Source organism: Stappia indica (assembly GCF_020177335.1).
Classification (GTDB): domain Bacteria; phylum Pseudomonadota; class Alphaproteobacteria; order Rhizobiales; family Stappiaceae; genus Stappia; species Stappia indica_B.
This window is the reverse complement of sequence record NZ_JAIVMG010000010.1, coordinates 170,509-214,089: the sequence shown is the minus strand read 5'-3', so window position 1 is coordinate 214,089 and position 43,581 is coordinate 170,509. Positions and strand designations below refer to the sequence as shown.

Genomic DNA, 43,581 nt, shown 5'->3' with positions numbered 1-43,581 from the left:
GGAAGATGAGGACGACAGCTCAAGGCGCCGGCCAAACCCCGGCGCCGCCGTCGTTGTGGGAGCTATATACCCACCGCCCCCGCAAACCGTCAAGCCCGACACCCAGAAAAAAACGCAAGCCCCCAAAAAACACACCAATCACACCCAACCCCTTGTGAACAACACCCCCCGACAAACACAAAAACACAAACAATATCAACACCATACAACTATCAACAGCCACGGGAGCGCGCGAAGCTCGACGCCGCAAAGCCCCGCAACGAACCCTGCCAGGTCGACGCCCAAGCACCAAAACCAAGCCCAAGCCGTCAAACAAACGTCATCGGCAAATGAAACAGTATTCGTTTCCCCTTTTAGCGCTCACAGGCGGAAGAAAGCGCTCGTGCAATGCCAGGTGCCTCCGCAGGGGAACTGCCGAACGCTTGAAACATTGTCGCTGCATGACCACATCTTGTTCTGCTGACACAAGCTGCGAGGATTGAAGATGACCTGCACGTCGACGCTGAAACCTGGCTGGTCTCCCATGACCATCGGCCTGATGGTTCTCGGCTTCATTGTCTTCTGGCCGCTGGGACTGGCAATGCTTGCCTATATCCTTTGGGGCGACCGCTTCCACACCATTGCCGGCAACGCCCGCGCGCAGTGGCAGACCAGTCCCTTGCGCGACAGCTTCCAAGCCACGGCGCCGCGCACCGGAAACAGCGCCTTCGATGCCTATCGGGAGCGGGAACTGAAACGGCTGGAGGAGGAGCGGCAGCGGATCGAGGCGATGCGCGCCGAGTTCGACAGCTTCCTGCAGGAGCTGCGCCGGGCGAAGGACCAGGAGGAATTCGACCGGTTCATGGCCAGTCGCGGCCGCGGCCCCGCCGGACCGGCGCCCCTCTGAAGACACATCGCCGGCATCCGCCCCCGGCATCCGCCCAAAGAAAAAGCCGCAAGGGATACCCCTTGCGGCTTTTCTTGTTCTCTGAGCACTCTCGTCCCCGAAGGACAAACCGATCAGTTCGGGCGGGCTTCGCCCTGCGGCGCCTGCTCCAGGTTCTGCCGGTAGAGCGCGGCGAAATCGATCGGATCGATCATCAGCGGCGGGAAACCGCCGTTGCGCGAGGCATCGGCCAGAATGTTACGGGCGAAGGGGAAGAGCATCCGCGGGCATTCGATCAAAACGAACGGATGGATATGCTCCTGCGGCACGCCAACCACCTTGAACAGGCCGCCGTAGACCAGTTCGATCGCGAAAACGGTCATGGCGCTGGTCTTGGCGCTTGCGGTCAGAGTCAGGACCACCTCGAACTGATCCTCGCCCATCGGCTGCGCCGACACATTGACATTGATGTCGAGCTTGGGCTGCTCCTGCGGCTGCAGCGAGCCGGGGGCATTCGGATTCTCGAAGGACAGATCCTTGATATACTGGGCAAGGATGCTCATGCCGGGGGCGGCGCCCGTCTCGTTGGCCTGACCACCGACCGCGTCGTTCGTGTCGCTCATTTCTGGCTTCCTGTTTCGGCTTGCTGACGACCGGGCAGCGTGCGCCGGCCGCGTCGGATGCCGCCCCGTCAAGGGGGGCTGAAAACGCTGTTTCCCGAGCCGGTGGCTAGCATGGCCGCCCCCCGCAACACAAGGTTTGATTGACGAATGGGCCCGGCAGCGCCAAAACCCAACCCACATGTTCCCAAGTTCCGACCGGCGCGCGTCATGTCCGATATCCACCCCCGCGACCTTGCCACCTCACATCGGCGGCTGAAGCTCGACACCCTGGTGCGGTTGCGCTGGCTGGCGATTGCCGGACAGACCTCGGCGCTGCTGGTGGTGCATTTCATTCTGGAATACCCCCTGCAACTGTCGTTCTGCTTTGCCCTGGTCGCAGCCTCGGCGTGGATCAACATCTTTCTCAAGATCCGCCAACCGCAGTTGCACCGGTTGTCGGAGCGCTCGGCAACCCTGCAGCTTGCCTATGACCTCACCCAGCTTGGCGGGTTGCTGGCGCTGACCGGCGGGCTCGGCAACCCGTTCGCCTTCCTGTTGCTGGCCCCGGTGATGGTGTCCGCGGCAGGATTGTCTGCGCACAAGACGGTGCTGCTTGGCATTCTCGCGACGGCCATAGCGACCTTTCTCGCCTGGGTACATCTGCCGCTCCCATGGCCCGGGGCAGAGGACTTTGCCCTGCCCCCGCTTTATCTGACCGGCGTCTGGGTCGCGCTGGTCCTATCCCTGTGTTTCATGGGGGCCTATGCGTTCCGGGTAGCGGAGGAGGCCCGGCAACTTTCCGATGCGCTGACCGCCAGTGAGCTGGTGCTGGCGCGGGAACACCATCTCCATGCCCTCGACGGGCTGGCCGCAGCGGCGGCCCATGAGCTGGGCACCCCGCTGGCGACGATCTACCTCACCGCCAAGGAGCTGAGCGGCGACCTGCAAGGCGTGGAGAACCAACCGATCACCGCCGGGCACCGGGACGATATCGCGCTGATTCTTTCCCAGGCGGAACGCTGCCGCGAGATCCTGTCGAAACTCTCCTCGCTGTCCGACGACCGAGACCAGAACTTCCAGGGCCTGCCGCTCTCCCATCTGATCGAGGAGGTTGTCGAGCCCTGCCGCGCCTTCGGCGTCGCCATCGACATCGACATTCGCGGCGACGGACCGGAGCCGATCGGTCTGCGCAACCCGGCGATTCCCTATGGTCTCGGCAATCTGCTGGAGAACGCCATCGATTTCGCTGACAGCACCGTGAAGATCACGGCCCGCTGGGACGCGCAGGAGGTGCGGATTGAAATTGCCGATGATGGCACTGGTTTTGCGCCCGATGTGATCACCCGGCTGGGCGAGCCTTACGTCACCGCGCGTGGCGGCGGCCGCGACGCCCGCCCCGGACAGGGAAAAAGCGGCGGCGGCCTCGGGCTCGGCTTCTTCATCGCCAAGACCCTGCTGGAGCGCACCGGCGCCGATCTCAGGCTGCGCAACCGGCCGCCGCCGGCAAAAGGTGCGGTGGTGCGCATCTCCTGGCCTCGGATGGCAATGGATGGCCGACCGGGCGGGCCGCAGACGTGGCAAGAGATCACGGGCGCAATTGCCGCAGGCTCGGCGCCGGACCGGACTTTGCCGAACGGCTCCAGCTCTTTATAACGGTTCCAGAAACGCAAACAGGACTTGAGAAACCCGATATGGACGAACGGCCAAATGGCGACGCTGCAGACGATGCGCCCATGAACCTGTTGATCGTCGACGATGATCGCCCGTTTCAGCAACGCCTGGCGCGTGCCATGGAAAAACGCGGCTTCCAGACGGAAACGGCCGATGGCGTACGCGAGGCGCTCGACAAGGTGCGCATCCAGCCGCCCGACTATGCCGTGGTCGACATGCGCCTTGGCGATGGCAGCGGGCTCGACGTGGTCGAAGCGATCCGTGGGAGCCGCCCCGACGCCCGGATCGTGATCCTGACCGGATATGGCAACATCGCCACTGCGGTCACCGCCGTGAAACTCGGCGCCATCGACTATCTGGCCAAGCCCGCCGACGCGGACGATATTCTTGCCGCCCTCACCCGCACGGGCGAGGAAAAAGCCGCGCCGCCGGAAAATCCGATGTCCGCCGACCGGGTGCGCTGGGAACATATTCAGCGTGTCTACGAGCTCTGCGACCGTAATGTCTCGGAGACCGCCCGGCGGCTCAACATGCACCGGCGCACCCTGCAGCGGATTCTGGCCAAGCGCGCCCCGCGTTAACCCGCCGCAGTCTGCCTTGCGGCAACCCGGCTAGATCCGGTCCCCGCGCGCCTGCGGGTCGAGCGCATCATGCAGCCGGTTGGCCGCGGCTTGCGCGAAGCGCAGGGTCACCGCCTTGCGGGTTGCCGCCGCCATCCGGTGCTCCGGAGCTGAGCGCAGGATCTCGGCGGAAAATCCGTCCGACAGGATCAGGCCGGCCTCCTGGGGAAACACATCCAGCGGCACCTCGGCATGGGTGGCAAAATACAGCCGGTCGCAGTGCATCCGGTAGTCCGGCCACTTGGCATCGGCGCGAAAATCGGCCAGCGAGGATTTCACCTCGACGATCCAGACGTCCCCTTTCGGCCCGAGCGCGGCGAGGTCCGCGCGCCGCCCCGAAGCCAGCGTCAACTCACCGACGCAGGCAAAGCCATGCTGCCTGAGAAGCCGCGCCGCCCCGCGCCAGACACGGGTGGCCGCCTCCGATTGCCGGCCATCGGCCAGCGGATCGTCCAGACGCACCCTGTTGGAGACTGCCCCGCCCGGTATCATGGCACCTCTCCCGCCGCTTCACTCGTTCTCTCTTTGTTCGAAAGCTCCACTATACAGAACGGGCGCCGGCGCGCAATGCGCACCGACGCCCCGACATCTGTTACTATCCGGCGCTCTCCGCCGGCGCCTTCAAGGCCGCACCAAGGGCCGGCTCAGCGGCACTCGAGGAAGCCACAGATGCGGCGCACGTCCTTCAGCACCGGCTCGGCGATCGCCGCCGCACGCTCGGCGCCATCGCGCAGAACCGCATCGATATGCCCCGGATCGGCCACCAGCCGGTTCATCTCGCCGGTGATCGGCGCGAGCTTCTCCACCGCCAGATCGGCCAGCGCCGGCTTGAACACCGAGAAGGGCTGACCGGCGAAATCGGCCAGCACCTGATCCCGGGACAGGCCGGACAGGGCGGCGAAGATGCCGACCAGGTTTTCCGCTTCCGGCCGGTCCTTCAGCCCTTCCATCTCGCTCGGCAGCGGCTCCGGATCGGTCTTGGCCTTGCGGATTTTCTTGGCGATGTCCTCGGCCGTGTCCTTGAGGTTGATGCGCGACAGGTCCGAAGGGTCGGATTTCGACATCTTCTTGGTGCCGTCGCGCAAGGACATGATCCGCGTCGCCGGGCCGGCGATGATCGGCTCGGTCAGCGGGAAGTAGAGCTGATCGGGCAGCTCCGGATTCGGGTTCGGATTGTCGACCCCCAGCCCCAGCGCCACGATCCGCTCGGCAAAGTCGTTGTTGAACTTCTGGGCCACGTCGCGGGTCAGCTCCAGATGCTGCTTCTGGTCATCGCCCACCGGTACGTGGGTCGCCCGGTAGGCGAGAATGTCGGCGGCCATCAGCGTCGGATAGGCGAACAGGCCGACGGAAGCGTTTTCCCGGTTCTTGCCCGCCTTCTCCTTGAACTGGGTCATGCGGTTCAGCCAGCCCATCCGCGCGACGCAGTTGAAGATCCAGGCCAGTTCGGCGTGCTCCTTGACCTGGCTCTGGTTGAAGATGATCGCCTTGGCAGGATCGATCCCGGCGGCGAGATAGGCCGCCGTCACTTCACGGGTCACCCCGGCGAGGCCGTCGGCATCGTGCTTGGCGGTGATCGCATGAAGATCGACAACGCAGTAGATCGCCGGCATCTCGTCCTGAAGCGGGACGAAATTGGCGATCGCGCCGAGATAATTGCCGAGATGGAGGTTGCCCGTCGGCTGAACGCCGGAAAACACGCGCGGCTGAAAAGAGGTCAAGAAACTGTCTCCCAATCTGGACCTGGGACGGCACGGGTCCGGGCGAGGCTGACGTTCGGCACCCGTGCTTCTTCGGGTCTTATGACGAAGCTGGCGGGACGACGCAAGGCGCTTGCGTTTTGTCAAGGCAGACAGCCCGCGCTCGGGTTAGCCTGCGTCGAATCGACCCTTCAGGCGGAAACACTTTCGCCTCGAGGCAATTGACGGTTTATAGAGGTAGGTGAAACAACAGGGTGCGCCTGATAAGGTGCACGCAAGACGGCTTGTGCCGTCAAGGTGGAAGCGAGAAGGTCCCGGAGGCCAGGATGAACTACGAAAGCTTCTTTCGGAGCGAGATCGAAGGATTGCACGCGGAAGGCCGGTACCGGGTTTTTGCTGAACTTGAACGCCAGGCGGGCCAGTTCCCCCGTGCCACCCGCTACACCGGGGACGACAGCCACGATGTCGCCGTCTGGTGCTCGAACGACTATCTCGGCATGGGACAGCACGAGGTCGTGACCAGCGCCATGCACGAGGCGATCGATCGCTGCGGCGCCGGCGCCGGCGGCACGCGCAACATCTCCGGCACCAACCACTATCACGTGCTGCTCGAACGGGAGCTGGCCGACCTGCATGGCAAGGAAGCGGGGCTGCTGTTCACCTCCGGCTATGTGTCCAACTGGGCCGCGCTTGGCACCCTCGCCGCCCGGCTGCCCAATTGCGTCGTCCTGTCCGATGCGCTGAATCACGCCTCGATGATCGAGGGCATTCGCTATTCGCGCGCCGAACGGCGGATCTTCAAGCACAATGATGTGGAGGATCTGGAGCGCCAACTGGCCGAGATCGAACCGGGCCGACCCAAGCTTGTCGCCTTCGAAAGCGTCTATTCGATGGATGGCGACATCGCGCCGATCAAGGAGATTTGCGACGTTGCCGACAAATACGGCGCAATGACCTATCTCGATGAGGTCCACGCGGTCGGGATCTACGGCCCGCGCGGCGGCGGCATCGCCGAACGCGAAGGGCTGATGGACCGGCTGACGGTGATCGAAGGCACGCTTGGCAAGTCCTTCGGCGTGATGGGCGGCTACATCACCGCTTCCGCCGCGCTGTGCGACTTCGTGCGCTCCTTCGCCTCGGGCTTCATCTTCACCACCGCCCTGCCGCCGGCGCTGGCCGCCGGGGCCTGTGCCAGCATCCGCTACCTGAAGTCGGCGGAAGGCGAAAAGCTGCGGCTGCGCCATCGCAACCGGGTGGAAACGCTGCGCCGTCGCCTCGATGCCGCCGGCATCCCGCATCTGCCGAACCCCAGCCACATCGTTCCGGTGATGGTCAAGGATCCGGTCAAGTGCAAGATGCTGTCCGACATCCTGCTCGACAATTACGGGATCTACATCCAGCCGATCAACTATCCGACGGTTCCCCGGGGCACCGAGCGGCTGCGCATCACGCCGTCGCCGCTGCACTCCGATGACGATATCGGCGGTCTGGTGCGGGCGCTGGAAGACCTCTGGTCGCAGTGTGCGCTGAGCCGCGCCGTCGCCTGACGTAGACATCGCTTTCCAGCACGCGGCGATCCGTATTCCGGGTCGCCGCGTTGCTTTCCGGCTCTTTCTCCTTCGACAATCCGCGCTATTCGGCCGCCGCCTTGCCAGAGGCGGGCGTGTTCTCGCGCATTTCCGCAGCCATGCCCTGGGGCAGTTTTCGCCCGAGCAGCGCACCGGCAACCTGATTGCGCAGCATCTGCGCGGTACCGCCACCTATGGTGAACATGCGCGCGTCGCGCAGCATCCTTTCCAGCGGCAGATTGCGCGAATAGCCGGCGGCGCCGTGGATCTGCAGCGCCTCATTGGTCACCTTCACCGCCGTTTCTGAAGCCAGAATCTTGGCCTGCGCCGCCTCGCGGGCATCGGGAAAGCCGCTGCCGGCCCGGATCGCCGCCTTGTGCACCAACGCCCGCGCCGCGCTCAGGCCCGTGTCCATGTCCGCCAGCATCCATTGCAGGCCCTGGAACTCGGCAATCGGCCGGCCGAACTGGCGCCGCTGCTGTGCATAGGCCAGCGCTCGCTCAAAGGCCCCGGCGGCAATGCCCAGCGCCACGGCGGCCGCACCAACCCGCTGGGCGTTGTAGGCGCGCATCAAGGCGGCAAAGCCGTGACGCAAGCCGCCCTCTGGCCGCAGCAGCCGCTCCTCCCCGAGCTCCAGATCCTGAAACAGCACCTCGGTTTCCGGCAGGCCGCGCAGGCCCATCGCCGGCTCGCGGGCGCCGGTCACCAGTCCCTGATCCTCGCCGCGATAGGCAATGAACCCGCCAATGCCCCGGTCCGCGCCATCCTCCACCACCCGGGCGAAGATCAGATGCAAACGGGAGATGCCGCCGCCGGTGATCCAGTGCTTGCGGCCATTGAGGAGATAGCGGTTGCCGGTCCGAACCGCCGTCGTGGTCATGGCCGTCGCCGCGCTTCCAGCCTCCGGCTCGGTGATGCAGATCGCCGGCTTGTCGCCGGCCAGCACCGCCGCCGCCGCCCGGCGCTTCTCGTCTTCCGTGCCATAGGCCAGGATCGCGCCGAGCGCCCCCATGTTGGCCTCGACGACAATCCGGGCGGTGACGCCGCATTGCCGGGCGATCTCCTCGATCACCAGCACCGCGTCGAACAGCGAGCGGCCCGGCCCGCCATAGGCGGGCGGAATGGTCATGCCCATGAACCCGGCGTCGCGCAGGGCCTCCACATTGTCATGCGGGTAGGCTTCGCTGCGGTCGATTTCCGCAGCGCGGTCGGCGAACTGGTCCTCCGCCAGCGCGCGGGCCTCCGCCTTGAGCTGCGCCTGGCTTTCCGACAACGGCCCGAACATCCCCCGCCTCCCTCTTTCGCTGCGGCCGCCTCCACGCCGGCAAGAGAACAAGCTTAGGGCGCGAGCGGGTCCGGCGACACCCCCTTGCTTCCCAGCAGCAGCTACACCCAGCGGAAGACGCAGACGGCGTAGACCAGCGCCAGGGCCAGCGGCGCCCAAAGCGGCGTGCCCATCAACCCCAGCCAGGCGAGGAAGATGAAGGCGCTGCCGAGCAGCGAGATGAACAACCGGTCGCCGCGTGTGGTGTCGAGGCCGAGAATGCCGTGACGCGGGCCCCCACCCGGATCGGCATATTCCCACACCGACATGGCGACGAAGCACAGGCCGATGAAGATGAAGAAGGCGGCGGTCGGCCAGGTCCAGGCCATCCAGCTCAATCCCATGACGTCTCTCCCTTTTCAGGCGGCCTCACACCCGGCCCAGCGCGAAGCCCTTGGCGATGTAGTTGCGAACGAAATAGATGACGAAAGCGCCGGGAATGATGGTCAGCGTGCCGGCGGCGGCCAAAAGGCCGAGTTCATAGCCGGAGGTACTGGCCGTGCGGGTCATCACCGCGGCGATCGGCTTGGCGGCAACCGAGGTCAGGGTCTTGGCCAACAGCAGCTCCACCCAGGAGAACATGAAGCAGAAGAAGGCGGCAACGCCGATACCGGCGGCGATGGTCGGCACGAAGATCTTCAGGAAGAACGACCAGAAGGAGTGCCCGTCCACATAGGCGGTCTCATCGAGTTCCTTCGGCACGCCGGACATGAAGCCTTCCAGGATCCACACCGCCAGCGGAATGTTGAACAAGGTATGGGCCAGCGCCACGGCGATCGGCGTATCGAACAGACCCACCGCCGAATAAAGCTGGAAGAACGGCAGGGCGAACACCGCCGGCGGCGCCATCCGGTTGGTCAGGAGCCAGAAGAACAGATGCTTGTCGCCAAGGAAGCGGTAGCGCGAGAAGGCATAGGCCGCCGGCAAGGCCACTAGCACCGAGATCACCGTGTTGATCAGCACATAGGTCAGCGAATTGACATAGCCCATGTACCAGGTCGGGTCGGTGAAGATGGTGATGTAGTTCTCCAGCGTGATCTCGCGCGGGAACAGGGTGAAGGAGCCGAGAATCTCGTTGGTCGTCTTGAACGACATGTTGACGAGCCAGTAGATCGGCAACAGCAGGAACAGGATATACAGAACCGGGACGTAGCGGCTTGGTCGGGTCATCATGGTCGCTCCGTCACTGTTGTTCGTTGCGCATCATCAGGGTGTAGAACACCCAGCTCAGCGCCAGAATGATCAGGAAGTAGATCAGCGACATGGCCGCCGCCGGTCCGAGGTCGAACTGGCCGAGCGCGATCTTGACGAGGTCGATCGACAGCAGTGTCGTCGAATTGCCCGGCCCGCCGCCGGTCAGCACCGACAGCTCGGTGTAGATCATGAAGCTGTCCATGAAGCGCAGCAGCACGGCGATGGTCAGCACCCGCTTCATCTTCGGCAACTGGATGTAGCGGAAGATGGCGAAGGGTCGCGCCCCGTCGATCTTCGCCGCCTGGTAATAGGCGTCGGGGATCGAGACGAGCCCGGCATAGGCCAGCAGCACCACCAGCGAGGTCCAGTGCCAGACATCCATCAGGATCAGGGTGAACCAGGCATCGCCCGGCTGGCGGGTGAAGTTGTAGTCGAAGCCGAGGGCATTGAGGCTGCGGCCGAGCAGGCCGATATCCGGCAGGGCGAAGATATTCCACATGGCCCCGACCACGTTCCACGGGATCAGCAGCGGCAGAGCCATCAGCACCAGGCACACCGGCACCCAGGGCCCCTTGCGCGGCATGGTCAGGGCGATGGCAACCCCCAGCGGCACCTCGATCGCGAGGATGGAGAAGGTGAAGAACATCTGCCGCAGCAGCGCATCGTGAAAGCGCTCCGATTGCAGCACCTGTTCGAACCACGTCACCCCGGCCCAGAAGAAGACGTTGTCGCCAAAGGTTTCCTGAACCGAATAATTGACCACCGTCATCAGCGGGATCACGGCGTTGAACGCCACCAGCGCGACCACCGGAAGGACGAACAGCCAGGCCTTGTTGTCGTGTGTCTTGTTCATCTCATGCTCTCCGGCTCAGGCCACGATCCAGCCATCGCGATAGATCTGCGTATGCGCAGGGTCGAACGCGAGCCGGGCCTCCTCCGAGGGGATCTCCATGCCTTCCGGCACCAGCAGCTTCAGCGGCAGATCGCCGGCCCGCACCTCGACCACCTGGAAACGTCCGGCGTCGCTCACCTTGACCACCCGCGCCGGCACGCCCTCTTCGGCGAAGCGGATGAATTCCGGCCGCACGCCGACGCGCACCTCGCCCGTCAGCGCGCCAATCTCGCCGGTGGTCGCGGTATCCACCGCGGTTCCGGCCACATGCGCCCGCCCCTCGCGGATCTCGCAGGGCAGGACGTTCATTCCGGGCGAGCCGATGAAATGGCCGACGAAAGTGTGCTGCGGCCGCTCGAACAGCTCCACCGGCGTGCCGATCTGCACCACCTGGCCCTCATTCATCACCACCACCTTGTCGGCGAAGGTCAGCGCCTCGGTCTGGTCGTGGGTGACGTAGATCATGGTGGTGCGCACCCGCTGGTGCAGCTCCTTCAGCTTGGAGCGCAACTGCCATTTCAGATGCGGGTCGATCACCGTCAGCGGCTCATCGAACATGATGGCATTGACGTCGGAGCGCACCAGGCCCCGGCCGAGGGAAATCTTCTGCTTGCCGTCGGCGGTCAGGCCGGCGGCGCGGCGCTCCAGCATGTGGGTCAGGTCGATCATCTCGGCGATCTCACGCACACGGGCGTCCACATGCGCCTCGTCGACCCCGCGATTGCGCAAGGGAAAGGCGAGATTGTCGTAGACCGTCATGGTGTCGTAGACGACCGGGAACTGGAACACCTGGGCGATGTGCCGCCGGTCCGGCGGCAGGTCGGTGACATCTGCGCCGTCGAACAGCACCCGGCCATGGGTCGGACGCAGCAGCCCGGAAATGATCGACAGCAGTGTGGTCTTGCCGCAGCCGGAAGGGCCGAGCAGGGCATAGGCGCCGCCATCGTCCCATTGCAGGTCGAGCTGCTTCAGCGCCCAGTCGCTGTCCTGCACCGGGTTGGGCATGTAGGAATGCCGCAGCGTATCGAGAACAATTTTCGCCATCGGTCGGTCCTTGCCTTACGCCGTGATCCGCCGGCCGGCGGCGTCGAAGAAGAGCGCTTGCGACATGTCGGCGTAGAGCCGCTGCTCCGATCCCACCGGGAAGGGATGAATGCCATGGGATTGCGAGACCCAGGTCTCGCCGCGCATGGTGAAGTGAATGACGCTTTCCGAGCCGGAGAGTTCCGTCACCAGCACCTTGCCATCGACCGGCACCGGCTGGCCGCCGGTCTCCTCCGGCGACACGTGATGGGGCCGCACGCCGACCGTGTAGGTGCCATCCGGCAACCCGGCGAGCGGGCCTTCCGTATGCCAGCCGACCATCTGGCCGAGCCGGAATTCCGCCCCCGTCTTGGTCACGGTGGCCACATTGATCGGCGGATCGGAGAAGACCTGCGCGCTGACCAGATCGACCGGCGCCCGGTAGGTCTCGCCGGTGGGGCCGAACTGGGTCACCCGGCCCTCGTGCAAGCAGGCGGTGAACCCGCCGAACAGCAGCGCCTCGACCGGTTCGGTGGTCGCATAGACGACAATGCACTCCCGGTCGGCGAACAGGCGTGGCAACTCGTCCCGCAACTCCTCACGCAGCTTGAAATCGAGATTGGCGAGCGGCTCGTCCAGCAGCACCAGGTCGGCATCCTTGACCAGCGCGCGGGCCAGCGCCGTGCGCTGCTGCTGCCCTCCGGAGAGTTCCGCCGGGCGCCGCTCCAGCATCGGCGTCAGCTTCAGCAGGTCGGCCATGGTGCCGACCCGCCGCTTGATCTCCGCCTCCGCCATGCGCGCCACCCGCAAGGGCGAGGCGATGTTTTCAAAGACGGTCATGTTCGGGTAGTTGATGAACTGCTGGTAGACCATCGACACATTGCGCCGGCGCACCGACACGCCGGTGACGTTCTGGCCGCCGAACCAGACCTCGCCGGAAGTCGGCTTCTCCAGCCCGGCCATCAGCTTCATCAGGGTCGTCTTGCCGGCCAGCGTCGTGCCGAGCAGGATGTTGAAGCTGCCCGGCTCGCAGACAAGATCGGTCGGATGAATGTGCGTGTCCGCACCGACGCGCAGCGCGGCGGCTCTCAATTCAAGGGACATGTGTCGCTCGCCCTCGCAAGACTGTCGATTTCTAGGTTGCCATCGGCGCGCCGCCAAAAGGCGCAAGGCGCGGCCTGCCGTAACATCGGCTCCGGCCCTTCGCCGGGCGCATCATCCGAGGGCACAGCGCCCCCGGATGGTGCTTTCATCGGCCGATCAGTTGGCTTCCGACCATTGCTTGACGAGTTCGTCATAGTTGACGGTCTCGCCCTGCGGCTTCTCGTTGTCGAGCTTGGCCTTGGCGCCGCCCTTGCCGAGCCATTCGGACGGATCCTTCGGCTCGTTGAGGCGCGGACCGCAGCCGCCATAGGTGTTGTTGGCCTCGTCGGCACGCTGCATCCGGGCCATGATGGTGTCCATCTCGCCGGCGAGACGATCCATCGCCTGCTGCGGCGTGAAGGCGCCGGAGTTCACATCGCCGATGTTCTGCCACCAGAGCTGCGCCAGCTTCGGATAGTCCGGCACGTTGATGCCGGTCGGCGACCAGCGCACCCGGTCCGGAGAGCGGTAGAACTCGACCACACCGCCAAGCTTCGGCGCCCGCTCGGTGAAGCTCTCGTGCCGCACGGAACTGTCGCGGGTGAAGGTGAGCCCGACGTGGCTCTTCTTCGTGTCGACGGTCTTGGAGGTCACGAACTGGGCATAAAGCCAGGCCGCCTTGGCCCGGTCGGTCGGCGTCGACTTCAGGATCGTCCAGGAGCCCACGTCCTGGTAGCCGACCTTCTGGCCTTCCTTCCAGTAGGGGCCATGCGGGCTCGGCGCGGCGCGCCACAGCGGCGTGCCCTCGTCGTCCACCGTGTTGTTGCCTTCCGACTTCGGCTTGACCATGTCGGCGAGGAACGCGGTGTACCAGAAGATCTGCTGGGCGACGTTGCCCTGGCTGAGCGCCGGCAGCGACTGATAGAAGTCATAGTCGGCCGCCCCCGGGGGCGCGTAGTTGCGCAGCCACTCATCCCATTTGCGGATGGCATAGACCGCCGCCGGGCCGTTGGTGGCACCGCCGCGCGAGACGGACGCGCCGGAGGGGTTGCACGAGCCCTCGTCCATGCGGATGCCCCATTCGTCGATCGGCCGGCCATTGGGCTCGCCCGCCGATCCGGTCCCGGCCATGGACAACCAGGCATCGGTCATGCGCCAGCCGAGATCCGGTGCGCGCTTGCCGTAATCCATGTGACCGAAGACCCGGACGCCGTCGACCTCCTTCACGTCATTGGTGAAGAACTCGGCAATGTCCTCATAGGCGGACCAGTTGATTGGCACGCCGAGCTCATAGCCGTATTTCGCCTTGAACCGCTCCTTCAGGTCCGGGCGGTCGAACCAGTCCTTGCGGAACCAGTAGAGGTTGGCGAACTGCTGGTCGGGCAACTGGTAAAGGTCGCCGTCGGGCCCGGTGGTGAAGCTGATGCCCATGAAATCGTCGAGATCGAGGGTCGGCGAGGTGACGTCCTTGCCCTCGCCCGCCATCCACTTCGACAGATTGACCGCGAGCTGAAGCCGCGAATGGGTGCCGATCAGATCGGAATCGTTGACATAGGCATCATAAAGGTTGCGGTTGGTCTGCATCTGCGTTTGAACCGCCTGCACCACCTCGCCCTCACCGAGAATCTGGTGATTGACCTTGATGCCGGTAATCTCCTCGAATGCCTTGGTCAGCACCTTGGATTCATACTCATGCGTCGGAATACCCTCCGACAGCACGTTGATCTCCATCCCCTTGAACGGCTCGGCGGCCTTGATGAACCAATCCATCTCCGCCATCTGCTCGTCCTTGGAAAGGACGGATGGCTGGAATTCGCTGTCGATCCACTTCTTTGCCTCTTCCGGTCCCGCAAATGCGTTTCCGGCAACAGCAAACAGCGCCGCGGCTGCAACTGCCGCAAGCATTTTCTGTCGCATCGGTCTTCCTCCCATATGAAACCGCAAGAGGACTATCAAACGAAAAAAAATGAAGGTCAACCCGGAAAGAATATTGCCATACGACCGGAAAATGCGCAGGATTTAGGGAGGATGGCGTTAGATCTCCATCCATACGAATGAAAACGAAAGGAATACGAATGGATCCGGTGCCACCGCGGCAGGCCGATATCCTGGCGTTGGCCCGCACAGCGGGGCGGGTGGATGTGGACGGGCTGGCGAGCGAATTCAACGTGACGCCGCAGACGATCCGCAAGGACCTGAACGAGCTGTGCGAACGGGGAATGCTGCAGCGGGTCCATGGCGGCGCGGTGCTGCCCTCCGGGATCGCCAACTACGCCTATGACGCCCGCCGCCAGCTTGCCTCGGAGGAGAAGCGCCGGATCGGCCAGCGCGCGGCCGCGCTGATCCCGGACAACGCCTCGATCATGCTCAACATCGGCACCACCACCGAACAGGTCGCGCGGGCGCTGTTGCAGCATGACGGCATCATGGCCATCACCAACAACATCAATGTCGCCAATATCCTGCGCGCGGCTCCCTCGATCGAGGTGATCATCGCCGGCGGCCAGGTGCGCGCCTCCGATGGCGGCATCGTCGGCGAGGCCACCGTCGACTTCATTCGCCAGTTCAAGGTCGACTACGCGGTGATCGGTGCTTCGGCCATCGACGAGGACGGCACGATCTTCGACTTCGACTTTCGCGAGGTGCGGGTTGCCCGCGAGATCATGACCCATGCGCGCCAGACCCTGCTTGTGGCCGATGCCATGAAGTTCCAGCGCAGCGCGCCGGTGCGCATCGCCCACCTTTCCGAAATCGACATATTCGTCACCGACACCGCCCCGCCGGACCGGGTCCTGGAGACCTGCCGCGAGAATGGCGTGAAGGTGGAAATCGCCTCAGACAGAACGGAGCGCCCCAGTTGATGTCCCCGCAACCGCAAACACCCCCGTATGATCTCCTGATCGTCGGTGGCGGTATCAATGGCTGCGGCATCGCCCGCGATGCGGCAGGGCGCGGCTATTCCGTCTGCCTTGCGGAAATGAACGATCTGGCCAGCGGCACCTCCTCCTGGTCGACCAAGCTGATCCACGGCGGCCTGCGCTACCTGGAGTATTACGAGTTCCGCCTGGTGCGCGAGGCGTTGAGCGAACGCGAGCTTCTGTGGTCGAACGCGCCGCATATCATCCGCCCCTTGCGCTTCGTGCTGCCGCATCAAAAGGGCCTTCGCCCGCGCTGGCTGCTGCGCCTCGGGCTGTTCCTCTATGACCACCTCGGCGGGCGCAAGCTGTTGCCGGCGACCAAAACGCTGGATCTCAGGCGCGATGCCGCCGGCCAGCCGCTCAAGCCCGGCTTCACCACCGCGTTCGAATATTCCGACTGCTGGGTAGACGACGCCCGCCTCGTTGTGCTCAACGCCCGCGACGCCGCCGATCGGGGCGCAGAAATCAACACCCGCACCCGGGTAATCTCCGCCCGGCGCGAGGGCGGCCTCTGGCATGCGGTGCTGCGCGACGAGGAGACCGGCGACACCCGCGAGGTTTCGGCCCGGCTGATGGTCAATGCCGCCGGGCCCTGGGTCGATCATCTGCTGGAAAGCGCGCTGGAGCGCAAGGCGCCGCACAATGTGCGGCTGGTGCAGGGCAGTCATATCGTCGTCAACAAGCTGTTCGATCACGACCGCGCCTATATTTTCCAGAACGCCGACGGGCGGATCGTCTTCGCCATCCCCTATGAGCGGGATTACACCCTGATCGGCACCACCGACCGGGATTTCACCGGCGATCCGGCCAAGGTCGCGGCCAGTGAGGAGGAGATCCTCTATCTCGCCGAGGCGGCGAGCGAGTATTTCCGCCAGCCGATCACCCGCGAGGATGTGGTCTGGACCTATTCGGGCGTACGCCCGCTGTTCGACGATGGCGCCTCCAAGGCGCAGGAAGCCACCCGTGATTATGTGCTGAAGCTGGAAGGCGGCCCGGACGGCGACAAGGACGCGCCGCTGATCAACATCTTCGGCGGCAAGATCACCACCTATCGCCGGCTGGCCCAGTCGGCGCTTGAAGAGGTGGAGACCGTGCTTGGTGCCGCCGGCCCCGCCTGGACCCGTGACGCGGTGCTGCCCGGCGGCGATTTTCCCACCACCGGCTTTGATGCGCTGGTCGAGGAGTTCCGCCGTGACTGGCCGCAGCTCGACCCGGCGCTGCTCACCCGGCTCGCCCGCCTCTACGGCACCGCCACGCGGCTCATGCTCGACGGCGTTGTCACGACGGATGATCTTGGGCCGATGTTCGGCGCCGATCTCAGCGCCCGCGAGGTCGGCTACCTGATGGATCGGGAATGGGCGCGAACCGCCGGGGACGTGCTGTGGCGCCGCTCCAAACTCGGGCTCCGCGTCACGGAGGAAGAAGCCGCCGCCCTTGACCAGTGGATGCAGGCCCGCACGCGCGGCAGCCTTCAGTCACCTGGCGCACAGGGCGGCTAGGTCACGCCCCGGAGGCCGCAGCGGCTGGCCGGTCGGCCAGCGGGAAGCGCAGACACACACGCAATCCTCGGCCGTCGCCGCCCTCCGGGACGTCTCGCCCGTCCTGCAACGCCATCCGGGCGCCCATCAGCCTGGCGATTTCATCGACGATGGCAAGGCCGAGGCCCGCGCCTTGCGGTCCCTCCGCCGACAGGCGCTCGAAGCGCATGAGCGCCCGGGCGCGGGCCGCCGCGTCGATGCCCGGGCCGTTGTCCTCCACCTCCAGCAGCGCGGCCTTGCCCTCCACCCCGACCCGCACGGTGGCGCGGCAGCCGGCGCCGGCATAGGCGATGGTGTTCTCGATCAGGTTGCGCAGAAGCTCGCGCAGCAGCATGGCGTTGCCGCGCACCGGCACCCGCTCCCCCTCCGGCGCCTCGAAGCCAAGATCGAGCCCGGCCCGCGCCGCGCCCGGCTCCAACTCGCCGGTGACCTGCCGCGCCAGCGCCGCCAGATCGAGCGGCGCCGTATCCATCCGGTCGGCGGATGCCTCATCGACCCGGGCCAGCACCAGAAGCTGCGCCAGCGTACGTTCGCTCTGGGCCACTGCCTGATCGGCCACATCGAGTGCGGCGAGCGCGGTCTGCCGGTCCTCGGCGCGACGGGCCAGTTCGATCTGGGTGCGGATCACCGTCAGCGGCGTGCGGATCTGGTGCGAGGCATTGCCCGTGAACCGGCGCAGAGCGGCCAGCGCCTCACTCAGCCGCAGCATGAAGCCGTTGATCGCGCCGACCAGCCGCCCCACCTCGCGCGGCACCTGATGGCGGATCGGCCGGAGATCGTCCGGGCTGCGCCGGTCGATCGCCTCCTCCAGCCGCGCCAGCGGGCGCAGGGCCCGGCGAATGCCGAGGAACACCGCCGTCGCGGCAATGACAATCAGCAGCACCTGCCGCAGGGCCGTACGCAGGAGGATGTCGCGAGCCAGCGCGCGCCGCGCGGTGGTGGTTTCCGCCACCGAGACGCGGAAGGAAATCGACCGGTCGCGCGAGGCGGCGGCACCGCTCAGAATGGCGATGCGCACCGGCGCACCGCGAAACACCGCATCGGCGAACCGCACGTCATGAGCCATCCGCGCCGTGGGCGCCGTCTCGGGAACCGGAAGCTGGCGATAGCCCGTCACGAAGGTGCCCGGCGGCCCCTCGACCTTGTAAAACACCCTGTCCTCGGCGGCGCTGGTGAGCATTTCCAGCGCCACATAGGGAACGTCCACTTCCAGCTCGCCCTCGGAATTGACCGCGACTCGTTCGGCGATTGCCAGCGCCGATCCGGTCAGCACCCGGTCCAGCACCGCGTTGGCGGTTGCCCGCGCCTCGCGGTAGGCATCCACCAGCCCGAGGCCGGCAAGCAGGCTAAGCGGCACCAGAAGCCACAACAGCAGCCGCGTCGACAGCGAGCGGGGAGCCTGGGGCCGCAACCATGCCATGCGCTAGCCCGCTTCCAGCCGGTAGCCGAGACCGCGCGCGGTGCGAATGCGCAGGCCATGCGGTTCGAGCCGCTTGCGCAGGCGCGACACATATTGCTCCACCGCATTGTCCGACAGATCGTCGCCGAATTCGGTCAGCCGCTCGGCGATCTGCTGCTTGGACACCACCCGGTCCGGATGGCTCATCAGGATCTGCAACACATTCAGCTCGCGCGCCGTCAGATCGAGCGGCACCTCACCCAGATAGGCCTGTCGGTGGGTCAGGTCGAAGCGCAGCGGCCCATGATCGAGAACCCCGCTGCGCGCGCCCACGTGACGGCGCAGCAGCGCCCGGATCCGCGCCACCAGTTCCTCCACCTCGAACGGCTTGGTCATGTAATCGTCGGCACCGCAATCGAGACCGCGAATGCGATCGTCGAGCGCGCCCCGCGCCGTCAGCACCAGGACGGCTGTCTGGGTCCCCCGCGCCCGCAAGCCACGCAGCAGGCTGAGCCCGTCCATATCCGGCAGGGAAAGGTCCAGAACGATCAGGTCGAAACTGCCAGTGTCGAGGGCCGCTTCGGCGGTCTCCCCGTCATGCACCGCATCGACCACATAACCGGCGGCGCGCAGCATCTGCGACAATCCCGCCGCCAGCGCCCTGTTGTCCTCCACAACGAGAAGCCGCACCCGCTTGTCCCACCTTTTGTTGTCCGGCCGTTGCCGTCGCCGCGGCAGCTTTTGATGAAATTTAGACGACACCCGCCTCTTCCTGGCAAGCCTTGCCCTTCGCCGAAAGCCTGCCACCCGCAAACCACCGCTTGAAAGCGCCGACCGTTCATCGCCATACTTCGCCGCATGACCGAGCCCCGCCGCCATGCCTCCCGACCGAGCCAGACCCGTCCGCTGCGTCTTGTCCTGACATTTCTGCTCGCCGCGTTCGTCCTTGCCGCCGGTCCGGCAGCGCCAGCCCGGGCGGCCGGTGACGACACGCCGACGCGGCAGCTGCCGCCCGCCGGCGATCAGCAGTCGGCGCGGAGCGTGACCATCTATTCCTCGCTCGACGCCGCCCTGGCGCAACCGCTGCTGACCGGGTTCCAGCGGCTCTACCCGGGGGTGGGCCTGCGCTATTTCGAACTTCAGACCCAGGACATCCACACCCGTATCATCGAGGAGACCGACCGGGACGCGCCCACGGCGGATCTCGCCTTTTCCTCGGCGATGGACCTTCAGGTGAAGCTCGCGAACGATGGCTATGCCCAGGCGGTGACCTTGCGCGAAGCCGCAAGTCTCCCGTACTGGGCGCATTGGCGCGACACGGTCTATGGCGTCACCTTCGAGCCGGCGGTGATCCTCTATCACAAGCCCGCCTTCGCCGGGCACGAACCGCCCCGGACCCGGGCCGCGCTGACCCGCTATCTGAAGGCCAACGAAGCCAACCTCTATGGCCGGGTCGGCACCTATGACGTGGAGCGAGCCGGGCTCGGCCTGTTCTTCCTCGCCCGGGACCGGGAGCACAACAAGGAGATCTGGGAGCTGTTCGGCGCCCTTGGCGCGGCCGGGGTCAAGCTCTACTCCAACTCCTCGGCCATCGTCGAACGGGTCGCCGACGGGCGGTTCCTCCTCGGCTACAACATTCTGGGCTCCTACGCGGCCGCCTGGGCCCGCTCCGCTCCGGATCTGGGCATCATCCTGCCGGAGGATTACACGGTGGTGATGTCGCGCACCGGCCTGGTGCCGCGCAACGCCGCCGCCCCCGACCTCGGCGCCGCCTTTCTCGACTTCATGCTGTCGCGCGAAGGCCAGCAAATCCTGGCAGAAACCGGCAGCCTTGCCGCTCTCCGCCAGGATCTGGACGGGCCGAACACCGCCAGTTCGCTGCGCGCGGAGTTCGGTGGCCGGCTGCGGCCGGTGCCGGTCGGTCCGGCGCTTGTGGTCTATCTCGATCAGGTCAAGCGGCAACGGCTGATCGACCGTTGGAACCGGGCCCTGCGCATCCAGTAAACGTGCCGCCTCCCCCCGTTTTGCATTGCCACATCGTTTCTGCGGCGCAGCGACAGCTTCGCGTCAGACTGGCATGTCATGGTTGTCCATCGGCGGCGCCTCGCGCGCCACCGCAACAGATGTCGCGGTCCGGGAGGGACCGTGCCAGGGAGGAAAACCATGAAGACCATTTCACGACGCGGCCTTGTCGCCGTCGCCACGGCCCTTGGCCTGTCACTTGGCGCCAGCGCCCATGCGGCCGATATCGACAGCATCCATTTCCTCATTCCCGGCGGCGCCGGTGGCGGCTGGGACGGCACTGCACGCGGCACCGGCGAGGCGCTGACCAAGGCCGGCATCGTCGGCCAGGCCTCCTATGAAAACATGTCCGGCGGCGGCGGCGGCAAGGCCATCGCCCATCTGATCGAAATCGCCGACACGGCCGATGACACGCTGATGGTGAATTCCACGCCGATCGTCATCCGCTCGCTGCAGAAGGTGTTTCCCCAGTCCTTCCGCGACCTGACGCCGGTCGCCGGAACCATCGGCGACTATGCCGCACTCGTCGTTGGCAAGGACAGCCAGGTCCAGGACTTCGCCGCCCTTGCAGAGGCCTTCAAGAGCGATCCGACCAAGGTCTCGATCGGCGGCGGCTCGGTCGCCGGCAGCATGGACCACATCGTCGCCGCCCTGATCATGAAGAGCGCCGGCGGCAAGCCGACCGATGTCAAATACGTGCCGTATGACGCGGGCGGCAAGGCCATGGCCGGATTGCTGTCGGGCGAGATCATGGCCCTGTCGACCGGCTTCGGCGAGGCCATCGATCTGGCGAAACAGGATCAGGTGCGCATCCTCTGCGTCACCGCGCCGAAGCGTCTCGACATCGCCGCCGACGTGCCGACCTGCGGCGAGGCTGGCGCGGAAGGCGCCGAGTTCGTCAACTGGCGCGGCTTCTTCGGCCCTCCGGGCCTCAGCGCGGAAAAGCGCCAGGCCTACCAGGCGGCCTTCGCCAAGATGTACGACACCCCGGAATGGGAAGCGGTGCGCACGCGCAACGGCTGGGTCGACATCTACAACCCGGGCGATGACTTCACTGCCTTTCTTGAAAAGCAGGAACAGGAAATCGGCGGGCTGATGAAGGAACTGGGCTTCCTCTGACGCCTCCTTCCTGCACAAACGGGCGCGGCGGACCGATCGCCGCGCCCGGGATGCCATCGCCCGCAGCCCTCTCCGACCGTCGAGCAATGCCATGTTGACCCGCGACCGCCTTGGCGCCTTTCTCATGCTGGTGTTTTCCATCGGCTATGGCGTGATGATCTTCGACATTCCGCTGCTGCCGTTCCAGGCCAACCAGGCCTTCACCGCACGAACGATGCCGCAGGCGCTCAGCCTGCTCGGCATCGCCCTGTCGCTCGTCTTGCTGCTGCGCCCGGCCAGCACCGGCGCGGATGAGGAGGCGACCTGGCGACGGGCCATGCGCCAATTGCTGCGTCCCGCGCCGGCGGGCGAGGACGGACGACGCCCCCATCCGCTTCTCCGGGTCGGCCTTTTGTGCCTGCTGATGGTCGTCTATGGCCTGACCGTGCGCCTGTTCGGCTTTCTCCTGTCGACCACGTTCTTTCTGGCCGGGGGCATGTTCGTTCTCGGAGAGCGGCGGCTGTGGATCCTGCTCGGCGTGTCCATCGCCATCGTCGTCTTCTTCTGGGTGCTGATGACCCAGTTCCTCGGCGTCTACATCGCGCCACTGCCTCAGTTCCTGGGACGGTAACAGCCATGCTCGACGGTATCCTGGTCGGTCTTTCGACCGCCGCCTCCCCGCTCAACATCCTGATGGTCGCCGTCGGCTGCTTTGCCGGCACCTTCATCGGCATGTTGCCCGGTCTCGGGCCGATTTCCGCCATCGCCCTGATGATCCCGATCACCTACGGCTTCGATCCGGCAACAGGCCTGATCCTGATGGCCGGGGTCTATTACGGCGCGATCTTCGGCGGCTCGACCTCCTCGATCCTGATCAACGCGCCGGGCGTCGCCGGAACCGTGGCCACCGCCTTCGACGGCTATCCGCTGGCCAAGCAGGGCCATGCGGGCAAGGCGCTGGCGATTGCCGCCTATTCCTCGTTTTCCGGCGGCACCATCGCCGCGATCTTCCTGCTCATCGCGGCCCCGTCGCTGGCGGTGGTGTCCCTCGCCTTCCAGTCGACCGATTATTTCGCGCTGATGGTGCTCGGATTGACCGCCGTTGCCGCCTTCGCCGGGCGTGGCAAGGTGCTGAAGGCACTGTTGATGACCGTGCTCGGCCTGATGCTGTCCACCATCGGCACCGACGAGACGCAAGGGATGCAGCGCTTCACCTTCGGCATGCTCGACCTGATCGACGGCATTTCCTTCCTGCTGCTGGCGATGGCCACATTCGCCCTTTCCGAGGCACTGATGTCGGTGCTGAAACCGAAGACGGCGGCGGATATCCAGCGGGAAAAGGAGGCCAATGCCAATCTCGGGTCGATGAAGCTGTCCCGCGCCGAGGTCAGGGACATTGCTCCGGTGGTCGGCCGGTCGTCGATCCTGGGGTTCTTCGTTGGCGTCCTGCCCGGCGCCGGGGCAACGATTGCCTCGTTTCTTGCCTATGGCATGGAGCAGCGCCTCGCCGGACCGGAGAAGGGCAAGGAATTCGGCAAGGGCTCGATCCGCGGACTGGCGGCACCGGAAACCGCCAACAACGCCGCCTGCTCCGGCTCCTTCGTGCCGCTTCTGACCCTCGGCATTCCCGGATCCGGCACCACGGCGATCATGCTCGGCGCGCTGATCTCCTACGGTATCCAGCCCGGCCCCCGCCTGTTCGTGGAAAACCCGGAGGTGTTCTGGTCGGTGATCATTTCCATGTATCTGGGCAATGTGATCCTCCTGGTGCTGAACCTGCCGCTCATCCCCTACATCGCCCGGGTGCTGGCTCTGCCGCACACGGTGCTGGTGCCGATGATCCTGTTCTTCTCACTGATCGGCGTCTATTTCGTCTCCTTCAACACCTTCGACATCCAGCTGATGGTGATCTTCGCCGTCGCCGCCGTGGTGCTGCGCCTGCTCGACATGCCGATGGCGCCGATGCTGCTCGGCTTCATTCTTGGCGGTATGATGGAAGAGAACCTGAGGCGGGCGCTGATCATCAACAACGACAGTTGGGCCTTCCTGTGGGAACGCCCGCTCACCCTGTCGATCCTGGTGATCGCGGCACTGGTGCTGGTGGCGCCGATGGTCTCGCCGCTGATCGGCCGCAGCCTGGCCGGCCGGCGCGAGGACGCCGGCGAAGGCGGATGAAAGCAAAAACGCGCTGCCGGCGGAACCGGCAGCGCGCATGACGCCCCATCCTCAGGCTTCGTCATCAACTCATCGCAGCGAATTCGTCTCTGATGCGCGCTTTGTGGATGAGGATTCTCCTCCGCATGGCGGCACTCGGTGCCCCGCGCCTCAGCGTCATCCTGGCCCCCGAGCCGGGATCGGAGAGCCAGAAGAGAAGCGTTTTCAATCGACTGGAGCCGAAACACTGTGGCTCCCCGATCCCGGATCTCAGCTTCGATTCGTCCGGGAGGACGCCCCCCTAGGGGCGTTTGCCCTTTGCCGGCAGCCTGGCGCCGCCGGGCTGCCGGCGGCGCGTCGGTGTTTTTTGGGGGCCTCGTGCGTCCGGCCGCCCGTCAGCTTGCGGCGCGGATGCCGGAAAGGAAGGCTTCCACGTTGCCGCGCAGGCGCTCTTCCTCGCTCCGCAGGGTCTCCGCATCCTGGCGGATGCGCTGCGCCACCGATCCGGTCAGTTGTGCCGCCTTCGACACACCGGCGATGTTGCGCGAGACATCCTGGGTGCCGGCGGTCGCCTCCTGAACGTTCATGGCGATCTCATTGGTCGCCATGCCCTGCTGTTCGACGCTGGCGGCAATATCGCCGGAGATCTTGTTGATCTCCTCGATCGTCCGCGAAATGTCGCGGATCGCGCCGACCGCGCCATCGGTCTCGGTCTGCACCTGGCTGATCTGGCTGACGATCTCGTCCGTCGCCTTGGAGGTCTGGGTCGCCAGTTCCTTCACTTCCGCCGCGACGACGGCAAAGCCGCGTCCGGCCTCGCCGGCCCGTGCCGCCTCGATGGTGGCGTTCAGGGCCAGAAGGTTGGTCTGCTCGGCAATGTCGTTGATCAGCTTGACCACCTCGCCGATACGGCTCGCCGCCGTCGACAGGCCCTCGATCTTGGCATTGGTCTGATGCGCCTGGGACACCGCATTGGCGGCGATTTCCGCCGAGTTGCGCACCTGCCGGGCGATTTCCGACACCGAGGCGGACAGCTCCTCCGCGGCGGCGGCCACCGTGCCGACGTTGGAGGAGGCTTCCTCCGAGGCCGCCGCGACCGCCGTGCTCTGGGCGCTGGTTTCCTCCGCCGCGCCGGTCAGTTCGCCCACCGCCCGATTGAGGCTGGTGACGGAGGCCGCGACCGATTCCAGCAACTGCGCAGCCGAGGCATCAAATTCGCTGGTAAGGGCGCCGACAGTCTCCGCCCGGGCGATCCGTTCACGCTGGTCGCGCTCCTGCTCGCTGGCCAGCGCTTCCGCCCGGGCCGACTTGTCCCGGAACACCTCCAGCGCCCGGCCGATCTTGCCGATTTCATCGTGGCGCTTGGTCGTGTCAATTTCCACACCGTAGTTGCCATCGACCAACGCCTGGATATGACCGAGCGTATGCTCGACCGGACGGCGGATCACCCGCTGGCCGACCAGATAAAGCGCGGCGGCCACGGCCAGCACCAGGGCCAGACCGATGCCCACCACCCACATCACGATGGTGTTCGAGGCGACCGCCAGGCTTGCGGTCGGAACGCTGACCACCACCGACCAGGTCTGGCGGGTGTCGCCGATCCGCACCGGGATGAGCATCCGGTACATATCCTCGCCGCGCGCCTTGGAATACCCGTCATAGCTCATGGCCCGGCCATCGCCGATCGCCGCAAGAGCCGTCACCGCCGCAGCCTGCTCCTCCCCGGCAAAGGCGGAGGCAAACGGCTTGCCGATGAGACCGGCATCCGGGTGGGCGACAAAGATGCCCTTCTGCGACACCAGCGCAACGTGGCCGGAGCCGAGCGGCTTGATCTTTGCAAGCTGTTCGGAAAAGCCGCTGGCGAAAACGTCGATCCCGGCAACGCCGAGGATCCGGCCCTCGGCACGGATCGGCGCGGCCATGGAAATGCCGATCTCCATCTTGCCACCCACATCCCAGGTGTAGGGTTCGGTGGCGAAATTCTCACCGGTGCGGTAGCTGTGATTGAACCAGGCATTGTCCGGCTCGTCGGTAATCTCGCCGGTCGGGCGATGGCCGATGCTGCCGTCCGCCTTGCGGTAGACATACGGGCGCCACTGGCCGGTGGCATCGTACCAGCTGTTCTTGTTGACGAACTCGGCGTTGCGGCCGTCGAGATCGTCGGTGATGACGCCGCCCCAGACACCGGAGAGCGCCCCGTTGTCGCGCAGCGCGCGGTCGAGCACCGCGGTCCACACATCGCGGTCGACCATCCCCGCCGCCTTCAGCGCGGTAAAGGTCGCCGCCAGATCCCGGGTGGTGGCCAGCCCGACCTCAAGCTGACGACGAATCGCCTGGGCTTCCCGTTCGCCAATCGCCCGCGCCTCGCTGATCGCGATCTCCCGGGCGATGCGGGACGACTGCCAGGCGATCAGCGAGATACCGACAAGGAGCGTGGCAACGAGGACCGCCGTGCTGGTGATCACCAGCTTCGTCGTGATTGACGCCTTCTTCAACATCATGACCATCCGATTCAGAGGGAAGCCGCAAAACTTGCGAAACCTGCGATCGGATGCTTGGCCCGAATTGGTATAAAAAAGCGTAAATGGCGCTTATTCAGAACTACTCCCGGAAAATTCTTATCCAGCGAATAATCAAGAAGTATTAGCACAAGCAAATTCAACCTGAAATACATGAAGACGCCGAATGCACGGCGCCTTCATGTCGTTCCCTCAGAGCTTGTCCGTCACCACGGTGGAGGTCGCCCCTTCCGGCACCTTGGTGATCACCGGCGTAGAGCCGCCGGACAGCAGCGTCTTCACCGTCTGCTCATAGTCGAGCAGGTTCAGCGTGCCATCGGTGCCTTCGGTCAGCTTGTTGATCTCGCGCACCATGCGACGCTGATGCTTTTCCGTCTGGGCGCCGGTGGCATCGTTCTCCAGCACGATATCGGCCGCCTCGTCCGGGTTCTCACGGGCGTATTCCCAGCCCTTCATCGAGGCGCGGACGAAGCGGACCATCTGGTCGACGAAGGCCGGATCCTTCAGCTTGTCTTCCAGAACGTAAAGCCCGTCCTCAAGTGTCGCGACGCCCTCGTCGGTGTAGTTAAAGACGACGAGTTCGCTTTCCGGAATGCCGGCGTCGATGATCTGCCAGTACTCGTTATAGGTCATCGCCGTGATGCAATCGGCCTGCTTCTGCAGCAGCGGATCGACGTTGAAGCCGATCTTCTGAATGGTCACGCCCTCCGCCGAACCGTCGCGCGGCAGGCCAAGCTTGGCCAGCCAGCTGTAGAGCGGATACTCATTGCCGAAGAACCAGGTGCCGAGGGTCTTGCCCTTGAAATCCTCCGGCTTCTCGATGCCGGTTTCCTTGCGGCAGACCATATTGAGGCCGGAGCGGGCGAAGGGCTGGGCGATGTTGACCACCGGCACGCCCTTTTCCCGCGCGGCCAGCGCGGAGGGCATCCAGTCGACCATAACATCGGCGGCACCACCGGCCAGCACCTGCACCGGGGCCACGTCCGGACCGCCCGGCTTGATGGTGACGTTGAGCCCTTCTTCCTCGTAAAACCCCTTGTCGGCGGCAACGTAGTAGCCGGCGAACTGTCCTTGCGTCACCCATTTCAACTGCAAGGTCACATCGTCGGCCGCCCGGGCCGGGCCGAAGGCCAGGGCCAGCATGGCGCCTGCGAGCAATATCTTCCTCATGTCCTACTCCCTCTGGTTTCGACTCCCGCCGCCCGTTATCCTCGGACTGACGGATGCCAGAAGGTGACCACCCGTTCGATGAGCGTCACCAAGCCGTAGAAAAGCGATCCGGCGAGCGCCGCCACGGCAATCGACGCCCAGACCATGTCGACATTCATCCGCCCGACCTCGGTGGAAATGCGGAAGCCCATGCCGACGATGGGCGTGCCGAAGAATTCCGCAACAATGGCCCCGATGAGCGCAAGCGTCGAGTTGATTTTCAGGGCATTGAAGATGAACGGCATGGCCATCGGCAGCCGCATCTTCAGCAGGGTCTGGCGGTAGTTTGCCGCATATGTATGCATCAGGTCATGCTGGATGCGGTCGGCGGCGGCAAGCCCGGTGACCGTGTTCACCAGCATCGGGAAGAAGGTCATGATCACGACCACCGCCGCCTTGGACGGCCAGTCGAAACCGAACCACATCACCATGATCGGCGCCACGCCGATGATCGGCAGGGCTGAGACGAGATTGCCGATCGGCAGCAGGCCCCGGCGCAGGAACGGCACCCGGTCGACCAGGATCGCCACCAGAAAGCCGCTGCCACAGCCAAGGGCGTAGCCGATCAGCACCGCCTTCAGGAAGGTCTGCCGGAAATCCTCCCAAAGGATCTGCGGCGAGGAAAGGAGACGCAGCCAGATTTCAGACGGCGCCGGCAGCAGCACCCGGGGCACGCCGAAGCCGACCACCGCGAGCTGCCACAGGATCAGCAGCCAGACGCCGAAGGAAAGCGGGATGGCCAGTGCCACCAGCCGCTGGCCCAGGGGGCTCTGCGGCATCAAGCCCGACAGCTCCTCCACCGACAGCCAGGCCATCGCCCAGGCGACCAGCACATAGGCCCAGAACCCGTGCGAGGCCGCACCCGGATAGGTGCTCACCGTTCCCAGGAGCGCGACCGCCATCAGCAGCGACACGCCGGTCAGCGCCGCACAGGCCCGGGCGCCGGACAAAAGGCCGGTGCGGTAGGGCGCCAGCACCAGAATGGAGAGGAGGACTCCGACCAGCAGCACCGGCAGGGCGAACAGCCCCAGCGTCATGATCGGCGTTTCAATGACGGTCAACATGCTGCCCATGAGGGCGACGACCAGCGCCAGGGTCGACAGGATCCGCGTTACCGGGCTCATCGCGCCATCCCCATGCGTTGCAGCACCACCCGTTCGGTCAGGCCGATCAGGCTGACGAGGCCGGCGGCAAGCACCGCCGCGACGATCAGCGCCGACCAGATCTGCACGGTCTGGCCATAGTAGGAGCCGGCGAGCAGGCGGGCGCCGAGCCCGGCCACCGCGCCGGTCGGCAATTCGCCGACGATGGCCCCGACCAGACTGGCCGCCACCCCCACCTTCATCGAGGCGAAGAGATAGGGCATGGCCGAGGGCAGGCGCAGCTTCCACAGGGTCTGGGCGGTGGAGGACGAATAGGTCTTCATCAGATCGAGCTGGATCGCCTCGGGCGCGCGCAACCCCTTCACCATGCCCACCGTCACCGGGAAAAACGACAGGTAGGTGGAGATCATTGCCTTGGGCAGCAATCCGGTAATGCCGATGGCGTTGAGCACGACGATGATCATCGGCGCGATCGCCAGGATCGGGATGGTCTGGGAGGAAATGATCCAGGGCATCAGGCTCTTGTCGAGCACCCGGCTGTGCACCACGCCGATGGCGAGCGCGATGCCCAGCCCCGTGCCGATGATGAAGCCGAGCAGGGTCGAGGAGAGGGTGACGCCGCTGTGGTAGACGAGGCTGCGCTTCGAGGTGATGGATTTTTCCGCCGTGGTCTTCCAGATCTCCTCGGCGACCTGATGCGGCGCCGGCAGTACCGGGCGCGGCTGCGACAGGGTGTCGGCGACGAGCTGGGCCAGCGGCGGGTTTTCGATACCGCCGCGCTGATAGATGTCACGCTGGAACGGCGTGTTGAGCAGCACGGCGGCCAGATACCAGATGGCGATGATCGCCGCGACGACGACGATCACCGGCCCGGCGGTGCCGGACATCAGCCCGGCAAAGGGCGAGCGGGATGGGGTTTGGAACGTGCCGGCCTCAGTCATCGTAGCTGTGCCCCGCCCGCAAGCCCTCACGCACCCGATGCGCGACCTTCAGGAACTCGGCGGTCTCGCGGATGTCGAGACCGCGATCGCGCGGCAGCGGATTGTCGATGATGTCGTAGATCCGGCCGGGGCGTGGACACAGCACCACGATCTTGGTCGACAGGAACACCGCCTCCGGGATCGAGTGGGTAACGAACACGACCGTCTTGTCGGTCTTGGCCCAGAGCTTCAGGAGCTGCTCGTTGAGATGATCGCGCACGATCTCGTCCAGCGCGCCGAACGGCTCGTCCATCAACAGAAGGTCGGGATCGAAGGACAGGGCACGGGCGATGGAGGCCCGCTGCTGCATGCCCCCCGACAATTGCCAGGGATACTTGCGCTCGAAGCCGTCGAGATCGACCAGCTCCATGTTGCGGCGAACCCGCTCTTCCCGGTCCTCGCGGGAATGGCCCATGATCTCCAGCGGCAGGGCGATGTTCTCGGCAATCGTCCGCCAGGGATAGAGCGCGGCGGCCTGGAAGACATAGCCATAGGCGCGGGCCAGCCGGGCCTCATGCGGGCTCATGCCATTGACGGAAATGGTGCCGCCGGTCGGTGCCTCCAGATCGGCGATCACCCGCAGGAGCGTGGTCTTGCCGCATCCGCTCGGGCCGATGAAGGAGACGAATTCGCCCGCGCCGATGTTGAGATCGATGTCGGAGAGGGCATGGACCGGGCCGTCGCCGGTCTCGAAGGTCAGGGAAAGCTTGGCGATATCAATGACGGATCTTGCCGCACTGTCCGCTGGCTGTGGCTGCATGGCTCGCGTACCCCATTGCCCGGCTCCGGATGGCCGGGCTTTTTCTTGTTGTAATGCCGGCCCACGCCACCGGCGCGCGCCAGCTCTTGCGACGGTGACGGCCTAGACGCCGCTTTGCGGGATGCCGCTGCGTTCCACCTTGCGCGGTGCCGTCAGCTCCTTCCAGGTGGACAGCGCCCGGCCCACCGCCTGATAGGGCTCGCGGGCGACGAACTGGCCATGGCCCTCGCGGGTCTTCACCGTGCCATCGTCGATCGCCACTTCGCCGCGCGTCAGGGTGAAGCGCGGCAGGCCGGTCACATGCTTGCCCTCGAACACGTTGTAATCGATGGACGACTGCTGGCTGGCGGCGGAGATGGTCTTCTCCTTCGCCGGATCCCAGACGACGATATCCGCATCGGCGCCGACTAGGATCGCCCCTTTTCGCGGATAGATGTTGAGGATCTTGGCGATGTTGGTGGAGGTGACGGCGACGAACTCGTTCATCGTCAGCCGGCCGGTGGCAACGCCATTGCTCCACAGCATCGGCATCCGGTCTTCCAGACCGCCGGTGCCGTTGGGGATCTTGGTGAAGTCGCCGACGCCGGTGCGCTTCTGCTCGGTGGTGAAGGCGCAGTGATCGGTGGCCACCACCTGCAGCGAGCCGGAGGCCAGCCCCGCCCAAAGCGAATCCTGATGCTGCTTGTTGCGGAACGGCGGCGACATCACCCGGCGGGCGGCATGGTCCCAGTCCTTGTTGAAATACTCGCTGTCATCGAGGGTCAGATGCTGGATCAGCGGCTCGCCATAGACCCGCTTGCCCTGCTGCCGCGCCCGGCGGATCGCCTCGTGGCTCTCCTCGCAGGAGGTGTGCACCACATAGAGCGGCACGCCGGCCATGTCGGCGATCATGATCGCCCGGTTGGTCGCCTCGCCCTCCACCTGCGGCGGACGTGAGTAGGCATGGGCCTCCGGCCCGTTGTTGCCCTCCGCCAGAAGCCGCGCCGAGAGGTCGGCGACCACATCGCCGTTTTCCGCGTGCACCAGCGGCATGGCGCCGAGCTCGGCGCAGCGCTGGAACGAGGCGTACATCTCGTCGTCCTGCACCATCAAGGCGCCCTTGTAGGCCATGAAATGCTTGAAGGTGTTGATGCCCTTGTCGCGAACCACCGTCTCCATCTCGTTGAAGACCTGTTCGCCCCACCAGGTGATGGCCATGTGGAAGGAATAGTCGCAATTGGCGCGGGTCGACTTGTTGTCCCACATGGTCAGCGCCTCAAGCAGCGACTGGCCGGGCGCCGGCAGACAGAAATCGACCACCATGGTGGTGCCGCCGGCCAGGCCGGCGCGGGTGCCGCTTTCGAAATCGTCGGTGGAATAGGTGCCCATGAAGGGCATTTCCAGATGCACATGCGGGTCGATGCCGCCCGGCATCACGTAGCAGCCGCTGGCGTCCAGAACCGTATCGCCGGAAAGGTCCGGCCCGATCTCGACGATCCTCCCGTCCTCGACCTTCACATCGGCCTTGTAGGTGAGATCGGCGGTGACCACCGTCCCGCCCTTGATGACTTTGCTGGCCATCGCTGGTCCTCCGAAGTTTGTTATGTGACACACACTTTCAGGTCTTCAGTGCGGCTTGAAGGGGCGCAAGCGCAGGTAATACGTACTGCCCTCATCGATCACCTCCAGCCTGTCAATATTGACTGCTCCGATCTCGGAAATTCCATGAATCGTCGGGCATTCTCGGTTGGTAAAAAAGAACCGGAGCAGCGGAGCGGCTTCATCAACTGTCGTCACATCCTTTCCCGCAACGATCAACGCAGAGAAGCTGGCGCCTCGCTTTACAATCTTGGCATACACATTTCCGTCTTCGAGAATTTCCGAGACAAAAGAACTATTCTCGATAAAATGATCGTCTCCAACGCTACAGAAGCCCGTGGCAAGTGCGGGAAGATACTCTCCCTCGGCCAGCCCCCGAAGCCGATCCTCAATCTCATCACGTTTCGGTTCTCGCCCCAAGGTAGCCGCCGGGCTCGCCTGGACCGAGAGCGCCGCGACGGCGAGCAGGACGGAAACAGACAGCCCCGTACGCGGCAGCATTCGTGCTTTACCCCCCATACGTCCTCCCATTCCGCTCGGCGACACCCGTCTCCAGATCTCACCTCACTCCACGATCTCCGCGCTTTCCAGCACCGCGTGCAGCAGCACATCGGCGCCGGCGGTGGCCCACTCCCTGGAAATATCCTCCGCCTCGTTGTGCGACAGCCCGTCGACGCAGGGGCACATGATCATCGCCGTCGGCGCCACCCGGTTGACCCAGCAGGCGTCGTGGCCGGCGCCGGATATGATATCCATGTGCGAGTAGCCGAGCTTCTCGGCCGCGCCGCGCACCGCCTTGACGCAGGTCTCATCGAAGGTGACCGGGTCGAAATGGCCGACCGCCTCGATGTCCAGCCCCAGCCCCAGCTCCTCGGCAATGGCCGGAGCGCGGCGCTCGAACTCGGCCTTCATGCCATCCAGGGTGTCCCGGTCCGGCGAACGGAAATCGACGGTGAAGACCACCTTCCCGGGAATGACGTTGCGCGAGTTGGGATGAACATCGCAATGGCCGATGGCGCCAACCGCGCGCGGCTGGTGGCTCATGGCGATCTCATGCACCAACTCGGTCAGCCGCGCCATGCCGAGGCCGGCGTTGCGGCGCATCGGCATCGGCGTGGAGCCGGTATGGCTGTCCTTGCCGGTCACCGTCACCTGCAGCCACCACAGGCCCTGGCCATGGGTGACGACGCCGATGTCCTTGTGCTCCGCCTCCAGGATCGGCCCCTGCTCGATGTGCAATTCGAACATGGCGTGCATCTTGCGCGCGCCGACCTCTTCCTCACCGACCCAGCCGATGCGCTTCAGCTCGTCGCCGACGGTCTTTCCCTCCGCATCCTCGCGGGCATAGGCCCAGTCGAGCTCATGCACCCCGGCAAAGACCCCCGATGCCAGCATGGCGGGGGCAAAGCGGGTGCCTTCCTCATTGGTCCAGTTGGTGACGACGATCGGCCGCCGGGTCTTGATGTTGAGATCGTTGAGGGTGCGGACCAGTTCCAGCCCGCCGAGCACCCCGAGCACGCCGTCATACTTGCCGCCGGTCGGCTGGGTGTCGAGATGGGAACCGACATAGACGGGCAGCGCCTCCGGGTCGGTGCCCGGCCGGGTCATGAACATGTTGCCCATGGTGTCGACCCCCATGGACAGGCCGGCAGCCTCGCACCAGCACTGGAACAGCTTGCGGCCTTCCGCATCGGCGTCGGTGAGGGTCTGACGGTTGTTGCCGCCGGCGACACCCGGTCCGATCTTCGCCATCTCCATCAGGCTCTCCCAGAGCCGGTCGCCGTCGATGCGAACATTTGCTGCGAAAACACTCATATTCTACCTCCGCTTTCCAAGTGTCGGCAAACCTCCACTCACCGTCCACACCGAACCTTTTCTTTTATATCTTTTCTTTTTGCCTTTCGACTCCGACAGCAACCTCTCCGCCTGAACCTTCTTTCTCAAAATTTTACTTTCTTTATTTTGAATATAGATCTCCCGTTTTATTTCCGATATTTTCTTCAGGAGATCGGAAACATACCCCCTCGCCGGACCTCCACGATTTTTCACTCGCGCTAACTCGAACTGAAGAATTTCGAGTTCTCGCTCCAAGGGGGAGCGGCTCCTTAGCCTGAGGCGTTTCATTGCAATGAGGGGAAGGTGTAGACCGCGCCATCCTTGATGCCGGCGGGCCAGCGCGTGGTCACGGTCTTCAGCCGGGTGTTGAACCGCACCCCTTCCGCGCCGTAGATCGAATGATCGCCGAACAGCGAGCGCTTCCAGCCGCCGAAGGAGAAATAGGCGACCGGCACCGGGATCGGCACGTTGATGCCGACCATGCCGACCTCGATGCCATCGGCGAAGGCCCGGGCGGCGTCGCCGTCGCGGGTGAAGATCGCCGTGCCGTTGCCGTATTCATGCTCGTTGATCAGCGACAGCGCTTCATCATAGCCCTTGGCCCGCACCACCGAGAGCACCGGCCCGAAGATCTCTTCCCGGTAGATGGTCATGTCGCGGGTGACCCGGTCGAACAGGGTACCGCCGACGAAATAGCCGTTCTCGTAGCCCTGCAGCGAGAACCCGCGCCCGTCGACCAGCAGTTCCGCGCCTTCCTTCTCGCCCTGGTCGATGTAGCCCAGCACCTTGCGCATATGCGCTTGCGTTACCAGCGGGCCCATTTCCGCGTCCTTGTCGGTGGCCGGGCCGATCTTCAGCGCCTGCACCCGGGGAATGAGCTTTTCCACCAGCCGGTCGGCGGTTTCCTCGCCGATCGGCACGGCGACGGAGATCGCCATGCAGCGCTCGCCGGCCGAACCGTAGCCGGCGCCCATCAGCGCATCGGCGGCCTGGTCCATGTCCGCATCGGGCATGACGATCATGTGGTTCTTGGCGCCGCCCAGCGCCTGCACCCGCTTGCCGTGCGCGGTGCCGGTGGCATAGACGTATTCGGCGATCGGCGTTGAGCCGACGAAGGAAATCGCCTTCACATCCGGGTGGGTCAGCAGCGCATCCACCGCTTCCTTGTCGCCATGCACCACGTTCAGCACCCCATCGGGGAAGCCGGCCTCGCGGAAGAGATCATAGACCACCATCACGGCGCCAGGATCGCGCTCCGACGGCTTGAGAATGAAGGTGTTGCCGCAAGCGACCGCCAGCGGATACATCCACAAGGGCACCATCGCCGGGAAATTGAACGGGGTGATGCCGGCGACGACGCCCAGCGGCTGCCGGTCGGAATAGCTGTCGATGGCAGGCCCCACATTGCGGGCGAATTCCCCCTTCAGGAGATGCGGGATGCCGCAAGCGAACTCCACCACCTCGATGCCGCGCGCCACCTCGCCCAGGGCATCGTCGTGGGTCTTGCCATGCTCGGCGGAAATCGCCCGGGCGATGGCATCGGCATTGGCCGACAAGAGTTCCTTGAAGCGGAACATCATCCGCGCCCGTTTCAGGGGCGGGGTGTCGCGCCAGGCGGGAAAGGCCGCCTTGGCATTGGCGATGGCCTCGCCGACTTCAGCGGCGGAGGAGAGCCCCAGCGTGCCGGTCTGTTCGCCGGTGGCGGGATTGTAGACGGCCGCGGTGCGGCCGGAACGGGACGCAACGCGCGCCCCGCCGATGGCGTTTTCAATCAGGGTCATGATGCCTCAGTCCAGGCTTTCCAGCACGGTCTTGATGGTGTCGACCAGCTGGTCGATCTGTGCCGTCTCGATGATCAGCGGCGGCGACAGGGCGATGATGTCGCCGGTGGTGCGGATCAGAACGCCGGCCTCATAGGCCTTGAGGAAGGCGTCGAAGGCCCGCTTGGTCGGCTCGCCGGCAATCGGCTCCAGCTCGATGGCGCCGATCAGCCCGATGTTGCGGATGTCGATGACATGGCGGGTGCCGCGCAGCGAATGCAGCGCATCGGCCCAGTAGCCGTCGAGCTCCGCCGCCCGGCTGAGAAGCCCCTCCTCCTCATAGGTGTCGAGGGTGCCGAGCGCGGCGGCGCAGGCCACCGGATGGCCGGAGTAGGTGTAGCCGTGGAAGAACTCGATCAGATGCTCCGGCCCGGTCATGAAGGCTTCATGCACATCGCGCGAGCAGAACACCGCCCCCATGGGAATGACACCGTTGGTGATGCCCTTGGCGGTGGTGACCAGATCCGGGGTGACGTCGAAATGTTCCACCGCGAAGGGCGAGCCGAGACGGCCGAACCCAGTGATCACCTCATCGAAGATCAGCAGGATGCCATGCTGGTCGCAGATCTCGCGCAGGCGCTTGAGGTAGCCCTTGGGCGGGATCAGCACCCCGGTCGATCCGGCCACCGGCTCGACGATCACCGCGGCGATGGTCGAGGCATCATGCAGCTGGACCAGCCGGATGAGCTCCTCGGCATATTCGGCGCCGCTTTCCGGCTGGCCGCGGGAATAGGCGTTGCGCGACAGGTCATGGGTGTGCGGCAGGTGGTCGACGCCGCCGAGCAAGGTGCCGAACATCTTGCGATTGGAGACGATGCCGCCAACCGAGATGCCGCCGAAATTGACACCGTGATAGCCGCGCTCACGGCCGATCAGCCGGGTCCGGGCGCCGTCGCCGCGCACCCGGTGATAGGCGATGGCCATCTTCAGCGCGGTTTCGACCGATTCCGATCCGGAGTTGGTGAAGAACACATGGTCGAGCGGCGAGGGCATCAGGGCCGACAGGCGCGCGGCCAGCTCGAAGGCATGCGGATGGCCCATCTGGAAGGCCGGTGCATAGTCCAGTTCGGCGATCTGCCGCTGCACCGCCTCGGTGATGCGCGGGCGGGCATGGCCGGCGTTGCAGCACCACAGGCCGGCGGTGCCATCCAGCACGTCCCGTCCGTCCGCGGTCTTGTAGAACATTCCTTCCGCGCCCACGAACAGGCGCGGATTTTTCTTGAACTGGCGATTGGCCGTGAACGGCATCCAGAAGGCATCGAGATTGTTGCTGGTAAGCGCCGGCTGCGACATAGATCCTCCGATCGCCCGCGATCCCACGCGGGCGTCCATTGCAAGCTGATGCGATCGGCTCCACCCGTCCCGCCGGCAAAAATCCGGCGATTGCGGAGACGCGGTGCGCCGGCAAAAAGCCTAGCACCGCCGATCGGTTCCCGTCTCCCGGCGAATGACACCTCGCACACACCCAAAATACTGGTGTGCGGTGCCCGTTCACCGGTAGGTCCTCGCACGTTACGCGCGAAAACCGCTATCTGGAAGGTCCTGGCCGTCGCTTGTCGACATCTTGCCGCCGACGGTCCGTTATTCGTTTGCCATTGCTTCAGGCAAGAAAACCTGACCAAATGGTCAAATCGAGCCTAGGAAGGCTTGACCAGATGGTCAAGATCATTTTTTGGGCCGACCGGTGAAACCGCGATCAAGGCTCATGGCGGCGAAGCAACAGGCAAGGCAAACCCAGAAAAGCGCCGTGCGCGCGGAAAACGAGCGGGCCATCCTGGCGGCCGCCGAGGAGGTGTTTGCCGAAAGCGGGTTTCGCGGCGCCACCACCGGCATGATCGCCGAACGCGCCGGTCTGCCCAAGGCCAACCTGCACTATTATTTCCCGACCAAGGAAGCGCTCTACCGCAAGGTGGTCGAGCATATCTTCAACATCTGGCTCGATGCGGCCAATTCCTTCGACGAAAACGACGATCCGGTCGAGGCGCTCACCGCCTATATCTCCAAGAAGATGGACATCTCCCGCGCCCATCCGATGGGCTCCAAGGTCTGGGCCAACGAGATCCTGCACAAGGCGCCGGTGATCCAGGACTATCTGGAAACCACCTTGCGAAGCTGGACCTCCAGCCGGGTCGCCGTGATCGACCGCTGGGTGGCAGAGGGACGGATCGCCCCGGTCAACGGCGAATACCTGCTCTACCTGATCTGGGCCACCACCCAGCATTACGCGGATTTCAATCACCAGATCGACACGCTGAACGGCGACGCGCCGCTCAGCGATGCCCAGTTCGAAGAGGCCAAGCAAACGGTCGTGCGCATCGTCCTGGCGGGCATTGGCGCGGTGCCCGCCACCGCTGGCGGGGAGGGCCGCGAGGCATGATGATGGACGGGAGCGCAACGGCACCGGGCGGCACACGTACCCGCATTCAGGAGCGCAACCGGGCGCGGATCCTCGATGCGGCGCTGGTTGCTTTCGCCCGGTTCGGCTATCGCGGGGCACGGGTCGAGCAGATCGCCGAGGCCGCCGGCATGTCGAAATCGAACCTGCTCTATTACTTCCGCTCCAAGACGGAGATGTACAAGGCGGTGCTGGCCGCGCTGCTGGAGCGCTGGCTCGCCCCCTTGCGCACGCTTGATCCGGAGGGCGATCCGCGGGCGGAACTGACTGCCTATATCGAACAGAAATTGCGGTTTTCAGCGGAAGAGCCGGAAGCCTCCCGCCTCTTTGCCAATGAGGTGATGCAGGGCGCGCCGATGATCCGCGACGTGCTGGAAGGGCCACTCAAGGAGCTTGTCGATGAAAAGACCGGCGTGCTGCGGCGCTGGGCGGCGGAGGGCCGGATCCGCGATGTCGATCCGCATCAGCTGATCTTCCTGATCTGGGCGACGACCCAGCATTATGCGGATTTCGCCCCGCAGATCGCCGCGCTGACCGGACGGGAGGTCGCCGATCCGGCCTACCGCGCCGAGGTGCTGAAGACCCTGACCGCCCTGATCTTCGACGGATTGCTGCCGCCCGCTTGATCTTGGGAGGGCGCGAGGTATCCTTTCAGGGGTGACGTTGCGTTTTCACGTTCCAGGCCGCGCAAGTCCAGTCGGGGCAGCCCCGGCCCGATCCGAAGTCTCTTGGGAGGTTCCATGCGCAAAGCTCTTCTGGTTGCCGGTTTTCTGTGCCTTGCCGCCGGCACCGCCAGCGCCGCCTCCTGCGGCAACACGGCGAAAGGCTTTCCCGCGTGGCTGGAGAGCTTCAAGCGGCAGGCGGTCGCCTCGGGCATCTCGCGGCGAACCGTCAACGCGGCGCTGGGCAACGCCCGCTACAACACCAAGGTGATCAGCCGCGACCGCAACCAGCGCTCGTTCAAGCTGAGCTTCGAGAAGTTCCTCGCCCGGCGGGCACCACCCAGCACGATTGCCATCGGCAAGCGGCGGATGCGCCAGCACATCACCGTCCTAGATCGGGTGGAGCGCCGGTTCGGCGTGCCCAAGGAGGTGATCGTCGCCATCTGGGGGCTGGAATCCGGCTTCGGCAGCTATATGGGCAATATCTCCATCTTCAGCTCCCTGCCGACACTCGCCTATGACTGCCGCCGCTCCCGCTTCTTCACCAACGAGCTCATGAGCGCATTGCGGATCGCCGATCGCGGCGACATGCGGATTTCCGATATGAAGGGCGCCTGGGCCGGCGAGATCGGCCAGACCCAGTTTCTCGCCTCCAGCTACGAGCGCTTCGCGGTAGATTTTGACGGCAACGGGCGGCCGAACCTGATCAGAAGCAAGCCGGACGTCTTTGCCTCCACCGCCAATTTCCTACGCCAGCATGGCTGGCGGAAGGGCGGCGATTGGTCGCCGGGAACCGCCAATTACGGGGTTCTGAAACAGTGGAACCGGGCGGAGGTCTATCGCAAGACCATCGCCTATATGGCGACAGCGCTCAAGCAGTAAGCCGGCAAGGTATCAAGCCGGCGCATCACCGCAGATCACGCTGCAGCAGCAGCGTTGCCACGGCGCTTGTGAGCACGCCGAAGAACGCAGGAACGCCCGGGAAGGGTGCGCCGAGGAGCTGGGTTTCCACCAGCACGAAGGACGGCAGAAGATAGGTGTAGGCCATCACCGGTCCGGACGGCAGGCGCAGGCTGGCATAGCTCGCCAGAAAGAAACTGGCCGCCGTCGGGAACACCGCCAGATAGACGATGCCGAGATAGACCGGGGCGGGAACCGCGCGCCAGTCGGTCGCCAGCATCTGCGGCGCCGCATAGGCGCACAGCAGCATGGCCGCCGTCACCAGGATCCAGAAATTGAAGGATTCCAGCGGCTCGCCACGGTTGAACCGCCGCATCAGCGGGGCATAGAAGGCATAGGCGGCAACGCCGATCAGGAAGATCCGTTCGCCGTCGCCGAGCGACAGACTGGCAAGCTGCGACAGATCGTTGCCGAACAGGACCAGCAGCGCGCCGACCGCGCCGACCAGCAGGCAGAGCCCCTGGAACCGGCTGATGGTCTGGCGCAGAAGCAGATAGCCGGCAAGGCAGGTGAAGGCCGGCAGCAGGGTGAAGATCGCTCCGGCATTCAGCGCACTGGTCAGGCGCAGCGCCTCGAACATGGTGACGAAGAAGACATCGAGCGCCGCGGCAATCAGGAGATAGACCGGCAGCCGCGACAGGCGCGGCCAATGCCAGGTGCCTTTCGCGGTCGCCACCCCGGCGAACAGCGCTGCGGCCAGGATGAAGCGCAGGGCGTTCAGTGCCGCCGGGTCGAGCGCGGCGGTGATGGCGTGCCCCACCGGGAACGAGGTGGAGACCAGAAACACGAAGCCGAGCATGGCAAGATGCGCCATGCCCGGCCCGCTGGCCGCCGATGTGCCTGTCCCGCTCACGCGGCGCCGCTTACCGGTACGTCGCTCATTCGGCGGCGTCCATCACCCGGTTGGGGTTGTTCGGATGGGTGGTCCAGTTAGCATAGGCCGGGTCGATCAGCTTGCCGGTGCGCGGATCCACCCCTTCGGTCATCTGCTCCATGGTGATGCAGTCTTCCACCGGGCAGACCGAGACGCACAGGTTACAGCCGACGCATTCGGCGTCGATCACCTCGAAATGCCGCTCCCCGTCCTTCATCGCCGTGATCGCCTGATGCGAGGTGTCTTCACAGGCAATGTGACAGCGGCCGCATTTGATGCAGGCGTCCTGATCGATCTTCGCCTTGACCACATAATTGAGATTGAGCTGCTGCCAGTCGGTGACATTGGGCACGGCCCGGCCGATGAACTGATCGGTCGAGGTGTAGCCCTTCTCGTCCATCCAGTCGCTCAGCCCGTCGATCATCTCCTCGACGATCTTGAACCCGTAGGTCATCGCAGCGGTGCAGACCTGCACCGTGCCGGCGCCCAGCGCCATGAATTCGGCGGCATCGCGCCAGGTGGTGACCCCCCCAATGCCGGAGATCGGCAGCCCGTGGGTCGCCGCGTCGCGGGCGATTTCCGCCACCATGTTGAGGGCGATCGGCTTGACCGCCGGGCCGCAATAGCCGCCATGAGCGCCGCGCCCGTCGATGGTCGGGTTCGGCGCCATCGCATCGAGATCGACCGAAACGATGGAATTGATGGTGTTGATCAGCGACACCGCATCGGCGCCGCCGGCCTTGGCCGCCCGGGCCGGATTGCGGATGTCGGTGATGTTCGGCGTCAGCTTGACGATCACCGGCATGCGGGTGTGCTGCTTGCACCAGCGGGTGACCATCTCGATGTATTCCGGCACCTGCCCGACCGCCGAGCCCATGCCGCGTTCCGACATGCCATGGGGGCAGCCGAAGTTGAGCTCGATGCCGTCGGCCTCGGTCTCCTCGACACGCTTGAGGATGTCGATCCAGTTCTGCTCCTCGCACGGGACCATCAGCGAGACCACCATCGCCCGGTCGGGCCAGTCACGCTTGACCCGCTTGATCTCGCGCAGATTGACCTCCAGCGGACGGTCGGTGATCAGCTCGATGTTGTTGAAGCCAATGAGGTTCCGGTCGCGCCCATGGATCGCGCCGTAGCGCGGTCCGTTGACATTGACCACCTCCGGATCCTCGCCAAGGGTCTTCCAGACGACGCCGCCCCAGCCTGCCTTGAAGGCGCGCACGACGTTGTATTCCTTGTCGGTCGGCGGCGCTGAGGCCAGCCAGAACGGGTTCGGCGACTTGATGCCGATAAAATTGCTGCTGAGATTAGCCATGTTCGGTCTCCCCAGATCGGGTTGGGGTGAATTCCTGGCGCGCGGGACAGTGCCCGCGTCGCGGCCCTGTCAGGCGCTGAGCGCGGCGTGGATGGCGGCGGCGGCGACCTTGCCGTCCTCGACCGCGGCAACGGTCAGGTCCTCACCGCCGGCAACGCAATCGCCGCCCGCCCAGACATCGGCCAGCGAGGTCCGGCGGTCGCCATCGACGCGGATGCGTCCGCCTTCCAGCGCCGGGACGTCGCCCGCGCCGAGCGGATCGGCGACGAAGCTCTGGCCGATGGCCTTGAACACCTGATCCGCCTGAAGCGTCACCGTCTCGCCGGTGCCGGCAAGGCGGCCGCCGGCGTCTTCGGCCGTGCGCTCCAGCTCGATGCCCGTCACGTGGCCGGCCTCGCCGAGAAGCCGCTTCGGCTGCAGCCATTCGCGGATGACGACGCCATCGGTCAGGGCGATTTCCTGCTCATAGGCGCTGGCCTTCATCGCCTCGCGGTCACGGCGATAGGCGATGGTCACCTCTTCGGCACCGAGGCGCTTGATCTGCGTGGCGATGTCGATGGCGGTCATGCCGCCGCCGATCACCACCACCTTGCGGCCGACCGGCAGGGTGGACAGGTCCTCCGCCTGGCGCAGCTCGGCGATATAGGCGACCGCGTCGATCACCCCGGCGAGCTCCTCTCCCTCCGCGCGGAGGGCGTTGACGCCGGCGAGCCCCATGCCGAGGAACACCGCATCGAAGTCCCGGCGCAGATCGGCGAGGGTGATGTCGCGGCCCAGCGCTTTGCCACATTCGACGACAATTCCGCCAATCGACAGCACAAACTCGGTCTCAAATTGCGCAAAATCGTCAGTCGATTTGTACGCGGCAATGCCAAATTCGTTCAGACCGCCGATCTTGTCGCGGGCGTCGAAAATGGTCACCGCGTGGCCGCGCCGGGCGAGCGCATGGGCACAGGCGAGCCCGGCCGGCCCGCCGCCGACCACCGCCACCTTGCGGCCTGTCTCCGGTGCCCGCTCGAACGGATGCCGGTCCGGCTCGCTCAGATAGATGTCGGTGGCATGGCGCTGCAACAGGCCGATCTGCACCGGCTTATCCTCGGCGAGGTTGCGCACGCAGGCTTCCTCGCACAGGGTCTCGGTCGGACAGACCCGGGCGCACATGCCGCCGAGGATATTTTCCGCGAAGATCGTCTTGGCGGACCCGATCGGATTGCCCGTCGAGATCTGGCGGATGAATTTGGGAATGTCGATGGAGGTGGGACAGGCGATCGTGCAGGGCGCATCGTAGCAAAAGTAGCAGCGGTCCGCCTCCACCGAGGCCTCATGGGCGCCAAGCGGCGGATGCAGATCGTCGAAATTCTCCAGATAGTCCTCAGGCGTCAGACGCCCCGACCGAATGTCGGGCGCCGAGAGTGCGTCAGCCATGGCTGAACCTCCGCGAAGGCCGGCCGCGAACGCGCGGGATCCCGCGTGCCCTCCGGCATATGTTCTCCTCAACAGCCGCAAGGCCCCATAAAACAAGGGCCCCTCGTGCGGCTCTGGCGATTGCTTGCGCCGCGGATCTCATTTACCGGACCCGCATCCACCCCAGCATTGGGCTGAATTTTGACCAATTAGTCAAATTTATTTTGCGAAGGTCGCCAGCGCCTGGCCCGAGCTGGCGGGGCTTGGCGAAACGCCCGGCGCCATGCAATACGCGGGTGTCGGTGCTTCGCCGCCGCCTCCCCCGGCCCTTACCCCCCGGGGGCCCAACACCCGAACGCCAGACCCGCGCAGGAGATCTTTCGCAATGACCCGACCCGTCCTTTACGATTACTGGCGCTCCTCGGCGAGCTACCGGGTTCGGATCGCCCTCAATCTGGCCGGGATCGAACACGACACCGTCGCCGTCGACCTGCT

General features: G+C 65.1%; 39 protein-coding genes (1 of these 39 only partly in view). 14 read left to right on the top strand and 25 right to left on the bottom strand.

Annotation, left to right across the window (positions count from 1 at the left end):
• The first annotated feature begins 484 nt into the window (after positions 1 to 484).
• On the top strand, positions 485 to 886 hold the full coding sequence (locus LC062_RS14990) for a DUF2852 domain-containing protein (RefSeq protein WP_224911846.1): 402 nt from the start codon (positions 485 to 487) through the stop codon (positions 884 to 886).
• Between the two features lie 113 nt (positions 887 to 999).
• Here LC062_RS14990 and secB read toward each other — a convergent pair whose 3' ends face one another.
• On the bottom strand, positions 1,000 to 1,488 hold the full coding sequence (gene secB / locus LC062_RS14985) for a protein-export chaperone SecB (protein ID WP_224911845.1): 489 nt from the start codon (positions 1,486 to 1,488) through the stop codon (positions 1,000 to 1,002).
• Positions 1,489 to 1,695: 207 nt separating this feature from the next.
• Between secB and LC062_RS14980 the strand changes: the two genes are divergently transcribed.
• Both LC062_RS14980 and LC062_RS14975 read left to right on the top strand, forming a co-directional pair.
• Entirely contained in the window at positions 1,696 to 3,120 is a 1,425-nt protein-coding gene (locus LC062_RS14980) for an ActS/PrrB/RegB family redox-sensitive histidine kinase (RefSeq protein ID WP_224911844.1), read from the top strand.
• Between the two features lie 38 nt (positions 3,121 to 3,158).
• Positions 3,159 to 3,719: an ActR/PrrA/RegA family redox response regulator transcription factor gene (locus LC062_RS14975; protein ID WP_181759992.1), complete on the top strand. Its 561-nt coding sequence runs from the start codon at positions 3,159 to 3,161 to the stop codon at positions 3,717 to 3,719.
• A 30-nt stretch (positions 3,720 to 3,749) separates the two neighbouring features.
• Here LC062_RS14975 and LC062_RS14970 read toward each other — a convergent pair whose 3' ends face one another.
• Both LC062_RS14970 and trpS read right to left on the bottom strand, forming a co-directional pair.
• A complete protein-coding gene (locus LC062_RS14970; RefSeq protein WP_224911843.1) occupies positions 3,750 to 4,250 on the bottom strand; it encodes an MmcB family DNA repair protein in 501 nt (166 codons plus the stop codon).
• Between the two features lie 152 nt (positions 4,251 to 4,402).
• The gene (gene trpS, locus LC062_RS14965) at positions 4,403 to 5,479 is read right to left on the bottom strand and encodes a tryptophan--tRNA ligase (RefSeq protein ID WP_224911842.1); all 1,077 of its coding nucleotides are present in this window, start codon (positions 5,477 to 5,479) and stop codon (positions 4,403 to 4,405) included.
• Positions 5,480 to 5,784: 305 nt separating this feature from the next.
• Here trpS and hemA point away from each other — a divergent pair, with 305 nt between their 5' ends.
• Positions 5,785 to 7,005 carry a 5-aminolevulinate synthase gene (gene hemA, locus LC062_RS14960; RefSeq protein WP_224911841.1) on the top strand — a complete coding sequence of 407 codons (1,221 nt, stop codon included), beginning with the start codon at positions 5,785 to 5,787 and terminating at the stop codon, positions 7,003 to 7,005.
• Between the two features lie 85 nt (positions 7,006 to 7,090).
• Here the strand turns inward: hemA and acdA are convergent, their stop codons facing one another.
• From acdA to LC062_RS14925, 7 genes are all read right to left on the bottom strand, one after another.
• Positions 7,091 to 8,311 (bottom strand): 3-sulfinopropanoyl-CoA desulfinase, encoded by a 1,221-nt coding sequence (gene acdA / locus LC062_RS14955; protein WP_224911840.1) that lies wholly within the window; start codon positions 8,309 to 8,311, stop codon positions 7,091 to 7,093.
• Positions 8,312 to 8,412: 101 nt separating this feature from the next.
• Positions 8,413 to 8,694: a DUF2160 domain-containing protein gene (locus LC062_RS14950; RefSeq protein WP_224911839.1), complete on the bottom strand. Its 282-nt coding sequence runs from the start codon at positions 8,692 to 8,694 to the stop codon at positions 8,413 to 8,415.
• A gap of 25 nt (positions 8,695 to 8,719) precedes the next feature.
• Positions 8,720 to 9,523: a carbohydrate ABC transporter permease gene (locus tag LC062_RS14945; RefSeq protein WP_224911838.1), complete on the bottom strand. Its 804-nt coding sequence runs from the start codon at positions 9,521 to 9,523 to the stop codon at positions 8,720 to 8,722.
• 10 nt (positions 9,524 to 9,533) lie between these two features.
• The gene (locus LC062_RS14940; protein WP_224911837.1) at positions 9,534 to 10,397 is read right to left on the bottom strand and encodes a carbohydrate ABC transporter permease; all 864 of its coding nucleotides are present in this window, start codon (positions 10,395 to 10,397) and stop codon (positions 9,534 to 9,536) included.
• A 15-nt stretch (positions 10,398 to 10,412) separates the two neighbouring features.
• Positions 10,413 to 11,480: an ABC transporter ATP-binding protein gene (locus tag LC062_RS14935; protein ID WP_224911836.1), complete on the bottom strand. Its 1,068-nt coding sequence runs from the start codon at positions 11,478 to 11,480 to the stop codon at positions 10,413 to 10,415.
• Positions 11,481 to 11,495: 15 nt separating this feature from the next.
• On the bottom strand, positions 11,496 to 12,563 hold the full coding sequence (locus LC062_RS14930; RefSeq protein WP_224911835.1) for an ABC transporter ATP-binding protein: 1,068 nt from the start codon (positions 12,561 to 12,563) through the stop codon (positions 11,496 to 11,498).
• A 156-nt stretch (positions 12,564 to 12,719) separates the two neighbouring features.
• A complete protein-coding gene (locus tag LC062_RS14925; protein ID WP_224911834.1) occupies positions 12,720 to 14,459 on the bottom strand; it encodes an ABC transporter substrate-binding protein in 1,740 nt (579 codons plus the stop codon).
• A 158-nt stretch (positions 14,460 to 14,617) separates the two neighbouring features.
• Here LC062_RS14925 and LC062_RS14920 point away from each other — a divergent pair, with 158 nt between their 5' ends.
• Together LC062_RS14920 and glpD are read left to right on the top strand one after the other, a co-directional pair.
• Positions 14,618 to 15,403: a DeoR/GlpR family DNA-binding transcription regulator gene (locus LC062_RS14920; RefSeq protein ID WP_224911833.1), complete on the top strand. Its 786-nt coding sequence runs from the start codon at positions 14,618 to 14,620 to the stop codon at positions 15,401 to 15,403.
• Positions 15,403 to 16,959 (top strand): glycerol-3-phosphate dehydrogenase, encoded by a 1,557-nt coding sequence (glpD, locus tag LC062_RS14915; RefSeq protein ID WP_224911832.1) that lies wholly within the window; start codon positions 15,403 to 15,405, stop codon positions 16,957 to 16,959. Before LC062_RS14920 ends, glpD begins: the two co-directional genes overlap by 1 nt.
• A 1-nt stretch (position 16,960) precedes the next feature.
• On the opposite strand, the gene LC062_RS14910 is transcribed toward glpD, so the two are convergent.
• Both LC062_RS14910 and LC062_RS14905 read right to left on the bottom strand, forming a co-directional pair.
• On the bottom strand, positions 16,961 to 18,418 hold the full coding sequence (locus LC062_RS14910; RefSeq protein ID WP_224911831.1) for a sensor histidine kinase: 1,458 nt from the start codon (positions 18,416 to 18,418) through the stop codon (positions 16,961 to 16,963).
• A 3-nt stretch (positions 18,419 to 18,421) separates the two neighbouring features.
• Entirely contained in the window at positions 18,422 to 19,087 is a 666-nt protein-coding gene (locus LC062_RS14905) for a response regulator transcription factor (protein WP_224911830.1), read from the bottom strand.
• A 168-nt stretch (positions 19,088 to 19,255) separates the two neighbouring features.
• Between LC062_RS14905 and LC062_RS14900 the strand changes: the two genes are divergently transcribed.
• From LC062_RS14900 to LC062_RS14885, 4 genes are all read left to right on the top strand, one after another.
• Complete coding sequence (locus LC062_RS14900) at positions 19,256 to 20,401, top strand: ABC transporter substrate-binding protein (RefSeq protein WP_224911829.1); 1,146 nt, start codon at positions 19,256 to 19,258, stop codon at positions 20,399 to 20,401.
• A 159-nt stretch (positions 20,402 to 20,560) separates the two neighbouring features.
• The gene (locus LC062_RS14895) at positions 20,561 to 21,538 is read left to right on the top strand and encodes a Bug family tripartite tricarboxylate transporter substrate binding protein (protein WP_224911828.1); all 978 of its coding nucleotides are present in this window, start codon (positions 20,561 to 20,563) and stop codon (positions 21,536 to 21,538) included.
• Between the two features lie 91 nt (positions 21,539 to 21,629).
• Positions 21,630 to 22,148 carry a tripartite tricarboxylate transporter TctB family protein gene (locus LC062_RS14890; RefSeq protein ID WP_224911827.1) on the top strand — a complete coding sequence of 173 codons (519 nt, stop codon included), beginning with the start codon at positions 21,630 to 21,632 and terminating at the stop codon, positions 22,146 to 22,148.
• Between the two features lie 5 nt (positions 22,149 to 22,153).
• A complete protein-coding gene (locus LC062_RS14885; RefSeq protein WP_224911826.1) occupies positions 22,154 to 23,692 on the top strand; it encodes a tripartite tricarboxylate transporter permease in 1,539 nt (512 codons plus the stop codon).
• 374 nt (positions 23,693 to 24,066) lie between these two features.
• Here the strand turns inward: LC062_RS14885 and LC062_RS14880 are convergent, their stop codons facing one another.
• The 10 genes from LC062_RS14880 to LC062_RS14835 all read right to left on the bottom strand — a co-directional run bounded on the left by LC062_RS14880 (position 24,067) and on the right by LC062_RS14835 (position 36,769).
• Positions 24,067 to 26,172 carry a methyl-accepting chemotaxis protein gene (locus LC062_RS14880; RefSeq protein ID WP_224911825.1) on the bottom strand — a complete coding sequence of 702 codons (2,106 nt, stop codon included), beginning with the start codon at positions 26,170 to 26,172 and terminating at the stop codon, positions 24,067 to 24,069.
• A 210-nt stretch (positions 26,173 to 26,382) separates the two neighbouring features.
• Positions 26,383 to 27,360, bottom strand: a complete 978-nt coding sequence (locus LC062_RS14875; RefSeq protein ID WP_224911824.1) for an ABC transporter substrate-binding protein — start codon at positions 27,358 to 27,360, stop codon at positions 26,383 to 26,385.
• Between the two features lie 35 nt (positions 27,361 to 27,395).
• Positions 27,396 to 28,463 carry an ABC transporter permease gene (locus LC062_RS14870; protein ID WP_404829732.1) on the bottom strand — a complete coding sequence of 356 codons (1,068 nt, stop codon included), beginning with the start codon at positions 28,461 to 28,463 and terminating at the stop codon, positions 27,396 to 27,398.
• A gap of 56 nt (positions 28,464 to 28,519) precedes the next feature.
• A complete protein-coding gene (locus LC062_RS14865) occupies positions 28,520 to 29,443 on the bottom strand; it encodes an ABC transporter permease (protein ID WP_181760013.1) in 924 nt (307 codons plus the stop codon).
• Positions 29,436 to 30,242 carry an ABC transporter ATP-binding protein gene (locus tag LC062_RS14860; RefSeq protein ID WP_224911822.1) on the bottom strand — a complete coding sequence of 269 codons (807 nt, stop codon included), beginning with the start codon at positions 30,240 to 30,242 and terminating at the stop codon, positions 29,436 to 29,438. Before LC062_RS14860 ends, LC062_RS14865 begins: the two co-directional genes overlap by 8 nt.
• 102 nt (positions 30,243 to 30,344) lie before the next feature.
• On the bottom strand, positions 30,345 to 31,802 hold the full coding sequence (hydA, locus tag LC062_RS14855; RefSeq protein WP_224911821.1) for a dihydropyrimidinase: 1,458 nt from the start codon (positions 31,800 to 31,802) through the stop codon (positions 30,345 to 30,347).
• Positions 31,803 to 31,847: 45 nt separating this feature from the next.
• Positions 31,848 to 32,321, bottom strand: coding sequence for a hypothetical protein (locus tag LC062_RS14850; RefSeq protein ID WP_224911820.1), 474 nt, complete (start codon positions 32,319 to 32,321; stop codon positions 31,848 to 31,850).
• Positions 32,322 to 32,384: 63 nt separating this feature from the next.
• Complete coding sequence (locus tag LC062_RS14845; RefSeq protein ID WP_224911819.1) at positions 32,385 to 33,635, bottom strand: Zn-dependent hydrolase; 1,251 nt, start codon at positions 33,633 to 33,635, stop codon at positions 32,385 to 32,387.
• Positions 33,636 to 33,940: 305 nt separating this feature from the next.
• On the bottom strand, positions 33,941 to 35,437 hold the full coding sequence (locus LC062_RS14840) for a CoA-acylating methylmalonate-semialdehyde dehydrogenase (RefSeq protein WP_224911818.1): 1,497 nt from the start codon (positions 35,435 to 35,437) through the stop codon (positions 33,941 to 33,943).
• A gap of 6 nt (positions 35,438 to 35,443) precedes the next feature.
• A complete protein-coding gene (locus tag LC062_RS14835) occupies positions 35,444 to 36,769 on the bottom strand; it encodes an aspartate aminotransferase family protein (RefSeq protein WP_224911817.1) in 1,326 nt (441 codons plus the stop codon).
• Between the two features lie 454 nt (positions 36,770 to 37,223).
• Between LC062_RS14835 and LC062_RS14830 the strand changes: the two genes are divergently transcribed.
• The 3 genes from LC062_RS14830 (at position 37,224) to LC062_RS14820 (ending at position 39,415) form a co-directional block, all read left to right on the top strand.
• Positions 37,224 to 37,853, top strand: coding sequence for a TetR/AcrR family transcriptional regulator (locus tag LC062_RS14830; RefSeq protein WP_224911816.1), 630 nt, complete (start codon positions 37,224 to 37,226; stop codon positions 37,851 to 37,853).
• Positions 37,850 to 38,497, top strand: coding sequence for a TetR family transcriptional regulator C-terminal domain-containing protein (locus tag LC062_RS14825; protein WP_224911815.1), 648 nt, complete (start codon positions 37,850 to 37,852; stop codon positions 38,495 to 38,497). The genes LC062_RS14830 and LC062_RS14825 overlap by 4 nt, the downstream gene beginning before the upstream one ends.
• A gap of 114 nt (positions 38,498 to 38,611) precedes the next feature.
• Positions 38,612 to 39,415 carry a lytic murein transglycosylase gene (locus LC062_RS14820; protein WP_224911814.1) on the top strand — a complete coding sequence of 268 codons (804 nt, stop codon included), beginning with the start codon at positions 38,612 to 38,614 and terminating at the stop codon, positions 39,413 to 39,415.
• Positions 39,416 to 39,440: 25 nt separating this feature from the next.
• Here the strand turns inward: LC062_RS14820 and LC062_RS14815 are convergent, their stop codons facing one another.
• The 3 genes from LC062_RS14815 to LC062_RS14805 form a co-directional block, all read right to left on the bottom strand.
• Positions 39,441 to 40,346 (bottom strand): DMT family transporter, encoded by a 906-nt coding sequence (locus LC062_RS14815; RefSeq protein ID WP_224911813.1) that lies wholly within the window; start codon positions 40,344 to 40,346, stop codon positions 39,441 to 39,443.
• A 25-nt stretch (positions 40,347 to 40,371) separates the two neighbouring features.
• Complete coding sequence (gene preA, locus LC062_RS14810) at positions 40,372 to 41,682, bottom strand: NAD-dependent dihydropyrimidine dehydrogenase subunit PreA (RefSeq protein ID WP_224911812.1); 1,311 nt, start codon at positions 41,680 to 41,682, stop codon at positions 40,372 to 40,374.
• Positions 41,683 to 41,751: 69 nt separating this feature from the next.
• The gene (locus LC062_RS14805; RefSeq protein WP_224911811.1) at positions 41,752 to 43,107 is read right to left on the bottom strand and encodes an NAD(P)-dependent oxidoreductase; all 1,356 of its coding nucleotides are present in this window, start codon (positions 43,105 to 43,107) and stop codon (positions 41,752 to 41,754) included.
• Between the two features lie 364 nt (positions 43,108 to 43,471).
• Between LC062_RS14805 and maiA the strand changes: the two genes are divergently transcribed.
• On the top strand, positions 43,472 to 43,581 hold the 5' end (the start) of the coding sequence (gene maiA, locus LC062_RS14800) for a maleylacetoacetate isomerase (RefSeq protein ID WP_224911810.1). The gene runs 538 nt beyond the window's last position; only the first 110 of its 648 coding nucleotides appear in the window; its start codon is at positions 43,472 to 43,474; its stop codon lies off the right edge, out of view.

Bases quoted from the DNA above. Each gene is read 5' to 3' on its own strand.
- LC062_RS14890 (WP_224911827.1), top strand. From the start codon at position 21,630: ATGTTGACCCGCGACCGCCTTGGCGCCTTTCTCATGCTGGTGTTTTCC.
- hydA (WP_224911821.1), bottom strand. From the start codon at position 31,802: ATGGCCAGCAAAGTCATCAAGGGCGGGACGGTGGTCACCGCCGATCTC.
- LC062_RS14900 (WP_224911829.1), top strand. From the start codon at position 19,256: ATGACCGAGCCCCGCCGCCATGCCTCCCGACCGAGCCAGACCCGTCCG.
- LC062_RS14930 (WP_224911835.1), bottom strand. From the start codon at position 12,563: ATGTCCCTTGAATTGAGAGCCGCCGCGCTGCGCGTCGGTGCGGACACG.
- LC062_RS14910 (WP_224911831.1), bottom strand. From the start codon at position 18,418: ATGGCATGGTTGCGGCCCCAGGCTCCCCGCTCGCTGTCGACGCGGCTG.
- preA (WP_224911812.1), bottom strand. From the start codon at position 41,682: ATGGCTAATCTCAGCAGCAATTTTATCGGCATCAAGTCGCCGAACCCG.
- LC062_RS14840 (WP_224911818.1), bottom strand. From the start codon at position 35,437: ATGACCCTGATTGAAAACGCCATCGGCGGGGCGCGCGTTGCGTCCCGT.
- LC062_RS14820 (WP_224911814.1), top strand. From the start codon at position 38,612: ATGCGCAAAGCTCTTCTGGTTGCCGGTTTTCTGTGCCTTGCCGCCGGC.
- LC062_RS14970 (WP_224911843.1), bottom strand. From the start codon at position 4,250: ATGATACCGGGCGGGGCAGTCTCCAACAGGGTGCGTCTGGACGATCCG.
- LC062_RS14850 (WP_224911820.1), bottom strand. From the start codon at position 32,321: ATGCTGCCGCGTACGGGGCTGTCTGTTTCCGTCCTGCTCGCCGTCGCG.
- LC062_RS14875 (WP_224911824.1), bottom strand. From the start codon at position 27,360: ATGAGGAAGATATTGCTCGCAGGCGCCATGCTGGCCCTGGCCTTCGGC.
- LC062_RS14805 (WP_224911811.1), bottom strand. From the start codon at position 43,107: ATGGCTGACGCACTCTCGGCGCCCGACATTCGGTCGGGGCGTCTGACG.
- LC062_RS14845 (WP_224911819.1), bottom strand. From the start codon at position 33,635: ATGAGTGTTTTCGCAGCAAATGTTCGCATCGACGGCGACCGGCTCTGG.
- secB (WP_224911845.1), bottom strand. From the start codon at position 1,488: ATGAGCGACACGAACGACGCGGTCGGTGGTCAGGCCAACGAGACGGGC.
- LC062_RS14935 (WP_224911836.1), bottom strand. From the start codon at position 11,480: ATGGCGAAAATTGTTCTCGATACGCTGCGGCATTCCTACATGCCCAAC.
- LC062_RS14925 (WP_224911834.1), bottom strand. From the start codon at position 14,459: ATGCGACAGAAAATGCTTGCGGCAGTTGCAGCCGCGGCGCTGTTTGCT.
- LC062_RS14990 (WP_224911846.1), top strand. From the start codon at position 485: ATGACCTGCACGTCGACGCTGAAACCTGGCTGGTCTCCCATGACCATC.
- LC062_RS14895 (WP_224911828.1), top strand. From the start codon at position 20,561: ATGAAGACCATTTCACGACGCGGCCTTGTCGCCGTCGCCACGGCCCTT.
- LC062_RS14870 (WP_404829732.1), bottom strand. From the start codon at position 28,463: ATGTTGACCGTCATTGAAACGCCGATCATGACGCTGGGGCTGTTCGCC.
- LC062_RS14835 (WP_224911817.1), bottom strand. From the start codon at position 36,769: ATGTCGCAGCCGGCGCTTACCAGCAACAATCTCGATGCCTTCTGGATG.
- LC062_RS14975 (WP_181759992.1), top strand. From the start codon at position 3,159: ATGGACGAACGGCCAAATGGCGACGCTGCAGACGATGCGCCCATGAAC.
- LC062_RS14860 (WP_224911822.1), bottom strand. From the start codon at position 30,242: ATGCAGCCACAGCCAGCGGACAGTGCGGCAAGATCCGTCATTGATATC.
- LC062_RS14865 (WP_181760013.1), bottom strand. From the start codon at position 29,443: ATGACTGAGGCCGGCACGTTCCAAACCCCATCCCGCTCGCCCTTTGCC.
- LC062_RS14880 (WP_224911825.1), bottom strand. From the start codon at position 26,172: ATGATGTTGAAGAAGGCGTCAATCACGACGAAGCTGGTGATCACCAGC.
- LC062_RS14885 (WP_224911826.1), top strand. From the start codon at position 22,154: ATGCTCGACGGTATCCTGGTCGGTCTTTCGACCGCCGCCTCCCCGCTC.
- LC062_RS14825 (WP_224911815.1), top strand. From the start codon at position 37,850: ATGATGATGGACGGGAGCGCAACGGCACCGGGCGGCACACGTACCCGC.
- glpD (WP_224911832.1), top strand. From the start codon at position 15,403: ATGTCCCCGCAACCGCAAACACCCCCGTATGATCTCCTGATCGTCGGT.
- LC062_RS14940 (WP_224911837.1), bottom strand. From the start codon at position 10,397: ATGAACAAGACACACGACAACAAGGCCTGGCTGTTCGTCCTTCCGGTG.
- hemA (WP_224911841.1), top strand. From the start codon at position 5,785: ATGAACTACGAAAGCTTCTTTCGGAGCGAGATCGAAGGATTGCACGCG.
- LC062_RS14950 (WP_224911839.1), bottom strand. From the start codon at position 8,694: ATGGGATTGAGCTGGATGGCCTGGACCTGGCCGACCGCCGCCTTCTTC.
- LC062_RS14920 (WP_224911833.1), top strand. From the start codon at position 14,618: ATGGATCCGGTGCCACCGCGGCAGGCCGATATCCTGGCGTTGGCCCGC.
- LC062_RS14945 (WP_224911838.1), bottom strand. From the start codon at position 9,523: ATGATGACCCGACCAAGCCGCTACGTCCCGGTTCTGTATATCCTGTTC.
- acdA (WP_224911840.1), bottom strand. From the start codon at position 8,311: ATGTTCGGGCCGTTGTCGGAAAGCCAGGCGCAGCTCAAGGCGGAGGCC.
- LC062_RS14980 (WP_224911844.1), top strand. From the start codon at position 1,696: ATGTCCGATATCCACCCCCGCGACCTTGCCACCTCACATCGGCGGCTG.